The organism is Lacibacter luteus (assembly GCF_004118265.1).
GTDB lineage: Bacteria > Bacteroidota > Bacteroidia > Chitinophagales > Chitinophagaceae > Lacibacter > Lacibacter luteus.
Map to the genome: position 1 here is coordinate 1 of NZ_SDHW01000007.1, position 57,671 is coordinate 57,671.

General features: G+C 41.1%; 35 protein-coding genes (1 of these 35 running past the window's edge). All 35 read left to right on the top strand.

What is annotated here, in order from left to right:
* Positions 1–1,175, top strand: a 1,175-nt coding sequence (locus tag ESA94_RS21510) for a hypothetical protein (RefSeq protein WP_205756015.1), incomplete at its 5' end; no start/stop codon positions are given.
* 300 nt (positions 1,176–1,475) lie between these two features.
* Entirely contained in the window at positions 1,476–2,240 is a 765-nt protein-coding gene (locus ESA94_RS18325) for a DeoR/GlpR family DNA-binding transcription regulator (protein ID WP_129132403.1), read from the top strand.
* Positions 2,241–2,244: 4 nt separating this feature from the next.
* Positions 2,245–3,666: an L-fucose/L-arabinose isomerase family protein gene (locus ESA94_RS18330; protein ID WP_129132404.1), complete on the top strand. Its 1,422-nt coding sequence runs from the start codon at positions 2,245–2,247 to the stop codon at positions 3,664–3,666.
* Positions 3,667–3,693: 27 nt separating this feature from the next.
* Positions 3,694–4,569 carry a transketolase gene (locus tag ESA94_RS18335; RefSeq protein ID WP_240671093.1) on the top strand — a complete coding sequence of 292 codons (876 nt, stop codon included), beginning with the start codon at positions 3,694–3,696 and terminating at the stop codon, positions 4,567–4,569.
* Between the two features lie 66 nt (positions 4,570–4,635).
* The gene (locus ESA94_RS18340) at positions 4,636–5,601 is read left to right on the top strand and encodes a transketolase family protein (RefSeq protein WP_129132405.1); all 966 of its coding nucleotides are present in this window, start codon (positions 4,636–4,638) and stop codon (positions 5,599–5,601) included.
* 98 nt (positions 5,602–5,699) lie between these two features.
* Positions 5,700–7,199 carry an FGGY family carbohydrate kinase gene (locus tag ESA94_RS18345; RefSeq protein ID WP_129132406.1) on the top strand — a complete coding sequence of 500 codons (1,500 nt, stop codon included), beginning with the start codon at positions 5,700–5,702 and terminating at the stop codon, positions 7,197–7,199.
* Positions 7,200–7,402: 203 nt separating this feature from the next.
* Positions 7,403–7,846, top strand: coding sequence for a MaoC family dehydratase (locus tag ESA94_RS18350; protein WP_129132407.1), 444 nt, complete (start codon positions 7,403–7,405; stop codon positions 7,844–7,846).
* 2 nt (positions 7,847–7,848) lie between these two features.
* The gene (locus ESA94_RS18355) at positions 7,849–9,000 is read left to right on the top strand and encodes an extracellular solute-binding protein (RefSeq protein ID WP_129132408.1); all 1,152 of its coding nucleotides are present in this window, start codon (positions 7,849–7,851) and stop codon (positions 8,998–9,000) included.
* Positions 8,997–10,142: a CaiB/BaiF CoA transferase family protein gene (locus ESA94_RS18360; protein WP_129132409.1), complete on the top strand. Its 1,146-nt coding sequence runs from the start codon at positions 8,997–8,999 to the stop codon at positions 10,140–10,142. The genes ESA94_RS18355 and ESA94_RS18360 overlap by 4 nt, the downstream gene beginning before the upstream one ends.
* Before the next feature lie 211 nt (positions 10,143–10,353).
* A complete protein-coding gene (locus ESA94_RS18365; protein WP_129132410.1) occupies positions 10,354–11,523 on the top strand; it encodes a CaiB/BaiF CoA transferase family protein in 1,170 nt (389 codons plus the stop codon).
* Between the two features lie 10 nt (positions 11,524–11,533).
* Positions 11,534–12,388: an amidohydrolase family protein gene (locus tag ESA94_RS18370; protein ID WP_129132411.1), complete on the top strand. Its 855-nt coding sequence runs from the start codon at positions 11,534–11,536 to the stop codon at positions 12,386–12,388.
* A gap of 17 nt (positions 12,389–12,405) precedes the next feature.
* A complete protein-coding gene (locus ESA94_RS18375; RefSeq protein WP_129132412.1) occupies positions 12,406–13,443 on the top strand; it encodes an L-rhamnose/proton symporter RhaT in 1,038 nt (345 codons plus the stop codon).
* A 16-nt stretch (positions 13,444–13,459) separates the two neighbouring features.
* Positions 13,460–14,530 (top strand): Gfo/Idh/MocA family protein, encoded by a 1,071-nt coding sequence (locus tag ESA94_RS18380; RefSeq protein ID WP_129132413.1) that lies wholly within the window; start codon positions 13,460–13,462, stop codon positions 14,528–14,530.
* A gap of 121 nt (positions 14,531–14,651) precedes the next feature.
* On the top strand, positions 14,652–16,037 hold the full coding sequence (locus ESA94_RS18385) for a pectate lyase (protein ID WP_129132414.1): 1,386 nt from the start codon (positions 14,652–14,654) through the stop codon (positions 16,035–16,037).
* A gap of 1 nt (position 16,038) precedes the next feature.
* Positions 16,039–18,690, top strand: a complete 2,652-nt coding sequence (locus ESA94_RS18390) for an alpha-d-galacturonidase (protein ID WP_129132415.1) — start codon at positions 16,039–16,041, stop codon at positions 18,688–18,690.
* Positions 18,691–18,955: 265 nt separating this feature from the next.
* Complete coding sequence (locus ESA94_RS18395; protein ID WP_129132416.1) at positions 18,956–20,503, top strand: glycoside hydrolase family 28 protein; 1,548 nt, start codon at positions 18,956–18,958, stop codon at positions 20,501–20,503.
* 158 nt (positions 20,504–20,661) lie between these two features.
* Positions 20,662–23,430 (top strand): glycoside hydrolase family 95 protein, encoded by a 2,769-nt coding sequence (locus ESA94_RS18400; protein WP_240671094.1) that lies wholly within the window; start codon positions 20,662–20,664, stop codon positions 23,428–23,430.
* 118 nt (positions 23,431–23,548) lie between these two features.
* Positions 23,549–26,968 carry a malectin domain-containing carbohydrate-binding protein gene (locus ESA94_RS18405; RefSeq protein ID WP_240671095.1) on the top strand — a complete coding sequence of 1,140 codons (3,420 nt, stop codon included), beginning with the start codon at positions 23,549–23,551 and terminating at the stop codon, positions 26,966–26,968.
* Positions 26,969–27,108: 140 nt separating this feature from the next.
* Positions 27,109–29,844: a family 78 glycoside hydrolase catalytic domain gene (locus ESA94_RS18410; RefSeq protein WP_129132419.1), complete on the top strand. Its 2,736-nt coding sequence runs from the start codon at positions 27,109–27,111 to the stop codon at positions 29,842–29,844.
* Positions 29,845–29,855: 11 nt separating this feature from the next.
* Entirely contained in the window at positions 29,856–30,869 is a 1,014-nt protein-coding gene (locus ESA94_RS18415; RefSeq protein WP_129132420.1) for a zinc-binding alcohol dehydrogenase family protein, read from the top strand.
* A gap of 125 nt (positions 30,870–30,994) precedes the next feature.
* Positions 30,995–31,981 (top strand): aldo/keto reductase, encoded by a 987-nt coding sequence (locus ESA94_RS18420; protein ID WP_129132421.1) that lies wholly within the window; start codon positions 30,995–30,997, stop codon positions 31,979–31,981.
* A 103-nt stretch (positions 31,982–32,084) separates the two neighbouring features.
* On the top strand, positions 32,085–34,505 hold the full coding sequence (locus ESA94_RS18425) for a sugar-binding domain-containing protein (RefSeq protein ID WP_129132422.1): 2,421 nt from the start codon (positions 32,085–32,087) through the stop codon (positions 34,503–34,505).
* Positions 34,506–34,675: 170 nt separating this feature from the next.
* Complete coding sequence (locus ESA94_RS18430; RefSeq protein ID WP_129132423.1) at positions 34,676–35,419, top strand: DUF3826 domain-containing protein; 744 nt, start codon at positions 34,676–34,678, stop codon at positions 35,417–35,419.
* A gap of 50 nt (positions 35,420–35,469) precedes the next feature.
* The gene (locus tag ESA94_RS18435) at positions 35,470–38,676 is read left to right on the top strand and encodes a SusC/RagA family TonB-linked outer membrane protein (RefSeq protein WP_164972788.1); all 3,207 of its coding nucleotides are present in this window, start codon (positions 35,470–35,472) and stop codon (positions 38,674–38,676) included.
* Between the two features lie 31 nt (positions 38,677–38,707).
* Positions 38,708–40,558 (top strand): RagB/SusD family nutrient uptake outer membrane protein, encoded by a 1,851-nt coding sequence (locus ESA94_RS18440; RefSeq protein WP_164972789.1) that lies wholly within the window; start codon positions 38,708–38,710, stop codon positions 40,556–40,558.
* Positions 40,559–40,583: 25 nt separating this feature from the next.
* Positions 40,584–41,522: a hypothetical protein gene (locus tag ESA94_RS18445; RefSeq protein WP_129132426.1), complete on the top strand. Its 939-nt coding sequence runs from the start codon at positions 40,584–40,586 to the stop codon at positions 41,520–41,522.
* 223 nt (positions 41,523–41,745) lie between these two features.
* Positions 41,746–43,395: a polysaccharide lyase gene (locus ESA94_RS18450; RefSeq protein ID WP_129132427.1), complete on the top strand. Its 1,650-nt coding sequence runs from the start codon at positions 41,746–41,748 to the stop codon at positions 43,393–43,395.
* A 116-nt stretch (positions 43,396–43,511) separates the two neighbouring features.
* Positions 43,512–45,146 carry a pectate lyase family protein gene (locus ESA94_RS18455; protein WP_129132428.1) on the top strand — a complete coding sequence of 545 codons (1,635 nt, stop codon included), beginning with the start codon at positions 43,512–43,514 and terminating at the stop codon, positions 45,144–45,146.
* Between the two features lie 106 nt (positions 45,147–45,252).
* The gene (locus tag ESA94_RS18460) at positions 45,253–48,177 is read left to right on the top strand and encodes a DUF6298 domain-containing protein (RefSeq protein ID WP_164972790.1); all 2,925 of its coding nucleotides are present in this window, start codon (positions 45,253–45,255) and stop codon (positions 48,175–48,177) included.
* A gap of 205 nt (positions 48,178–48,382) precedes the next feature.
* Positions 48,383–49,792, top strand: a complete 1,410-nt coding sequence (locus ESA94_RS18465; RefSeq protein WP_240671096.1) for a glycoside hydrolase family 140 protein — start codon at positions 48,383–48,385, stop codon at positions 49,790–49,792.
* A 3-nt stretch (positions 49,793–49,795) separates the two neighbouring features.
* Positions 49,796–50,719: a glycoside hydrolase family 43 protein gene (locus ESA94_RS18470; protein WP_129132430.1), complete on the top strand. Its 924-nt coding sequence runs from the start codon at positions 49,796–49,798 to the stop codon at positions 50,717–50,719.
* A gap of 39 nt (positions 50,720–50,758) precedes the next feature.
* Positions 50,759–52,576 (top strand): exo-alpha-sialidase, encoded by a 1,818-nt coding sequence (locus ESA94_RS18475; protein ID WP_129132431.1) that lies wholly within the window; start codon positions 50,759–50,761, stop codon positions 52,574–52,576.
* Positions 52,577–52,761: 185 nt separating this feature from the next.
* A complete protein-coding gene (locus ESA94_RS18480) occupies positions 52,762–54,174 on the top strand; it encodes an MGH1-like glycoside hydrolase domain-containing protein (RefSeq protein ID WP_205756016.1) in 1,413 nt (470 codons plus the stop codon).
* Positions 54,175–54,230: 56 nt separating this feature from the next.
* Positions 54,231–56,999, top strand: a complete 2,769-nt coding sequence (locus ESA94_RS18485) for a glycoside hydrolase family 2 protein (protein ID WP_240671097.1) — start codon at positions 54,231–54,233, stop codon at positions 56,997–56,999.
* Between the two features lies 1 nt (position 57,000).
* A protein-coding gene (locus ESA94_RS18490) for a family 78 glycoside hydrolase catalytic domain (protein WP_129132434.1) crosses the window boundary here: on the top strand, positions 57,001–57,671 show its 5' end (the start). Its footprint extends 3,121 nt past the window's final position; only the first 671 of its 3,792 coding nucleotides appear in the window; it begins with the start codon at positions 57,001–57,003; its stop codon lies beyond the right edge, outside the window.

Sequence of the window (57,671 nt, forward strand, 5' to 3'; positions counted from 1 at the left end):
CTTATCTTGGTGAAACAAGAGTAGATGGTAACTGTGCAGGTAATTACAAACTGATCCGCAGCTGGAAGGCAGAAGATGCATGTGGTAACAGTGTGACAAAAACACAAACCATCACGGTAACAGATAACAAGCCCCCTGTAATTACTTGTCCGAAAGATGTGCCTTGTGGTTCAACAACAGATCCTTCAATAACCGGCAAAGCAACGGCTACAGATAATTGCGGCGCAGTTACTATTACCTATAGCGATGTTGTTGTTAATAACGTAACAACACGCACATGGGTTGCCAGAGATGAATGTGGTAATACATCTAGCTGTGTTCAGAAAATAGTTACAGGCCCTTGCAGTCATATTTACCATACTGGTACAACCTGTACCGATTACAAGAATCAGCTATTTGGTGCTGAATTGCCACAGATCTGTTATAAAACAAATGGCAATAAAGTAGGAACAGTAACGCCAGGTGTATTCTTTTACTACACATCGTTTACTGCGCCGTCTGCAAGCTTCTGTGTAGATATCGTACAGTCAAACTCATGTGGCATCGCAAACTTCACTGTGCAACAGAGCCAGGTGTCATTATGGGATAACAATTGTTTAAAAGTGGCCTCAGGTGTACAGACAAATGTCGTAGGTAATTCACGGATATGTATTACGAATGCTACACCCGGAGTTGTTTATACAATTTCAGTGAAGTATGATGCAAAATCAATTGAAGGAATTGTAATCAATGGACAAACCTGTACCTACAGCTTCAAGAGTGTCATCAACGGAATCACCGTAGAAGGAAGTACAGGAACAGTTGATCTGGCGCCAAATTGTACGGCAACACCGCCACCATCAACAACGTCTCCTGTAATTACACAGAATGTATCAACTCAAGGCTTATCATCCGGTAGTTTGGAAACAGCGTCAACAACTGTAACAACTTATCCGAATCCATTCTATAGTGATTTAACGATTCGGATTAAGCCAAGTGTTTCCGGTAAAGCCCTTTTGGAGCTATATGATTTAAAAGGAGCACGGCTTGCTGTTATTTTTGTTGGTGATGTGCAGCAGGATATTGAAAAAGTTGTTCGATATCATGTGCCTCCGAAAATGATGCAGACGCTGGTCTATGTACTTACAATCGGAAAAAGTAAAGTAACGGGTAAGCTGATTTCAGGAAATAAGTAATAAATGATAGCAGATATGACAGAACCATGCCCCGTCTTTAAAATCCAGAGTTTGAATCAATGCCACATTTAGTTTCTCTCAAGGCGTGTTAAAAACGGCGAAACCTTCAATGAACGGCTCTCTTTTATAAGAGAGCCGTATTTTTTACATCTATAACTAAATGAAAAAAAGGGAATAATGTTTATAGAGAAAATATCAACCTTTCTATTTTTTTCATTTAGCTTATATTGCTTTCGTTTGTTTTCGATTTTTTTTGATTTTTTGCCAATTTTCTGTAATCTTGCTGCGTAAAACAGGATTATGCTTGCAACTCATCGCCGGGATAAGATCATCGAATTACTGCAGGAAGACGGTTCCGCCAAAGTGCTGAACCTCGCCAAACTGTTTAAAGTAACCGAGGTTACCATTCGGCAGGATCTGGAAAAACTGGAAAAAGATGGGATGATCATCCGTGAACACGGCGGCGCTTATCTCAAAAATGTAAAAGACCAGGTGCAGGCATTTTCGCTGGCCCACCAGGAGCATCTCGATAAAAAAGAACTCATCGCCACAAAATGCCTCGATTTTATTGAAAGCGGCGATACTATCATCCTCGATTCCGGTTCCACCACCACAGAAGTAGCAAAGAAATTGAAGGGCATGAAAAACCTGACGGTCATTACCAATGCGCTCAACATTGCATTGATGCTTGGTGCAGAACCCGGCATTGAAGTAATTGTAACCGGTGGGGAGTTTAAACCGCCAACACTTTCGCTAACCGGGCAAAAAGCAGCCGACTTTTTTAAAGGACTGCATGTGCAGAAACTTTTTCTGGCAACAGCAGGCATTTCACTCAAAGCTGGTTTGACCTATCCCAGCATCAGCGATATCGTGGTTAAGAAAGCCATGATCGAAGCAGCAGAAACAACTTATCTCGTTGCCGATTCAACCAAGATGGGTAAGGCTGCCTTTGCAAGCCTCGGTGCATTGTCGCTCATCGATTATATCATCACCGATAATGGCATTGAAGACAAACACAAACAGGTATTTCAAGACAACGATATTGAATTAATCATAGCAAGTTAAAATTATGAGCACAACAAATTATAAAACAGCAACGCTGGGCGTCATCATCGGTAACCGTGATTTCTTCCCTGATAAATTGGTGGCAGAAGCAAGAACAGAAATTCTTGATCTGTTTAAACAACTCAACATCACGCCAATACTCTTGAGTGATGCCGATACTAAACTCGGCGGTGTGGAAACATTTGCAGAAGCACAGAAATGTGCAAATCTGTTTAAGCAACATGCAGACAGCATCGATGGTATTTTAGTTGTGCTGCCAAACTTTGGTGATGAAAAAGGTGTGGCAGAAACCATCAAATGGTCGGGACTGAATGTGCCTGTGTTGATACAGGCTTATCCCGATGATCTGGGTAAGATGGATGTGGTGAACAGGAGAGATGCGTGGTGCGGAAAAATTTCAGTGTGCAATAACCTCTATCAGTTTGGTATCAAATATTCGCTTACAACAAAACATGTGGTAAGTCCGAAAGACGAGTCGTTTATTACTGACTTGAAAAATTTTACAGCTACATGCCGTGTGGTAAATGGGTTGCGTAAAGTGCGTATTGGTGCAGTAGGTGCACGACCCACTGCTTTTAATACTGTTCGTTATAGCGAAAAACTTTTGCAGCGTAATGGTATTTCTATTACAACAGTTGATCTTTCTGAAATTTTAGGAAATGCCAATAAATTAACTGCGGATGATAAAGCAGTGAAAGAAAAATTGGAGAAAATTCATGCATACACCAACACAGGCTTAACACCTCCTGATAAGCTGGTTCAGATTGCAAAGCTCGATGTGGTGCTTGCAAATTTTATGGAAGAAAATAGTTTGGATGCTACCGCCATTCAGTGCTGGACATCTATTCAAAAAAACTATGGTTGCAATGTGTGTACGAGCATGAGTATGATGAGTGAAAACATGTTACCCTCTGCATGCGAAGTGGATGTAACAGGTACACTCAGCATGTATGCGATGCAGTTGGCAAGTGGTTCACCGTCTGCACTGGTTGATTGGAATAATAACTATGCCGATGATGATACCAAATGCGTGTTGTTCCATTGTGGTAACTGGGCAAAATCATTTTTACCGGATATTTCTATCAGCACTGCACCGATCCTTGGTACAAGTGTTGGCACAGAAAATACATACGGTGCATTGGATGGTCGCACACCAGCAATGCCGCTGACTTACGGACGTATCAGTACCGATGATTGCAAAGGCATCATCAAAGCATACATCGGTGAAGGTGAATTGACCAACGATGCGCTCAACACATTTGGTAACCGTGCAGTTGCACAGATCAATAACCTACAAGGGTTAATGAATTATGTATGCCGCAATGGTTTCGAACACCATGTGGTGATGAATGCCAGCAAAACAGCAGGCATCTTAAAAGAATCATTTGAAAATTACCTGGGCTGGGAAACTTATACTCACGGATGATAAAAAATTGCTCACAGATAACACGGATTGGCACAGATTTTTTTATCAGTGATCATCAGTGAGAAACAAATTATGACGACCAAAGAATTAAAAATAAAATCAATTGAGTATCGTAAGAAAATACTCAAGTACATTCTGCAGGCAAAGGCAGGGCATACCGGCGGCAGTTTATCGTGTACTGATATTATCAATGTATTGTATAACGATGTGTTGAATGTGTCACCACAAAGTTTTACATCGCCTGACCGTGACCGTTACGTACAAAGTAAAGGTCACTGTGTGGAAGCATTGTTTGTGGTGCTGGCCGATCAGGGATTTTTTCCGGAAGAAGAGCTGAATACACTTTGCCGTTATCAATCGCATTATATCGGTCACCCGACAAGAAAAGTGAAAGGTGTTGAACAGAATACAGGAGCATTGGGTCATGGTTTGCCTATTTGCGTGGGTACTGCCATTGCAGCAAAGCTTGATAACAAAGATTACCGTGTGTTCACCTTAATGGGTGATGGTGAATTACCTGAAGGCAGCAACTGGGAAGCAGCATTGAGTGCAGCGCATTACAAACTCGATAATCTCTGTGCCATTGTTGATAAGAACAGTCTGCAGATCACAGCGTCCACATCAGATGTAATGAATACTGATCCGTTGGATGAAAAATGGAAAGCATTTGGCTGGGCTGTAAAAGAAGTAAACGGAAATGATATTGATGAGTTAAGAGCAGCGTTCAACAGTCTGCCGTTTGAAAAAGGAAAACCATCTGTCATCATTGCGCATACAACAAAAGGCAAAGGCGTGAGCTTCATGGAGAATGAATTGAAGTGGCATCATGGTGTGCCAAGCAAAGAACAGTATGAGCAGGCGATGGAAGAATTGGATTCATTGCTCACAGATTTCTCAGATTAACACGGATATAAAAATCTGTGTCAATCCGTGTAATCAGTGAGAAAAAATAAAATCAGGGAGAAAAAAATGGCTGAACAAATAAACATACAACCAGGCGGAGACAAACCAAACCAGGATGTTTTTTCTGAAACATTGCAACGGTTAGCAGAAACAGACCGCAGCATCATTGCTGTTACAAGTGATTCACGTGGATCAGGTAAGCTCGTTCCGTTTGGAAAAAAGTTTCCACAGCAGATCGTGGAAGTAGGTATTGCTGAACAGAATCTTGTTGGTGTAGCTGCAGGTTTAGGTTCCTGCGATAAAAAAGTATTTGCAGTTTCACCTGCTTGCTTTTTAACTGCACGTTCACTGGAACAAATTAAAAACGATATCTGCTACAGCGATCATCCGGTAACTGTTGTTGGTATCAGTGCAGGTGTAAGCTATGGTGCATTGGGCAGCACGCATCACAGTCTGCACGATTTTGCAGTATTGCGTGCCATCAACAATATCAGCATTGTTGTGCCTGCAGATAATTATGAAACAGAAAAAGCAACGGAGCTTGCTGCAGCAAGTGACAAGCCTGTGTATTTACGTTTTGGAAAAAAAATAATGCCATCGTTGAAAACAGATAACAGAGATGGGTTTGTATTTGGTAAAGGAAGGATCATCACCGAAGGAAATGATGTGGCAATTATTGCCAATGGAGAAACGGTTTATCCGGCAGTGCAGGCAGCAGCGTTGCTGAAAGAGCAAGGTATTGAAGCAACAGTGGTGAGTATGCATACCATCAAACCATTGGATACGGAATTGCTTTCATCCTTATCAAATAAGTGCAAAGCCATCATCACTGTAGAAGAACATAGCGTGAACGGTGGATTAGGCGAAGCCTGTGCATCATGGTTATTGCAGCATGGTTATAACAAGCCGTTTAAGATCATGGGTATTCCCGATGAATACACGGTAACAGGTTCGCAGGTGGAAATATTAAATCATTACGGAATAAGTAAAGAAGGAATTGCAAAAGAAGTGTTGAACATCATCAATAAATAATTGCAGTAATAATTCTGCACGATTACAGCAAACGAAAGAAAATGATTGCCCAACGTATCAGGATTTATCTGGGAAATCTGTGAGAGAAAATAAAGTACATGTCTAATAAATATATTCTTGCAATTGACCAGGGCACCAGCTCTACCAAATCACTCATCTTCGATGAGAAAGGACAAGCCATTGCCAAAGGCACGGAGAATTTACATACACATTATCTCGACCATGGTTTTGTAGAACAGGAGCCGGAAGTCATTTATCAAAATGTATTGACATCAGTTGCAAAATGTTTGCAGGAGTTTGCAGCAAAAGGTTTTGATGCATCTGCAATTGCAGGCATCGGCATTTCCAATCAACGGGAAACATTTGTGGTATGGGATAAAACAGGAAAGCCATTGCACAATGCAGTGGTGTGGCAATGCAAACGTTCGGTGCAGATCTGTGAAGAGTTGAAGCAACAGGGTTTGTCTGAACAGGTAAATCAGAAAACAGGTTTAGTGATCGATCCTTATTTCTCTGCAACAAAACTCATCTGGCTCAATAGAAATAACGAAGCTGTAAAAAGTGCTATTCAACAAAGCGAAGCTTATTTCGGTACCATCGATACATGGTTACTCTACAAATTCAGCAACGGTAAAGCGTATGCAACTGATTATACCAATGTATCAAGAACATTACTCTTCAATCTGCATTCATTGCAGTGGGATCAAGAATTGATCGATGCATTTGGCTTAACAGGTATTCAGTTGCCCGAAGTAAAATCATCGTCAGCATCTTTTGGCGAAACAACATTGGATGGTTTGTTTGCACAGCCTGTTCCTGTTACTGCAATGATCGGCGATTCGCATGCCGCTGCTTTTGGCGAAGGTTGTTTTGAAGCTGGCACAGCCAAAGCAACTTTGGGTACTGGTTGCAGCATACTCATGAATATCGGTGATAAACCTGTGCAATCGAACAACGGTATGGTCACCACCATCTGCTGGAGTATCGATGGACGTATTGATTATGCATTTGAAGGTGTGATCGTTTCTTGTGGTGCTACTATTGAATGGTTAAAGAATGAACTGAATTTATTTACAGATAGCAAGCAAACAGAAGCTATGGCAACAGCAGTTGCCGATAACGGCGGAGTATATCTGATCCCGGCTTTCAGCGGATTGGGTTCACCGCATTGGCAAGCGGAACGCAGAGCGTCCATCAGCGGAATGAGTTTCGGCACAACAAAGAATCATATAGTACGGGCTGCGTTGGAATCAATTCCCTACCAAATAAAAGATGTGGTAAGCGCCATGCAGTCCGATGCAACTTTTGCATTAAAAAGTGTAAACATCAACGGGGGTATTTCAGGTAATCGTTTTGTGATGCAGATGATCGCCGATCTGTTACAGATCAACATCACCCGCTCTGCAGTAGCCGATGCTTCGGCATTGGGTGCTGCATTTTTAGCCCGGCTTGGAGCAAAATTGTATAAAAACCTGGAGGAGTTGAAAGCTTGTCTTGCGGTTGATACGGTCTATCAGCCCAACGCCGAAAGCAAATTTGAAAACTTTTACAGGCAATGGCAGCTACGGATACAGGATTATAGCAATCTCCCTTCTTAATTCTGAAAACAAACTGATGTGCGGCTGCCTTGCAAAACAGGGGCTGTATACTTATGCCCGCCTGTTGGAAAATAATCCATCAAATCAGTAAAACCTTCCATTGAACGCCCCGCCCGCCTGTTATACCTTGAACTTCGGATAAAACAGGTGATTTTGGCTTTAAAACAGGCCTGTTTTGGTTAAAAAACTGATTGCAGCCAGCTATGTTTATACAGAAGTATTTCGAAGAATTCAAGTTAAACGATGTTCGCCAAACAAAAGGCCGAACTATTACAGAGACTGATATTGTGATCCACGCCGGTCAGTCGGGCGATTTTTTTCCTCATCATATGGATGAAGAGTGGTGCAAAAGCCAGCCGTTTAAAAAACGCATTGCACATGGTACGCTCATTTTTACTGTTGCAGTTGGTTTAACCGCCGATTTTGTAAATGAAGTAAGCATGACCTATGGTTATGAGCGCCTTCGTTTTATTAAACCGGTATTTATTAACGATACCATTAAGGTAACAGTTACCATAAAAGAGTTGAAAGATCATAAAAAACCGGAATACGGTTTAGTTACTGAGTTAGTAGAATGTTTTAACCAGCACAACGAGTTGGTGATGCTGTGCGAACATATTCTCATGGTTAAAAAAGGAAACAGTTAAGCATGCAAAAGATTGTATTGAATGGTATAACGTGGGGGCATAGTCGTGGAATAACTCCTTTGCTTGCAGTATCGCAACGCTATTCTGAATTATATCCCAACGTTGAAATAAGATGGAAAAAGCGAACACTACAGGAGTTTGCTGATTTTCCAATTGAAGAACTCACGAAAGAATATGATCTGCTCATTATCGATCATCCATGGGTTGGCTGTGCAGATGCCACAAATTGTGTATTGCCACTCAATGAATATATAGCTGCAGATTATTTAAGAGATCAGCAGGAAAATTCTGTTGGGCTTTCGCATATCAGCTATAACTATAATAATAAACAATGGGCTTTGGCCATTGATGCTGCAACACCTGCGGCCAGTTACCGGAAAGATCTGTTGAGCGATGTGCCGCAAACCTGGCAAGATGTAATTGTATTGGCAAAGCAGGGTAAAGTAGCGGTGCCTGCAATTCCAATTGATCTGCTCATGAACTTTTATACATTCTGCATTGCAAACGGTAAAGAACCGTTTCAAAACGAAGAAGAAGTAATTGATGCAGCAACAGGCATACTTGCCATTGAAACCATGAAGGAACTGTACAGTGTGGTAGATAAGAAAATGTTCAGCTGCAATCCTATTGCAGTGGCTGAGTTAATGAGTACAACCAACGATTATTACTATTGTCCGTTTGCATACGGTTATTCCAACTATGCACGCAAAGGTTATGCACAACACTTGTTGCACTATACAGATGTGGTTGCCTTTAACGGAAAAAAATTAAGAACAACCATTGGCGGAACCGGACTTTCTGTTTCAGCTTTCAGCAAACACAAAGAAGTGGCGGTTGATTTTGCAAAGATGATTGTATCGGGCGAGTGCCAGCGTACCATGTATGTACAACATGGCGGTCAGCCCGGTCATCGTAGTGCATGGATCGATCCTTCGGCCAATCATTTAACCAATTACTTTTTTACGCAGGTGTTACCTGTAATGGATAATGGTTATATGCGTCCACGTTACAATGGTTACCTGCATTTTCAGGATCATGCAGGCGATCCGTTGCAGCAATGTTTACTGCACGATACCGATCCGCAAAAAGCACTCGATGCTATGAATACTATTTACGAACAGAGTTTAGCCAAACAAACAGCTTTAACCGCATGATGCATTTACCCTTACAAGGAATAGTGGTGCTGGAGTTTTGCCAATATTTATCCGGTCCTTCAGCTGCTTTGCGATTGGCCGATCTTGGAGCAAGAGTAATCAAAATCGAAAGACCGGGCACAGGCGATGCAGGAAGAAAACTGGCCATTAAAGATCTGTGGGTAGATGACAGTTCGTTGCTGTTTCATACCATCAACCGTAATAAAGAAAGTTTTACTGCTGATCTTAAAAATGAAGAAGACAAAGCAGTACTCTATCAACTTATTCAGAAAGCAGATGTACTCATTCATAATTTCCGTCCCGATGTAATGGGTAAGAACGGGCTCGATTATGCAACGGTGCAAAAGTTCAATCCAAAATTGATTTACGCCGAAATATCAGGTTATGGCAAAAAAGGTCCGTGGAAAAACAAACCGGGACAGGATCTGCTTTTGCAATCAATGGCCGGACTTGCATACACAACTGGCAATGGCAGTAACGGCCCTGTGCCGTTTGGTATTTCTATTACCGATATTATGGCCGGTTCGCAATTGGTGCAGGGTATTTTAGGTGCACTTATCCGTCGGCAAAAAACAGGTAAAGGTGCATTGATAGAAGTAAGTCTGCTGGAGTCGTTACTCGATTTTCAATTTGAATTACTCACTACTTATTTCGCTAGTGGCCAACAACCAAAACGAAGTGTTATTGCAAATGGTCAGCCGTTGTTGGGAGCGCCTTATGGTATTTACGAAACAGCAAATGGTCACCTGGCATTGGCCATGATGGATCTGCATCAGTTAGCCGATACCATTGGTTGTGCTGACTTGAAAACATTTGCTAAAGAAGATGCTTTTGCAAAGCGTGATGAGATTAAACAGCTGCTGGTCGATCATCTGTTAAAGAACGAAACCAATTACTGGTTAAGTTTATTGCAGGATGCAGGCTTGTGGGCCATGGAAGTAATGAACTGGGATGAGTTAACGGAACATGAAGCATACCGTGTATTAAAAATGGAACAGGAGATAACCGTCAACAACCATGCAATAAGTACAACAAGATGCCCTATTCGTATTGATGGCGAAAGATTGTTATCCGCAAAACCTGCGCCGCAACTGGGCGAACAAAACGAAACGATAAGAGGCGAGTTGATAGCCGGGAGTTGATTGTTTATAGTTTGAAGTTTATGGTTTATAGTTAAATGTTACGGGTTAAGAGTTATGAGTGAGGTGCGGAGTGTTTATCCCCTCCCGGGAGGGGTTGCAGGATTTTACAGAGCAGAGTGGCAAAGGGGGTGGGTTTTAAAAATGAGTAATGAATGATGAGTAATGAGCATGTTTCTCATTCACCATTCACTATTGACAATTCACAATAAAAATGAAACTATTAGAAGATATATTGATCATTGATTTCAGCCAGTTCCTTTCGGGACCATCCGCTGCATTGCGTTTGGCCGATATGGGAGCGCAGGTGATCAAAGTGGAGCGGCCGGGCACAGGCGATATTTGCCGTGAGCTCTATGTGAGCGATGTGATGATTGAAGGCGAGTCAACTATTTTTCATGCCATCAACCGCAACAAAGAAAGTTATGCGGCCGATCTGAAAAATCCCGATGATCTGTTTAAAGTAAAACAGCTCATTGCAAAGGCCGATGTGGTGATGCATAATTTCCGTCCGGGCGTAATGGAACGCATTGGTTTGGATTACGCAAGTGTAAAACAAATCAAGCCCGATATTATTTATGCTGAGATCAGTGGTTATGGTGCAGAAGGCCCGTGGAAAGATTTGCCCGGCCAGGATCTGTTACTGCAATCGGCATCGGGTTTAGCATGGCTTAGTAATAACAACGATGAAAGTCCAACACCTATGGGTGTAGCGGTGGTGGATATCATGGCAGGCACACATGTGGCGCAGGGAATTTTAGCTGCACTCTTTCGTAAAGGACAAACAGGCGAAGGCGCTTTGGTGCAGGTGAGTATGTTGGAGAGTATTCTTGATTTTCAGTTTGAGGTATTGACCTGTTATTACAACGATGGCCGGCAGTTGCCTGTGCGTGGCGCAGTAAACAGTGCACATGCATATATTGCGGCACCTTATGGTCTCTATAAAACAAATGATGATTACATTGCATTGGCAATGACCAATATTCCAACGTTGGCCGGGCTGCTGCAATGCGAACCGTTAAAAGAATTCATTAACAGCAACGATTGGTTTTCGAAGCGTGATGAAATAAAAGCCATACTGGCAATGCATCTTGCAACACAATCTGCACAGCATTGGTTGGCAGTATTGGAAAAAGCAGATGTTTGGTGTGCTCCCGTAATGGATTATGATGCATTGGTAAAACAGGAAGGGTACCGTGTATTGGAAATGGAAATAAACGTAAAGACAGGGAACGGACTAACGGTGAGTACCACCCGCTGTCCGATAAAAGTGGATGGCGAATTGTTAGTGTCGGAAAAAGGTGCGCCAACATTGGGAGAGCATAACGAACAGATAGAACAACAGTTTGGATTAACTTCTCACTTACAGGATGTAAGTAAATAAGGCTTTGCCAATGATACAGAAGATTGCTGATACACATGTTCATATATGGGACTTTCACCGTGCTGAATATGCATGGCTGAAAGATAATACCAGCATTCTTAATCGTACTTACTCAATTGAAGAAATAGAAACCGAACGGATAGATGCAGGAATTACAAAAGGTATTCTTGTACAGGCAGCCAATAATTTTGAAGATACCGATTGGATGCTGCATGTAGCAGTAAACACAAACTGGATCGCAGGTATTGTAGGTTGGTTGCCCTTAACCGATCCTGAGGCAACATTAAAAGCACTGCAACGGAAATACGGCAAAGAAAAATATTTTAAAGGTGTTCGTCATTTGATACATGATGAACCTGATGCTGAATGGTTGTTACAACCGGAAGTGATCAACAGCCTGCAGATATTGGCCGATCATAATATTCCTTACGATGTAGTAGGCGTTTTACCCGAACATATTGAAACCGCTTTGGAAGTGGCAAACAAAGTTCCTGAGTTGAAGATGGTGTTCGATCATCTCAATCAACCACCCATTGCAGCAAAAGAACAATTTGGCAGGTGGGGTGAGTTGATGAAAGAAGCAGCACAGCATAAAAATTTTTATGCAAAAATTTCAGGACTTGGTGTAACCGCACAAAAAGGCGAAAGTTGGACAGCTGATGACATTAAACCTTATGTGGGTTTTGCACTTGAGCAATTTGGAGCTGATCGTTGTTTTCTTGGTGGCGATTGGCCGGTTGCATTGCTGGCGGGTTCTTACAACCACGCCTGGAAAAATTATAAAGAAGTAATTCTTGAACTCGTAGATAAATCAGCAGCAGAAAAAATATTTTATTCCAATGCTGCAAACTTTTATTCTTTTTAAATCATCTGCAAAAGAGTATGGAAGTAATTAACGGTGTTTTGTTTCATGCAGTAGGTGCTTCCAGCGCTTCGCTTTGCTATACACCTCAAAAAAAAGTAAAAGGGTGGAGCTGGCAAACTTATTGGCTGGCGCAGGCAGCCGTGTGCTGGTTGTTATTACCCTTGCTTGTTGCTTATATCACCATCCCGCAAATAACAACTGTATTAAAAGAAGCGCCTGCTTCAGCTATGCAGAATAGTTTTTTATTGGGCTTGGCTTATGGAATTGGTGGTACTGCATTTGGTATCGCTATCCGTTATGTTGGTTTTTCGTTGACCTATGCTATCTCTGTTGGCATCAGTTGTGTGTTAGGTACATTGTTGCCGCCATTGGTAGCCGGAACACTGGGAACTATTCTTTCAGGAGCTGGTGCCGGTTATCTCATCAGCGGGGTAACCATGGGTGCTATTGGTATTGCTGTATGTGGGTTGGCTGGTCGCAGTAAAGAAAAAGATATTGAAAAGCAATCAAAGACTGAATCTGTTTTCTCTTTGGCAAAGGGATTGCCACTTTGTTTATTAGCAGGCGTGTTATCAGCTTTGTACGGCTTTTCGTTAAATCAAGGTCAACCCATTGCAGATGTAGCTGCAAAATATGGCGCAGGAAATTTCCAGGGAAATGTTATTTATATTTTTTCGAATTCAGGTGCATTCATCAGCACTATGATCTATTGTTTGTATTTACATCGTAAAGAAAAAACATTTGCGGAGTATAAAACAACAGGAGAGAGTGGATTGGGTATGAATTATCTCATGTCGATCTTAACTGGCATGCTGTGGTACGGACAGTTTTTCTTTTATGGATTGGGTCATGTACGCATGGGCAAGTATGAATTCAGTAGTTGGGCCATTCACATGATCTTGTTGGTGTTGTTAAGTGCCATAACAGGTTTGTTGATGAAGGAATGGAAAAACAGTAGTGGTAAAACCATTCGGCTACTTGCTGTTGCCATTATTATATTGATCACAGCAGTTTTATTATTAACACAAGGAAACAAGCTCGGAGCTGTTGGTTAAAAATTCAGAAGTTGAAATGGTGAATCATCAAAGAGATATTGCTTCTTTACAATTGCCAATTTATATTATTGGTGCTGGCGGTATTGTAAATGCTGCACACCTTCCTGCCTATATGCTGGCGGGTTTTCATGTTGCGGGCATTTGTGATATTGATCCATCAAAAGCGTATACGACAGCAGAACGTTTTGGTATTAAAGAGGTGTTTGCAAGCCCGGAGGAATTATTGAAACAGTTACCTGCAAATGCAGTGATCGATATTGCAGTGCCCGGCCCTGCATTGATTCCATTGTTGGAACAATTGCCTGATGGTGCGCCGGTGTTGTTGCAAAAACCAATGGGCGAAGATGTTGAATCAGCAAAGAAAATCCTTGAGATCTGCAAGCGGAAGAACCTGCATGCAGCAGTTAATTTTCAATTGCGTTATGCACCGTTCATTCTCGAAGTAAAACGAATGATGGCAGAAGGATTGCTCGGCGACATCAACGATATTGAAGTGAATGTAAATGTGTACACGCCCTGGCATTTGTGGGATTTCTTAATGAAGTCACCTCGTGTGGAAATTCTCTATCACAGCATTCACTACATCGATCTTGTTCGTCATATACTCGGCAATCCCGTATCGGTGTATGCAAAATCAACAAAGCATCCGAGTATGCCTGCTCTTGCATCCGTACGCAGCAACATCATCATGGATTATGGTGATATGATCAGAGCAAATATTTTGACCAATCATTGTCACAACTACGGTACACCCAAACAACAATCGTACATCAAGTTTGAAGGAACAAAAGGTGCAGTGCTCATCAACTTTGGTGCACTCATCAATTATCCTCGTGGCGAAGCCGATAGTTTTGAATATGTTTTTTTAGAAGATGGAAAAGAACCGGTGTGGCAGGAAAAGAAAATTGAAGGCAGTTGGTTTCCACATGCATTCATCGGCACAATGGAACAGGTAATGCTGGCTGCTGCAGGAAAAATTGAAAAGCCTGATAACGCTGTGGAAGATTGCATTTACACAATGGCATGTACTGAAGCGGCATACATGAGTTGCCAGCAAGGTGGTATTCAACTTAACGAACTGATTTAATAAACCCTGACGGCGGCTATCAGCCCCGTCAGCGGTTATAAATATTTTTTTAATTCTGTTACAACCGCCGTCAGGGTTTTCAACCGCTGACGGGGTTGCAATTTTTTAAGAGCAGCGTGCAATGAAAAAACAACTGGTATTTGCATTTTTATTTTTTACACAATATTTGTTTGCTCAACAACCAGCGTTCCCTGGTGCGGAAGGTTTTGGTAAATATGCAACAGGAGGAAGAGGAGGCAAAGTTGTTGCAGTAACCAATCTCAACGATAGTGGCGAAGGAAGTTTCCGTTGGGCATTGGAACAATTTCCTGGCGAAGCGTTAACGGTTATCTTTCGTGTATCAGGAATTATTGAATTGCAATCGAAGATCCAGATCAAACGTTCCAACTTAACAATAGCCGGACAAACAGCTCCCGGCGATGGCATCTGTTTAAAAAATCAATCACTCATTTTAAATGGTGCTTCATCAAAAGGTAATCATGGCAATATCATTGTCCGTTTCATTCGTTCACGTCCCGGTGGTACATTAAAAACAGGATTGTATGGTTTTGATATGGAGAACTGTCATGATGTAATTGTTGATCATTGCAGTTTCAGTTGGGCCAATGAAGAATGTGCAGCGATGTACGATACAAAGAATGTAACTGTGCAATGGTGTATTGTGAGTGAAGGTTTGTACGAAGCTGGTCATCAGAAAGGACATCGTTCATACGGTGGTGTATGGGGCGGACAGTATGCGTCGTATCATCACAACTTATTGGCGCATCTCAACAGTCGTGCTGTTCGTTTCAATGGAGCAAGGGCACATGATACTATTGCGTTGATCGATTACCGTAACAATATTATTTACAACTGGGGCAATGCCAATGCTGCTTATGGCGGCGAAGTAAATATTGCAGGCGGCGTATCGCAGGTGAATATCGTTAACAATTATTACAAACCCGGTCCGGCAACTTCATCAGAATTAAAATTTGTCAACGCTTCTTTTCAAAAAGAAAACAGCAAAGGAACAGGACAATGGTTTGTGGAAGGTAATATCATGGAGGGCGATAAAGCATTAACGAAGAAGAATGTGAATGGCGTTGATCTGAAAGCACAGGGTTATCCTTCAGAAGCAATTTCAGACAAAGCATTTCCTGTAAACATTGCATTGCCCGTTGAAACTGCAAAAGAATCATACGAGAAAGTATTACGTTATGCAGGTGCCATCTTTCCGAAACGTGATGCAACAGACGAACGTGTAGTGAACGAAACAAAAACAGGGACAGCAATTGGCAGAGGTGTGTTTGGTAAGCCCGGCATTATTGATAGTCCGGTTGCTGTTGGTGGTTGGGCTGAATATATAACTGCAGCTGCACCTGTTGATACAGATAATGATGGTATGCCCGATGCATGGGAAACAAAAAAAGGTTTGAATCCAAATGATGCAAATGATCGCAACAAAGTGGATGCAAGCGGTTATACCATGCTGGAAATTTATTTAAACGAATTAGTGGAAGTGAAATAATATGAAGCAGATTTTCTTTGTTATATCATTAGTAGTTTGTTCAGTGCTTTCGGCGCAAGTGAAGATCGAGAACAAACAAGTTTCATCAAGAACAAAGTTTGGCGAACAGCGATTGAATGCAACCATTACACAGTTAAAACTAAATACTGTCAAACACAGTATTGTCCTAAGCAAACAACCAACCGGTAAGAAAGAAGGTTTCACAATTGAAACAAAAAATAACCGTACTACTATTATAGGTAATGATGAGTCAGGAATTTTGTATGGCTGTTTAGCTTTTGCTGATGAATTAAAGAAGACAAAAAAGTTTCCTGGTACCTATTCATTCAGCGATGCTCCCGAAATGGTCTTACGTGGTGCATGTATTGGTGTACAAAAACCGTATTATCTCCCCGGCCGAACTGTGTACGAATATCCTTACACACCTGAAACTTTCCCCTGGTTCTACGATAAAAAATTATGGATACAATATTTGGATTCAATGGTAGCCAACCGTATGAATTCATTGTATCTCTGGAACGGTCATCCGTTTGCATCCTTGGTAAAGCTGAAAGATTATCCTTATGCAGTGGAAGTGGATGATGCAACGTTCAAAAAGAATGAAGAGATCTATCGCTTCTTAACAACGGAAGCTGATAAGCGTGGCATTTGGGTGATACAGATGTTTTACAATATCATCGTCTCAAAACCATTTGCTGAACACCACAAGATCAAAACGCAGGAACGTGAACGACCCATCATTCCGTTGATCTCAGATTATACACGTAAATCCATTGCAGCATTCGTAGAAAAATATCCAAACGTTGGGTTGATGGTTTGTCTGGGCGAAGCAATGGAAGGTGTAGGAAAAGATGATATTGAATGGTTCACACAAACCATTATCCCCGGTGTAAAAGATGGATTGAAAGCATTGAACAAAACAGAAGAACCACCCATTGTTTTGCGTGCACATGATACTGATGCGCCTGCAGTGATGCGTGCTTCCTTGCCACTCTATAAAAATTTATATACGGAAGCAAAGTTCAATGGTGAAGCATTGACCTATGCAAGGCCAAGAGGAAGCTGGGCTGAGTTACATCAAACATTAAGCAGGCTCGGCAGTGTACAAATTGAGAACGTACACATCCTTGCGAATCTTGAACCTTTCCGTTATGGGTCACCTGATTTTATTCAGCAGAGTGTAATTGGTATGCACGAAGTAATGGGCGGTAACGGTTTGCATTTGTATCCGCAGGCATCCTATTGGGATTGGCCTTACAGTGCGGATAGTGTAAAGGGCAAACGTTTATTGCAAATTGAGCGTGACTGGATCTGGTACAGTGCATGGAGCCGTTATGCATGGAAAGCAAAACGAAACCGTGAAGAAGAGATTGTTTATTGGAGCAAGCAATTGGCATCGAAGTTTGGATGCAGTGAAGCTGATGGCAGAAGAATATTAACAGCGTATGAAGAAAGCGGCGAGATTGCTCCGAAATTGTTGCGTCGTTTTGGTATTACTGATGGTAACCGACAAACATTGACATTGGGTATGCTGATGACACAACTCATCAATCCGTTCCGCTATGGTTTGTTTACGTTGTTGTATGATGCGGAAGCACCCGAAGGTGAAATGATCCTTGATTATGCAGATAAACAACAGAAAGGCATCAAACATATTGGTGAAACACCACCGCAGGTAGCCAAGGAAGTTGTTGTACACGGTAACAATGCAGTTACTTCTATTATGGAAGTTTCAAGAAGAATTACGAAGAACAAAGAAGAATTCAACCGTATTGTAAACGATATGTATTGCTACAAAGCAATGGCCGATCATTTCAGCAGTAAGGTGCAGGCAGCAGTACAATTACTTAAATACAAATACAGTGGCAATATTGCTGATCTTGAACTGGCAGTGCCCATGCTTGAAAAAAGTGTAAACGATTATAAAGAACTGGCGGCATTAACTGCAGATACTTATCTCTACGCTAACAGTATGCAGACACAGCAACGCAAAATCCCCATGCGTGGTTCAAATGCAACTTTTAAACATTGGACAGAAATGGTGCCTGTGTTTGAAACAGAACTCAAGACATTTAAATACAAAATTGATTCACTCAAGAACAGGTCTAACGTAAAAGCACAGGAACGCAAATCACTTCAGCAGGTAGATGTTAAACTGAATCATGTTCCTGTTGTGTTGAATGAAGGTGCTGTACTTTTTAGTGACACCAGTTTTCGCATTAAGCAACTGGCACCTGAGTTAAAAGGTTTGAAAGCAGTAGAGCTTTCTTTTAGCAGACAATTACGTCAACCAACCGAGATTAATTTTTATACGGATAAACCGGTGAAGATATTGGTGGGCTATTTCAAAACGCAACGTGCTGCATTTACTACTGATACTGTATTTGCAAAAGCGCCTGAGCTTGAAACAAATGCAAGTGCGGATGATTATGGCCAGGCCGAAATAAAAATTTCCAATGCCATTGCTATTGAAGGTATGCCTCCGGTGAACATTCACAGCTATTCATTCAAAGCAGGATCACATACATTGAAATTGCCGAAAGGAGTTTGCCTGGTGCTGGGTTTTGTGGATGGCACACAAATCATCCCTGTATATGATGCCATGCTGATGGGTGATGCAAAGAATAGAAATATTGATTGGTTATTTGAATAGTCTCTCACAGATTACTCAGATTAGCACAGAAAAATCCGTGAACATCCGTGAAATCTGCGAGCATGGAATAGAAATGTTGATTGGTTATTTGAATAGCTCTTACAGATTACGCAGATTAGCACAGAATTTTCTGTGAACATCCGTGAAATCTGCGAGCAAGGAATAGAAATGTTGATTGGTTATTTGAATAGCTCTCACAGTTTACACAGATTCGGACAGAAAATTCTGTGATCATTAGTGTTATCGGTGAGCAAAAAATAAATAAATGAAAAAACTGATTCTTTTTGTTTTTGTTACAGCCGTTTGCTTTACCGCAACGGCTCAGCGTTTTTATGATGTTATTAAATACGGTGCAAAGAACGACAGCAGCAAGATCGCAACAAAGCCCATTGCCGATGCTATTGCAGCTGCATCAAAAGCGGGAGGCGGTACAGTGTATTTTCCTGCGGGAAAATATTTAACCGGTCCAATTCATTTAAAAAGTAACATCACCATTTTGATTGATGCAGGTGCCGAGCTGCACTTCTCAGATAATTTTGATGATTACCTGCCGATGGTGGAGAGTCGTTATGAAGGTGTGGATGTAAAAAGTTTTTCGCCATTGTTTTATGCATACAAAGCGGAGAACATTGCCATCACCGGAAGAGGCACGATCAATGGTCATGGGCAAAAGTGGTGGAACTATGCATTAACGTTTTACAAAAACCAAACAGAACGAAACAAATATCAACTCCTGTTTGATAGTTTGAATAAAGATATTCTGCTGCCGGATGATCCAACACAAATGAAACGTGGATTTCTGCGTCCGCCGTTTATACAACCATTGTATTGCAAGAATGTATTGATCGAAGGCATCACTATTACCAATTCACCTTTCTGGACAGTAACACCTGAGTTCTGCGAAAACGTAACGATTAAAGCAGTCACAATTAATAATCCACCTTCACCAAATACAGATGGTATCAATCCATCGAGTTGCAGGTATGTGCATATTTCCGATTGCCATATCAGTGTGGGTGATGATTGCATTACGATCAAATCAGGGAAAGATCTTCCGGGAAGAACAAAAGCAACACCAGCTGAAAATTATACTATCACCAATTGTACCATGCTTAGTGGACATGGTGGCGTGGTGATCGGCAGTGAAATGAGTGGTGATGTAAAGAAGATCACCATCAGCAATTGTGTGTTCGATGGAACGGATCGTGGCATTCGCATTAAAACAGCAAGAGGAAGAGGTGGTGTAGTGGAAGATATCCGTGTAGATAATATTGTGATGAAGAACATCAAAGCACAGGCGATCGTGCTCGATATGGAATATGCAAAAACACAACCTGCACCCGTGAGCGAACGTACGCCGCAGTTCCGCAATATCCGGTTGAGTAATATCACTGCTTACACCAAACAGGCGATGTTCATTAACGGTCTGGATGAAATGCCTGTGAGTGAGATCAGTTTGAATGATTGTGTGTTTGAAGCAGAAACAGGTATTACGATCCGCAATGGTAAAGATATTGAACTGCATAACGTAAGAGTGAATACAAAAACAGGTGCATCATTGTCAGTTGAAAAAACTGAACGTTTAACGGTAAATGGTTTTGTTTCAGCGAAGCCGTTGACAACTGCACCGCTTATCCGTTTAACAAATGTTGAGAATGTGTTGCTGATGAACAACTGGCCCTTCAACGGAACAAAAACATTTGCAGAGATAAAAGGTGCAAACACAAAAAATATTTTGTTTAAGAATAATACACTTGGAGAAGCAGCGGTGATAGTTGCGGATGATGTGAAGAAGGAAGAGGTGAAGCAGTAGTGGGTTGCTCACAGATGACACAGATGATCACAGATTTTTTTCTGTGTTAATCCGTGTAATCAGTGAGAAAAAAAGATGAATAGAATTGTTGCAGTACAAGAGTGCGACGCAACAGAAGCTTAATAGAAATTCAAATGATGACTTACAAAAAAATAATTTTGGCTTTCGCATTACTCTTAACGTGTAATGCATTTTCTTTTGCGCAGGATTTAAAACTCTGGTACAACAAACCGGCTGTTAAGTGGACGGAAGCATTGCCCATTGGTAATGGTCGTTTGGGTGCAATGGTGTTTGGTGCAATTGACAATGATCATTTACAGTTTAATGAAGAAACATTGTGGACGGGTGAGCCGAGGGCTTACAGCAGACCGGGTGCGTACAAGTATTTAGACAGCATTCGCCAGTTGTTGTTTGCAGGAAAGCAAAAAGAAGCAGAGGCGTTGGCTGAGAAAGAATTTATGGGGTTGAAAAGTTTTGAAGGTGAACGCAGCGGATGGATAACCAAAGCAACGGTCGATAAAAAATATGCTGCAGCAAATTTTGATGACAGCAAATGGCCAACGATGACGGTGCCGAGTTGGGAAGGATGGGAGCAGGTTGGTCATGGTGGATTGGATGGCGCTGTGTGGTTGCGTACAAGTTTTGTGTTGCCTGATGATTGGAAGGAAGAAGATATGATCGCTGATTTCAACCGCATTCGTGATTGGGATTACTCGTATGTGAATGGTGTGTTGGTTGGCAGTCAGCAAAATACTGAAGGAAGAAAATATACTGTTGCAAAAAATCTCTTACACAAAGGCAAGAATACAATCGCCATACTAGTGCTGAATTTTTCGGATAAAGGTGGCGTGTATGGTTATAAAGACACGAGCATTCATATTGGTATTGCACCTGTAAGTAATCCCAATGCAAAAATTTCATTGAATGGTGATTGGAAATATTTTGTGGTAGATGATAATCCGCCACCCGTTGGTGCTTACCAGGCAGCGTATCAACCATTCGGTGATCTGCATTTAAAGTTTGCCAACACTACTGCTGCAACGAATTACAAAAGAGAACTGGATATAACCAATGCAGTTGCTGCAACAACTTATTCATTGAATGGCGTGAATTACAGAAGAGAATATTTAGTGAGTCAACCGAACCAGGTAATTGCTGTTCATTTAACTGCATCGCAAAAACAAAGCGTCAGTTTTGAAGCGGAGCTGAGCAGTGCACATAAAAATTATACCGTTACAAAAGTGGGAAATGATCTTGTGTTATCGGTGAAAGTAAGAACAGGTGCATTGCGTGGCGAAAGTTATTTGCGTGTAGTTGCAAAAAGCGGAACGGTAAAAATTGATAATGGAAAATTGATCATCAGTAATGCAGACGAAGCAACACTTTACTTAACTGCAGGTACAAACTATAAAAACTACAAAGACATTACTGCTGATCCAAAACAACCCTGCATTACAGCACTGGCATCAATTGCCGGAAAAACTTATCTGCAGATCAAAGCGGCACATATAAAAGAATATCAGCAATATTTCAATACATTTTCATTGAACCTTGGTAAATCGGCCAATGAAAGTTTACCAACCGATGAACGTATTGAACAGTTTGCAACAGCAAATGATCCATCGTTTGTTGCGTTGTATCTGCAATACGGTCGTTATTTATTGATCGCTTCATCAAGACCGGGAACAAGACCGGCAAACCTGCAAGGTATCTGGAACGATCTTGTAAATCCGCCATGGGGCAGTAAGTACACCACCAACATCAATGCAGAAATGAATTACTGGCCAGCAGAGTTGTTGAATCTTTTGCCGTTGCATCAACCATTGTTTGATATGATCAGTGAATTGGCGATTACAGGAAAGCAAACGGCAAAAGATCATTACAACGCACCGGGTTGGGTATTGCATCACAACACCGATGTGTGGAGAGGTACTGCACCGATCAATGCAGCCAATCATGGTATCTGGGTTACAGGTGGCGCATGGTTGTGTCAGCATTTGTGGGAGCGTTATCAATTCACACAGGATAAAAACTTTTTAAAGAACAAAGCTTATCCCATTATGAAAGATGCCGCTTTGTTTTTTAATGCATTTCTTATTAAAGATCCGAAGACAGGTTATCTCATCAGCACACCATCCAACTCACCTGAGCAAGGTGGATTGGTGGCTGGCCCAACAATGGATCACCAGATCATTCGTGATTTGTTTAAGAATGTAATTGCTGCAAGTGAAGTGCTGAATGTGGATGCGGAGTTACGTACAATACTGAAAGAAAAATACAAACAGATCGCACCAAACACAATTGGTAAACACGGACAATTGCAGGAGTGGATGGAGGATGTTGATAATCCGAATAACAAACATCGTCATGTGTCGCATCTGTGGGGATTGTATCCCGGCAATGAAATTAATTGGGATGAAACACCGGAGATCACCAAAGCTGCCAAGCAATCACTCATTTTCCGTGGCGATGAAGCAACAGGTTGGAGTCTTGGTTGGAAAATTAATTTCTGGGCGAGATTTAAAGATGGTGATCATGCATTTCACATGATCAAGATGTTGATGAGCCCGGCAAAGAATGGTGCAGGCAGTTATCCGAATTTATTTGATGCACATCCGCCATTCCAGATCGATGGAAATTTTGGCGGTGCTGCAGGTATCGGTGAAATGCTGATACAAAGTCATACAAAATATATTGACATCCTGCCTGCCTTGCCGTCGGCTTTAGCCAGCGGAGAAGTGAAAGGCATTTGTGCAAGAGGTGGTTTTGTTGTGGATATGCAATGGAGCGAAGGGAAGTTGATGAAGTTGAAAGTAAGATCAATTGCAGGTACTGAATTGCGTTTGCGTTATAATGGAAAGATCGTAACAATTAAAACAATTAAGAACGGAGAGTATCAGTTTGATGGACAGCTCAGATCATTATAGTATCAATATTTTTCTTTCACGCAAAGACGCAAAGGCGCAAAGTTTAAAACATAAGTTTCTTTGCGTCTCTGCTTCTCTGCACCTCTGCGTGAAACCCTTTGTGATTCTCTTTGTCTTCGTGTCTCTGTGGTTTAATTCTTCCGCACAACGCCAGGATATTTCATTAAACGAAAACTGGCTGACCATTGCAACAAGTAACGATCAGCAATTACCAGCGAATACGTATCAGGCAACCATCAACAGCAACTGGAAGAAAGTAAACGTTCCGCATAACTGGGATCAGTACGAGGGTTACAGAAGGTTGTTACACGGAAATCGTCATGGCGATTCATGGTATCGAAAAACATTTACAAGCACACAAACAAAAACCGGCAAACGTTTCTTTTTGTTTTTTGAAGGAGTAGGATCGTACGCCGCTGTTTATCTCAACAATAAAAAAGTTGGTGAACATATTGGCGGACGAACAACGTTTACATTGGATGTAACCGATGTGATCAAAACAGATGGCACAACAAATCGATTGGCAGTAAGAGCTTATCACCCATCCAATATTCAAAACCTTCCCTGGGTTTGTGGAGGTTGCAGTGATGAACGTGGTTTTAGTGAAGGCTCACAGCCGATGGGTATTTTTCGTCCCGTGCATTTAATTGTTACGAATGATGTACGCATTGAACCGTTTGGCGTGCATGCATGGGCTGATATAACAGAGAAAGAAGTGCAGCTGAATATTGCAACCACACTTAAAAACTATTCACAGAAGAAAAGAGATATTGTTGTTGAACACAGATTGATTGATGCCAATGGCAAAGAAGTAAAAAAGATAGTTGAAAAAGGTGTAAGTGTAGAAAAAGGAACTTCTGTTGAACAAAAATCCGACATCATACATCCGACATCAGCCATCAATCTCTGGTCTGTTGAAAACCCTTATCTCTACAAAATCATTTCAGTTGTAAAAGAAAACAATGTTGTTCTTGATAAAATTGCAACAGAATTTGGTTTCAGAACCATCAACTGGAAAAATCCAACCAACCAGTTTTTCTTAAACGGAAAACCCGTTTTCATTAACGGTATTGCGGAGTATGAACATTTGCTGGGACAAAGTCATGCGTTCAGTAAGGAACAAATTGTATCCCGTTTCAAATGGATGCAAGCTGCTGGCTTCAACGCCTTCCGTGATGGGCATCAACCGCATCATTTATTATACGGACAGTTGTGCGATGCAAAAGGAATTCTTTGGTGGACACAGTTGAGTGCACATGTGTGGTATGATTCGCCTGAGTTCAGAAATAATTTTAAACAACTGTTGAGAGAATGGGTGATCGAACGACGCAACAGTCCGTCGATTATTTTATGGGGTTTGCAGAATGAAAGCAAACTGCCTGAAGATTTTGCAAAAGAATGTACAGAATTAATTCGTTCACTTGATCCAACTGTATCTACACAACGTTTGGTTACAACCTGCAACGGTGGAGAAGGAACCGATTGGGATGTACCGCAAAACTGGACGGGCACTTATGGTGGTAATCCTGCAACGTATGGTGATGATGTAAAGAAGCAAGTGTTGATCGGTGAGTATGGTGCATGGCGCACAATTGATCTGCATACTGAAGGTGGCTTTGTACAAAATGGAATTTTGAGTGAAGATCGTATGGTGCAGTTGATGGAGCAGAAAGTGCGTTTAGCCGAATCAGTGAAAGACAGCAGTGCCGGGCATTTCTTTTGGTTGCTCACATCGCATGATAATCCCGGTCGTGTACAAGGTGGTGAAGGTTTGCGTGAACTCGATCGCATTGGTCCGGTGAATTATAAAGGATTGCTTACACCATGGGAAGAACCAACGGATGCGTATTACATGTTCCGCAGCAATTATGCTGATAAGAACAAAGAACCGATGGTTTACATTGTTTCGCATACATGGCCCAACCGATGGATGAAGCCCGGTATTAAAGACAGTATTTATGTGTACAGCAATTGCGATGAAGTGGAATTGTTTAATGATGTAAATGGTTCATCGTTTGGCAAGCAAAAGAAGAATGGCATCGGCACACATTTTCAATGGGACAATGTGAACATACAATACAATGTGTTGTATGCAGTGGGTTATGTGAAAGGGAAAGCAGTTGCAAGAGATACCATTGTGTTGCATCATTTACCACAATCACCCAACTTTAAGCAACTGTATGCAAATGCAAAACCGTTAACCAAACCAACAGCAGGTTGTAATTATATCTATCGCATCAATTGTGGCGGGGCAGCGTATAAAGATGAAAATGGAAATACATGGGCTGCAGATAAAGGCTTTGCAACATCATGGACAAAAGATTTTCAGGAAGTGCCGGTGAACTTTGCAAGTCAACGCAGAACATTTTCTCCAATCAAAAATACAAATGACTGGAAGCTGTTTCAAAGCTTCCGCTATGGAAAGGATAAACTCAGTTACGAATTTCCATTGCCCGATGGTGAATACTTAGTAGAACTTTATTTTGTTGAACCGTGGTTGGGAATTGGTGGAGGTACTAATGCAAAAGGCATGCGTTTGTTTGATGTAGCCATTAACGGAAAGACTGTTATTGATGACTTGGATATCTGGAATGAAGTTGGAGTTAATACAGCTTTGAAGAAAACAGTAAAAGCAAAGATCAGCGGCGGTAAGATGATCATTTCATTTCCTGAAAGCAAATCGGGACAGGCTGTTATTTCTGCGATTGCCATTGCTTCAACAAAGAATGGTATTAAACCGGCAGCAGCATCATCGCTTATCAGCAAACTTTCATGTAACAATTGTACAGAACAAAGTTGGTTGGATATTGGGGATAAAAATTATACTTATTCAAATACCACTATAAATAGCTTGCCTTCAAATTTATTTGGGGCTGACTGGATACGGTTGGATCAGAACAAAGAAAGCAGTCCGGTGTCATTTACAACAAATGTGGAGCTGGATCTTTTTTTTGCGGTGAAAGAGAATCGATCTTTCTCTGATGCCGAGGTTTTGAATACGCAACTAATTACTGATGGAATTGGAGGAACTGAATATAAGATATACCGCAGAAGATATGCTGCAAACAAAGAAGTTAAGCTGATGATCGATCCATACACATTGGTTTTTTATCTTCCTGTCAACAAAATGCAACCTGCATACGATTTAAAACCAATTACGCCTTATCGCACAAACGTTGCAATCATTAGCGATGGTGTAACAAAGGATTCTGTTAACGGAAGATTATGTGCTCTTGTAAAAACAAATGAAGCAGCAAACATGCAATGGCCTGTGCAAACAGGAGTGGCTGATATTTATTCTATCACTGTGAAATATTATTACCCGAAAGAACAAATAGTAAAAGGTAAACTGTCTTTATACGATGCAGGTGGCAACAGGATGATGCAGGAAGATGTGCAGTTTACTTTTACACGTGTAGGTAAGTGGAATCAGTTTACGGTCAATACCGGTTCGCAGATCAACGCCGGTAATTATGTGGTGAAGCTTGAATTGGAGAATGGAGAGCAACTGGCGGTGTCGGGGATAGAGATACAATAGTATTTGAACCACAAAGACACAGAGAACACAAAGCAACACTAAGAGATCAAGTTGATTGAACTAAATGAGATTGCTTGACATGTCAGGGCTGTGAGTAGCTTCCCCTCCCGGGAGGGGTTGGGGTGGGTAAAAAAATAGAAATGAAGAAAATTATATTTATACAGATTTGTCTATTACTGAACATTGTTGCTTCAGCTCAACTTTCTGTTGTCAATCTTCGTTGCGAAAGCACAACGAATCCATTGGGTATTGAAGCTGCACAACCAAAACTGAGTTGGCAGTTACAATCTTCGCAGCAAAATGTATTGCAGACAGCGTATCGCATTCTTGTTGCTGATGATGAAGCCTTGTTGAAAAAGAACATCGGCAATGTGTGGGACTCAAAACAAATTAAATCATCTGCTTCCATACAAGTTGCTTATGCAGGCAAGGCCTTGCAATCAACAAAAAAATATTTCTGGAAAGTACAGGTGTGGGATAACAAAGCAAATGCATCAGCATGGAGCAGTACTGCTCATTGGCAAATGGGTTTGCAGCAAATAAAAGACTGGAGCAATGCAAAATGGATCGGTTATGATGAGCCGCTTGATTCATTGCGGATCTTTCCGCTTATACACCAGGGTGGTAAAAGAAGCTGGGGTGCAAGAAGAAATGTATTGCCCATCATGCGCAAAGAATTTTCTGTACAGAAGCAAATTAAATCAGCTACAGCGTTTATTTGTGGTCTTGGTCATTTTGAATTATTCATCAACGGAACAAAGACCGGTGATCATTTTTTAGATCCCGGTTGGACGAACTATGCTAAACAGGCGCAATACGTGAGCTTTGATGTAACAAAACAGTTACAACAAGGAAAGAATGCAATTGCTGTGATGTTGGGCAATGGGTTTTATTATATACCCGGGCAACGCTATCGTAAAATGACAGGCGCTTATGGTCACCCTAAAATGATCATGCGTACATTGGTTGAATACGCAGATGGTACAACAGAAAATATCATTAGTGATGAAAGTTGGAGTACAGCATCATCGCCCATTATTTTCAGCAGCATATTTGGAGGAGAAGATTATGATGCAACATTGGAGCAAACGGGTTGGAGCAAGCCAGGTTTTAATGCTGCACAATGGAAAAAAGTCATCACCACCACCGGTCCTCAGCAATTAATTGCTCAATCGCAACCACCGGTGAAGATCATGCAACGGTTCAACGTGAAGAATAAAAAAGAATTATCGAAAGATGTAACTGTGTATGATCTCGGGCAGAATTTTTCAGGCATTCCTTCTGTTACAGTTAGCGGAGGTAAATATGATACAATAAAAATTTATTGCGGCGAATTAATAAATGCGGATGGAACAGTGAATCAAAAAGCAACGGGCTCGCCTTCTTACTTCACTTACATTCTCAATGGCAATGCCGATGAAAGCTGGCATCCGCAATTCAGCTATACAGGCTTTCGCTATATGCAGGTGCATTGTATTGCAAAAGATAGTTTACAACCATTACCCATTGTAAAAAATATTGAAGGACTGCATATAAGAAGCGCCATGCAATCAATTGGCTCGTTTAATTGTTCCAATGAATTGTTTAATCAAACAAATACATTGATTGATTGGGCAATTAAAAGTAATGCAGTGAGTTTGTTTACGGATTGTCCGCACCGTGAAAAGTTGGGTTGGTTGGAACAAACACATTTAATGGGTTCGTCAGTACAATATAATTATGATATTGCAACGTTGAACAGGAAAATGGTGAACGACATGGTTCAAACGCAATATGCAAATGGAAAAATTCCGGAAATAGCACCGGAATTTACTGTGTTTACGCCACCCTTTGATGAAAGCCCGGAGTGGGGCAGTGCTGCAATCATTTTACCCTGGTATAATTACAAATGGTATGGTGATAAGCAAACGTTACTGGATGCATATCCTGCAATGAAAAAGTATGTGGCGTATTTGCTTACAAAAGATTCATCGTTTATTTTGAAACATGGTCTTGGTGATTGGTTTGATATTGGTCCTAAGAAATCGGGATTTGCCCAAATGACGAAAATGGGTGTTACAGCTACTGCAACTTTGTATTACGATTTAAACATACTGACAGACATTGCAATCCTATTAAATAAATCAACTGATGCAAAAGAATACAAAGTATTGGCAACTGAAGTAAAAAAAGCATTTAATAAAGCTTTCTTTAATTCAACAACGTTGCAATACGATTCGGCCAGTCAAACAGCCAACGCTATGGCTTTGTATATGGGATTGGTGGAGCCGCAATATAAAAATGCAGTAGTGAATGCATTAATAAAAGATATCAAAAGCCGTAACAATGGATTAACAGCAGGCGATATTGGTTACCGTTATGTATTGCGTGCATTGGAAGAAGCCGGAAGAAGTGATATAATATTTGATATGAACAGCCGTGATGATGTGCCGGGTTATGGGTTTCAGTTAAAACATGGAGCAACGGCATTAACAGAAAGCTGGCAGGCTTATGAAAGTGTAAGCAATAATCATTTCATGCTGGGGCATTTAATGGAATGGTTCTTTGCCGGGCTTGCAGGTATTCAGCAAAGCAATACATCTGTTGCATATAAAGAAGTGGTGATCAAGCCCGAAGTGGTGGGCGATATTACAAATGCAAAAGCATCATTTGAATCACCGTACGGAGTGATTAAAAGTGAGTGGACAAAAACAGAATCTGTATTTAACTTTCAGGTGCAGATTCCGGCAAACAGTACAGCGGTTATCTACATTCCAGCAAAGAAAGGCCAAACCGTTTTGCAGAATGGAAAGAAAGCAACAGTTGTTTATGCAAGCGGAAAAGCGGTAGTAAAAGTTGGTTCAGGTGATTATCAATTTAGTGTAGCAAATAATTAATAAAGGATTTTATGAAAGCATTAGTGTGTCAGCAACCGGGTTCGTTCGAATATGTAGAAAAAGAAAGACCAGCAATTCAACCCGGTCGAGCTATTTTGAAAGTAAAACGCATTGGCATTTGCGGAACTGATCTGCACGCCTTCGAAGGAACACAACCATACTTTGTTTATCCACGTGTGCTTGGTCATGAGTTGGGTTGTGAAATTGTACAGGTTGATGCAGATGCCGGTTTTGAAGTGGGCGAACGTGTAACGCTCATTCCTTATTTCAATTGCGGCGAATGTATTGCATGCAGAAATGGTTTGCCCAACTGTTGTGCAGCCATCAATGTGTTTGGTGTGCATGTGGATGGTGGTATGATGGAATATATTTCAGTGCCCACTTCTGCATTGTTACATGGCGGCGATATGAGTTTTGATGAACTGGCACTTGTTGAGCCATTGGCCATTGGTGCACATGGCATCCGCAGAGCAGGTGTTCGCTCAGGTGAGTTTGTATTGGTGATTGGTGCAGGTCCGATCGGTTTGGGCATTATCGAATTTGGTCGCATTGCAGGCGGACAAGTAATTGCAATGGACGTAAACGATACACGTTTGAATTTCTGTAAGGATAAATTAAAGGTACAGCATACCATCAACCCGTTGAATGAAGATGTGATGCAGCGTTTAAAAGAAATCACCAATGGCGATATGCCGACAGTGGTGATCGATGCAACAGGAAATCAAAAAGCCATCAACAGTGCATTTTTGTACATGGCACATGGCGCAAGATATGTGCTGGTCGGTTTACAAAAAGGCGAATTGATTGTTGCGCATCCCGAATTTCACAAACGTGAAGCAACACTTATGAGCAGCCGCAATGCCACGCAGGAAGATTTTGATCATGTGATGATGTGTATGCGTAATAAACTCGTTGATCCGTCAACGTACATTACGCATCGTGTACAGTTTGATGCAGTGAAAGATAATTTCAAAAGCTGGCTCGATCCAAAGAACGGAGTAATTAAAGCAATGGTGGAAGTTTGATTCGCCACAAAGACGCTAAGTCTCGAAGTAGCACAAAGAATTGAAGAGTAATTGCCACAGAAGCATGGATGAATTAAAACCTATCGTCTTCCAGTCTTCCCGGCTAACTAAAAAACATAGGCAAAATGCAATACAGAACATTAGGTAAAACAGGGTTTAATATTTCAGCTATCAGTCTTGGTACATGGCAGGTGGGAGGTAAGTGGGGCAGTGCATTCGATGAAAAAAATGCAGATGCTATTTTAAATACTGCAGTTGATAACGGCGTCAACTTTATTGATACTGCAGATGTGTACAGCGATGGTGAAAGTGAAAAAGCCATTGGCCGTTTTCTGAAAACAAGAAAAGAAAAGCTATTTGTCGCTACAAAGTGTGGTCGACAAATTCAGCCGCATGTCAACGAAGGTTATACTCCGGCAGTTTTAAGAAAGTATGTAGAAGATAGTTTAACTCGCTTGCAGGTGGAAACAATTGATCTCATTCAATTGCATTGCCCGCCAACAGCAGTTTTCTATCGTCCTGAAATATTTGGTTTGTTTGATGATTTGAAGAAAGAAGGAAAGATTCAACACTTAGGTGTAAGCGTTGAGAAAGTGGAAGAAGCATTAAAGGCAATTGAGTTTGAGAATGTAACAACGGTGCAGATCATCTTCAATATGTTTCGCCAGCGCCCGGCAGAATTATTTTTTGAACAGGCGAAAAAGAAAAACATTGGTGTGATTGTTCGTGTGCCATTGGCGAGTGGATTGTTGACAGGTCATTACTCAGCACAAACAGTTTTTGAAACTGGAGATCATCGTCAGTTTAATCGCAATGGCGAATCATTTGATAAAGGCGAAACTTTTTCAGGCATTGATTACGCCACAGGTTTACAGGCAGTGGAAGAATTGAAACAAATTGTTCCTGCGGGAAAATCATTAGCTGCAATGGCGTTGAAATGGATTCTGGATTTCGATGCAGTGAGTACGGTTATTCCCGGAGCTTCAAAACCCGAACAGGTAACCCGCAACTTGGAAGCATTGAAGGAGCAATCGCTCAGCAGTGAGCAGTTGCAACAGGTGCAGGCTGTGTATGAAAAATATATCAAGCAGGCTGTGCATCATTTGTGGTAAAGGAGGGAACCACAAAGACGCAATGGCAGAAAGATGCACAAAGAAAAACGTCTTCTAATCGTTAAAAGAAACTGCCACGGAGGCACGGAAAACACGGAACAAAATGAAGTCGACTAAAAATAAATTACCCATTGTTGCTTTACTGTTGTTGAGTTTAATTTCAACAGCGCAGGTTCGTTCTATTGCAGATTTCAACAACGGATGGAAATTCTTTTTAGGCAATGATAGTCTTGCAAGCAATGCAAACTATAACGATACGAAATGGAGAAGTTTAAACCTGCCGCACGACTGGAGTATTGAAAGCAATTTTTCTTCTTCATTTCCTGCAACCAATCAGGGCGGTGCATTGCCCGGTGGTATTGGCTGGTATCGTAAAACATTTACCGTTCCTGCAACATCAAAGAACAAAGTCACACGTATTGAGTTTGATGGTGTGTATAAAAACAGCGAAGTATGGATCAACGGACATTATCTTGGTAAGCGCCCCTATGGCTATATTAATTTCTCTTATGATCTCACTCCACATTTAAATTATGGTAAGCCGAATGTGATTGCGGTAAAAGTGGATAACAGTCTGCAGCCCGATTCAAGATGGTACAGCGGCAGTGGTATTTACAGGGATGTGAAGTTGGTGACTACAAACAATGTGGCTATTGCTGAGGCAGGCGTATTCATTGCAACTCCAATCGTCAGCAAAAACAAAGCAACAGTTTCCATTCAATACAACGTAGCAAACACAGGTACGCAGAAAGAAATTGTAAATCTTTACACAGATTTGTATGATGCAGCAGGAAAAAAAATCGCTACATCAAAACAAGTTGTATTACGCACAATACCTGTCGGAGGCTATGCGTATGCAGATCAAATACAAATTGCAGCACCCATACTTTGGTCAACAGCAAAACCTTACTTGTACAAAGCTGTTACAAAAATTGAACGCAATGGTCAACTCATCGATGAAGTAAAAACAAACTTCGGTATCCGTTCCTTCCGTTTCGATGCCGCAAATGGTTTCTTTCTCAACAATGAGCCATTAAAAATACAAGGCGTTTGTATGCATCACGATCTGGGGGCATTGGGAGCAGCATATAATCATGCCGCAGCAAAACGCCAGTTGAACATATTAAAAGAGATGGGCGTGAATGCTATCCGTTTTTCACACAATCCGCCTGCCGCAGCTATTCTTGATCTATGTGATGAAATGGGATTCCTGGTGCAAGTAGAAGCATTCGACATGTGGAAGAAAAAGAAAAACAAGTTTGATTACAATCTCTTCTTCGACGAATGGCATGCAAGGGATATACAGGCAATGGTATTGCGTGACCGAAATCATCCTTCTGTTTTTATGTGGAGCATCGGTAATGAAATAAGAGAACAATTCGACAGCACAGGCACTACAATCGCCAAACGTTTGGTTGAACTGGTAAAAGCATTGGATACAACACGACCTGTAACCTGCGCCTTAACCGAAAATTTCCCGGAGAAAAACTTTATCTGGAAATCAGGCGCATTGGATATACTCGGCTTCAACTATAAGTTGTACGATTATGCTGATTTGCCCAACCGTTTTCCCGGTCAGTCATTTGTTGCAACAGAAACAGCATCGGCCTTAGCAACTCGTGGTTCGTACGATATGCCGAGCGACAGCAACCGCCTTTGGCCACCCGATGGTAAAACGCCAACAGTAAAAGGCAATGCAGATATGAGTGTATCTGCCTACGATCATGTTTATGCATACTGGGGTTCATCGCATGAAGCGGCAATGGTAGCAGTGAATAAATACAAATACATGTCGGGTATGTTTGTGTGGAGTGGTTTCGATTTTATTGGTGAACCTGTGCCTTATGCATGGCCGGCCCGCAGTTCGTATTATGGTATTGTTGATCTTGCCGGGTTTCCTAAAGATGTTTTTTATCTTTATCAAAGCGAATGGACAACGAAACCGATGCTTCATTTATTTCCGCATTGGAACTGGAACAAAGGCGATACGGTGGATGTATGGGCTTATTATAACAATGCCGATGAAGTAGAATTATTCCTCAATGGAAAATCATTAGGCAGCAAATCGAAAACAACGGATGTCTTACATGTCAAGTGGCGTGTGCCTTACGAAGCGGGAATTATAAAAGCTGTTTCAAAAAAGAACGGCAGGGTAGTACTCTCAAAAGAAATTAAAACTGCAGCATCCCTTTCGAAAATACTTGTAACTGCTGATCGTACTAAACTCAAAGCCAATGGAAAAGACCTTTCGTTTCTTACAATAAAACTGGTTGACAAAGATGGAAATCTTGTTCCCGATGCAGACCGTTTTGTTGATGTTATTGTAAAAGGGGCGGGAGCTTTAGCCGGAACTGACAATGGTTTCCCGGCCGATACGGTTTCATTGAAAAGTTCGCAACGTAAAACCTGGAAAGGGATGGCTTTAGCAATTGTGCAGACCAATGTAAAAAAGGGAAATATTACCGTTGTTGTAAAGTCTGCCGGTTTAAAAGACGTAATCATTACCCTTGAAACCGAAGAGTAGAAGGCGTAATAAGCTTTCGGGAACGTTTCCGTAACTATTTATTGAATAGTAAAATAATCCATCAACTTAGCAAAACCTTACATTTTTAAGGCTGGACGTCAATGTAATTTTAGACCATGATTTAAACATCGTTTTTGTTTGAATCGGTTAACGATTAAAAGGCTTCAGGTATGAGTTTAAGTTTGCCATTTCAGGATCATTTGCATAGTGCTGCCGGTATATTAAAAAGCAGTACATCTTCTTTTAAAAAAATAGTGGTTACAGCAATTGTTACTGTTTTTGCATTTTGTACAGCAGTTGCACAAAACACACCAACTCCCGAAGAAAAAGCAGCTTACATTAAAGTAATTACAGAACGTGCTGCAAAAATCGTTAACACACTTTCTATTAAAGATTCAGCAACGTATAAAAACGTTCTGGCATTGTTGGTCGATCAGTACAGCAATATCAACCGCATTAACGAAGAAACTAAAATAGCTTTAGCAGCAATCAAACAGCAATCAATCACCGCTCAGGAATCTGCTCTTCAGGTACAAAAGCAGGAGGAGAAAAAAACAGCGCAGCTTCAGCAACTGCACACATCTTTTCTTGCCGGGTTACAAAAGAATTTAACTGAAGGGCAGATTGAGCAGGTGAAAGACGGGATGACCTACGGTGTATTAAAGGTTACATACACCGCCTACCAGGATATGATTCCAACACTTACAGAAGAACAAAAAAAGAAAATTTACACATGGTTGGTAGAAGCAAGAGAACTGGCAATGGATGGCGAATCATCAGATAAAAAGCACGCCATTTTTGGTAAGTACAAAGGCCGCATCAACAATTATCTTTCTGCAGCAGGTTACGATCTTACGAAGGAACGGGAAGAGTGGCAGAAACGCATCAACGCAAAAAAAGAATCTTCGAAATAATTTAACTACTGATTTTTCTTAAAAACCCAAAAAGCAAAATGCCATATAACATGAAGTATTTGCGATTACCAAAACTGCTGTTACTTTCCGTGTTTTCATTTTTTGCGGTAGCCCTTTATGCACAGGAATTAACTGTGAGTGGTACCGTAACAAGTAAAGACAATGGAGAACCTCTGGAAGGAGTTAGTGTTAAAGTAAAAAACTCTTCCATTGGTACAACAACCAAAAAAGACGGAACCTTTACACTTAAAGTTCCATCATCATCATCCATACTGGTGTTCTCGTATGTAGGATTTGCCGGCTTTGAAAGCAGGGCATCTGCATCGGGCGCATTATCAGTACAGCTGGAGCGTAATAACAACGACCGCCTTGAAGAGGTGGTTGTTATTGGTTACGGCACCAAAAAACGTGTAAACGTGCAAGGTTCGGTTGGAACCATTAAGGCGGCCGAGATCGAAGATTTGCCTGTTGCCAATCTTCCATCGGCTTTAGTAAACCGTATACCGGGTGTGGGTGTAAACTTCAGCTCGGGTAAACCGGGTTCTACCACAACCATCAACATCCGTAACGCAACAACTTTCCCTGGTGCGCCAACAGGTGTTACCAATCAGCCGTTGATTGTTATTGATGGTATTATTTCCAACCCAACACAATGGTCGCAGGCAACGAATGCCGATTGGTTCGAAAACCTCGACGCAAGCCAGATTGAAGACATTACTTTTCTTAAAGATGCCTCTGCGGCTATTTATGGTGCTGCGGGTGCAAAGGGTGTAATATTAATTACTACCAAAAAAGGTAAAGCCGGTAAACCAAAAATTTCTTATTCAGGTTATTTCGGTGTATCAACTGAAGCAATAAAAAATAAATCACTTACTGCTTACGAGCATGCTAAGTTTCTGAACGATGGTTATGAGATGACGGGAGCACCGCTCAACCAGCGTTTTTCACAAGCCGATCTGGATTCGTTAAAGTCTATGCCCGATAAATCGTGGTACGACTATTTCTGGAAAAACGGTAAAGTTCAACGTCATACCATTAACGTTTCCGGTGGTACCGATAAGGTTACTTTGTTTGCTGGTGGTAGTTATTATAACGAAACAGGTAACTACGGTATTACTCAAAATAACAAATACAGTTTCCGTACGGGTATGAATGCGGTAATTGTTGAAGGACTTTCTGCACAGGTAAACTTTGCATCAGACTTCAACAGAGAACGTAGCAATAACTGGAAGAATGCAAACACAGAAACAGACGATGCTACGATTCGTGCATTATATCTTACTCCTAAATGGATTCCTGTTGAAATTAACGGGCTGCCGGTTGCCTTTGGCGGTAACGCTGCACCTAATAACAGTACAGGTAATCCATGGAGCATGTTAGGCGTACACCGTTCGGGTGCTTACAGAGATGCAAAATCACAAGGTCTTTCTGTAAACGCATCGCTTGAATGGAAACCGAAATTTGTTAAAGGTTTTGCTGCAAGAGTGCAGTTTGGTAACAACACACGTACCAATAACTCTTTAGGATATTATCCAACGTATTTGATCTACAACTTTCAAAGCAGAGGTCAAAATGGTTTGCTGTTGTCCGATCAGTTAAACACAACAACTCCTTCAAGAAGAGTAACAAGCCAGTCCGATCAGATCGAAGAAGGTATTACAACTTCTAAAAACTACCAGTTTATTACTACGCTTTCGTACGGTCGCAAATTTGGCGATCATGATATGGATGTAATGGTGGGTTTTGATCAGGGCGAAGCAGATAGTAAAAACTACCTGTTGTCTAAAACAGGACAGATCGTTGCAGGTGTAGATGAGTTCTGGGCGTTCAGCAACGATCCTTCTACATTAGGCAGCATTCAGGATGCATTGCGTAATCCGCAATTCTTCCGTAGTGCAAAACGTTCGTATATCAGCCGTGCAAACTATTCGTTTAAGGGCAGATACTTCTTCGAATTTATAGGTCGTGCCGATGCGTCAGTAAACTTTTTACCTTCTAAACGCTGGGGCTTTTTCCCAACCGTTGGTTTAGGTTGGAAAATAAGTGATGAAAGTTTCTTTAGAAATGTTACGTTCGTAAACTCACTTAAGCTTCGTGCAAACTATGGTATTGTGGGTGAAGACAGGGTAGGTAACCGTTTGTGGGAATCACGTTTTACACAAACAACAGGCGTTGTTATTGGCAATGCTGTTACCGGTGGTTTAGATCCGAACATCTATCCTAATCCAGATCTTACCTGGGAAAAAGCAAGAACGCTTAACGCCGGTTTCGACGCATCGTTCCTCAGCAACAAACTCACTCTTACTGTAGATTTCTATAATCGTTATAGCTACGATGGTTTCGATACTTATTCAGCAAGTGTGTTTCCTCCAACAGCAGGTATTCCTCCTCCGGTAGTAAACTATGGTCGTCAGCTTAGCTGGGGTTCTGAGTTCTCTGTAGGTTACCGTACACGATTTGGTAAGAACTGGGGTATTAATGCAGATGTAAACTTTGGCTGGAGTAACAGTATGATGTTGCAGGTGTTTTATAACGAAGCATGGCTTGGAACTTATGGTCCTGATCAGTTAGGTATTATGATCGGCAGAGATCCACGCAAATATAACAGTACCAATTTAGGTTACATCGCAAAAGGAATTTTGCGCACACAAGCCGAAGTTGATGCGGTTCTTGCAAAAAATCCCAACTACTTAATTGGCGGAGCCAAACCACAGGTAGGTTTTATGGATTTTGAAGATATTAATGGCGATGGTCAGATCAACGATCTGGATATTACAACGATGTACGATCGTACATCACCATTTGCTTCTTTTGGTATTACATTAGGGGCAACCTACAAAGAGTTTAAACTGCAAATGAATATGAACCTGCGTATTGGTGGTAAAGTTGCTTACGATGGTGAAGCAAGAAAAGTACCTACCACTACACAAAATGCACCTGCATTCTGGGCCGATCATTGGACTCCTTCAACTCCTAATGGTAAGTACCCAAGAGCCGATGCGCCGCTTGCAAGAGAAAACTCAACGTTCTGGATTGTTGATGGTACACAAAGCCGCATTAACAATGCTGTATTATCGTACCAGATGCCAAAACACATTGCAGCTAAATTTAAAGTTCCGGATCTGCGTATAATGGTAACAGGTACAAACCTCTTTAGCATTATTAATCCGTTAAAATATAAAGATCCATACACTTCAAACTTTGCAAACTATCCAACACTCCGTACAATTTCATTGGGTATTAATGCAAGCTTATAATTTGAATTGTAACAACACAAAACGAACAAAAATGAAGCAGATAAAATATACAGGTTCTTTTATACTGGCAGCAATATTACTGTTGTCTACAACATTGTCTTCCTGTAAAAAAGATTCCGAATTCTTTAATATCGAAGATCCGCAGGGTATCGACTCAAAAATATGGGAGGATGAAGGTGCGGTTGGCCTGTTCCTTAACAGAACGTATGGTTTAATTATACCACAATGGCCGGTACCGGGTACAGCACCAGGTAATATTCACATCACTTCCGATGAAATGAATGGTGGTAACACCGCTTTCTTATACGGTACACTGGTTGAGAACTCTGTTACCGATTTAGGTACCGGCAATACGATTACCACTAACCGTTATTTCGATATCAGAAGATGTAACCTTGCATTGGAAGGTATTGATTCAAGCAAAGCAATTCCATTAGCAACTAAGAAAATCCTTCGTGGTCAGTTTTATTTTCTGCGTGCATATACTTATTTCCGTATGGTTAGCTTATACGGAGGTATTCCATTAGTATTAAAAGTGCAGGAATTAAGTAATGAAGGTATACCTGCAGTTCCACGTGCCAAAACAAGTGAATGTATTGCAGCCATTGTAAGAGATTTTGATTCTGCAGCAGCAAATTTACCTGCAACATGGGCAACAACAGAAGCTGGCCGTGTAACAAGAGGTACAGCAATGGCAATGAAGGGTAAAACATTACTGTTCTGGGCAAGCCCGCAGTTTAACCCTACCAATATTGCCAGTCGTTGGGAAGATGCTTACCAGGCAAATAAAGCAGCATACGACCAATGTGTGGCAGATGGATATGCGTTGGTTACGAGATACTCCGATATCTTTCTTACAGAAGATCATAAAGAAGCGATGATTGTAAGAAAGTATACAACAACCAGAGACTGGGGTACTAACATTGAAGCTATTACAAGACCAAGTTCTGAGTCGCCAAGTGGTAGTGGTTCGTTTCAGCCAACATGGAACCTGGTACAGGCATATGGTATGAGCGATGGATTACCAACTTCACATGCTTCTTCAGGTTATAGTGCCAACCAATTCTGGATAAACCGTGATCCACGTTTTGATGCAACCATTGCATACAACGGTGCTTTGTGGGCGTTGAGTGGTAAAGCAACTCGTCGTCAATGGCAATACAACGGTGTAATTGATGAAACATCATCCACTATTGTTACAGGGTTTTATAACCGTCGTTTCTGCAACACAACACTTACTCCTACCCAAGCTGTTTATGCATCGAGTACCGGTGGCGGTAGTGGTATGGATTGGATTGAAATGCGTTTTGCAGAGGTGATTATGAACCTTGCAGAATGTGCAAATGAAACAGGTCGTTTAGCAGATGCTAAAAACTACGTACGTGCAATCAGACAAAGAGCAGGTATTGTTGCCGGTTCTTACGATTATGGTTTAGGTGTTGCAACAGATGCAGCTTCTATGCGTACTCTTCTTTTAAACGAACGCCAGGTAGAATTTGCAATGGAAGGAAAGCGATATAACGATTTAAGAAGAACAAGAAATCTGGGTTTATTAGCTGCAAGACAATCGTATAAACTGGCTCCTAAATCTCCATACTTTGCAGGGGCTTTGCCTTCGGGCGGACCTGTTGCAGGACGTATTTACCTGGATGTGCCAAATACACAGGGGCAACGCCCAAGAGATACGGTTAACATTAATAACCTTGCTTCATTCTCAATGGTGTTTACTCTTCCCGGAACAGTTGCAAGTCTTGAAGGTTCTAATGTGGTAAGTATTCCAAACAAGTATTATTTCTATGCTTTGCCCAACTGGTTCAGTCAAAACTTCTTTATTGAACAAACACAGGGCTGGGTTAATGGTACATTCGATCCTTTACAATAAGTCTTAAACTAAAATAACTACAACAATGAAAAAATATTTGACAGGGATTTTTGCAGCGGGCTTATTGTTAACCGCCTGCGAAAAAAAGGTGGCCCCGGTTGATGAATATTATGTAACCGTAGAATACAACAAGGTATCGGCAAAGGATTTAACCGGCGATATTGAATTGAATCCGAAGGATAGTATCTATCTCAATTTCACAATCAGTTCGCCAAACGATATGGCTTATATCGAGATACAGAAAAATGGAACAAGAATAGATACGTTTCAACTGAACACTCCTGAAAAGCGCAGAAGTTTTTCGGCAATTAAAGGTTATAGAGTAGATAGTGCTGCGGGCAATTATACATACCGTGTAATGGCAAGAAGTGCAAGAGGTATCTATATGGGTGATGGCGGTAAAGAATTGAATGTAACCGTAAAACCAGATTTCTATTTCTGGTCGTATCGTATACTGCAGGTGCCCGATTCTGTAACACAAACCAATAAATGTTACTACTCAACAAAGGATGGTAAGATTTATAGTTATGCTGATGGTCCGGGTAACTCATCGTCAATCGATTTTGGTTTTTATTGGGATACAACAGGCCGTGGTACAGCATCAACAACCGATGATTTGAAACATACGCTCTATGCCCTTAATGCTCCACAATCACAGATTGCGTTTAATGATGTTTCGCAAAGTAGTTGGACAAAGAATGCAACCTTGTTAAAGAAAATGCCTTCTTCCATCAACTTTGTAACCAACTTAACATCAGCCGGTGCAATTCAAACATTAATTGGTGGAAATATGACATCGGGCACTGCTTCGAAAATAAGTACCGTAAGTACTGCTTCCGGCAGCAACGTTATCGGGTTTAAAACAGTAAGTGGAAAGTTTGGTGCAATTTTGATCCGTTATGTAAACGGCGATTCTCCAAACAAAACAACACAGATAGAGGTAGATGTAAAAGTGCAGAAATAGGGTTTGTATAACACTAAAAATAAAAAGAGAAAGTGTTATCACTTTCTCTTTTTATTAGAGCAGGTTTCATCGAAATAAATCGTCTTAATCAGTATACATTCAATACATAAAATAACCATTCAAAAAAAGCTTGCAGTAATCGTTGATGATTGTTTCAGATAACAGAAGTTGCAAATTGTTTTGGTTATTAGGTGTGCAAATAAAAACAATAAGAATTCAACACATGAAATTCGTTCGTTACAAACTTTACAGTTTAGCAGTTTGTTTGGCAGTAACAGGCAGTGCATTTGCTCAGTATCCTGATATTCCAAAAGATGTTCAGCAAAAATCAGATTCATTAATGCGTGCCGCAAATAGACACTCCGACTCGGCATGGCAGGCAGCATGGCCAATTATTCAGCAGCAAGCGAAAGAAGGGAAACCATACATTCCATGGGCTTCACGTTACGATGAGTTGCCGCAATCTGATGTACTGGCATTTCCCGGAGCAGAAGGTGGTGGTCGTTACAGCTTTGGTGGTCGTGGTGGTAAAGTATTTGTTGTAACAAACTTAAATGATGATGGTCCCGGTAGTTTACGTTGGGCTTGTGAACAAGGTGGTGCAAGAATTATTGTGTTCAATGTGGCAGGTATCATTCGTTTACAAACACCGCTAATCATTCGTGCACCTTACATCACCATTGCAGGACAAACAGCACCGGGTGATGGTGTGTGTATTGCAGGTGAAAGCGTATGGATCAACACACATGATGTGATCATCCGTTACATGCGTTTCCGCCGTGGTGAAACATGGGTTGGTCGCCGTGATGATGCGATTGGGGGAAACCCAATTGGTAATATTATTATCGATCACGTAAGTGCAACATGGGGATTGGATGAAAACATGAGCATGTATCGCCACATGTATAACGATAGTACAGGTAAAATTGAAGATAAATTCGGTACCGTAAACATCACCATTCAGAACTCCATTTTTGGTGAGGCGTTGGATACATGGAATCATGCATTCGGCAGTACACTTGGTGGTGAGAACTGTACATTTATGCGTAACCTTTGGGCAAACAATGCTGGTCGTAACCCATCAGTTGGCTGGAATGGTATTTTCAACTTTGCCAACAACGTTGTGTACAACTGGGTACACCGTAGCATCGATGGTGGCGATTACCGTGCACAATACAATATCATCAACAACTATTTTAAACCGGGCCCGGCAACACCCAAAACGCCGATCGCTTATCGTATTCTTAAACCGGAAAGCGGAAGAAGTAAACTCAAAGAAAAATATTATGGCCGGGCATTTGTAAACGGAAATATTGTTGAAGGTTATCCTGAAGTAACAAAAGATAACTGGAATGGTGGTGTACAGATTGAAGAAGAAAAAAATGCAGGCGACTACAAAGATTATATAAAAGTAAATAAGCCGTTGCCGATGTCGCCGATCACGATTCTTCCTGCAGAGGACGCAAGAAAATATGTATTGGCCAACGCAGGAGCAACATTACCTAAGCGTGATCCGGTTGATACCCGCATTGTAAAAGAAGCAACAACGGGAAAGGTTGATTACAATCCAAATGTGAAATTACCCGAAACGCAATTCAAGCATCGTCGTATGCCAATTGATTCATACAAAATAGGCATCATTACAGATCCTGCACAGGTAGGTGGTTATCCTGAATACAAAGGAACGCCTTATGTTGACAGTGATAATGATGGTATGCCTGATGCGTATGAAGTGAAAGTTGGTTTGAATCCAAAAGATGCATCTGATTCTGGCAAAATAGCAAAGAACGGTTACAGTAATATTGAGAATTATCTCAACAGCGTAGTGGATGTGAAAAAAGTAACTCCATCAACAACTACTTCTGTGAAGTAATATAAAAATGAAAAGCCAATGTATATTGGCTTTTCATTTTTTGAATGGCTATATGTACATCTGTTCATTTTTAACAAGTGAGGAAAACCTGATTGTTTAAAACGAAAGTGTTTCAAATGAAAAAACATATTCTATCACTGATGATTGCCGGGATATCTATTGCAACAACGGCATTAGCACAGTACCCTGTTATTCCACAACGTGTAGAAGATTCAGCAAATGCTGTTTACAGTCAGTATCAGCAACGTTCGAAAGAACAATGGAAAAAAGCAATGCTCGTTGTAGAGGCAGAAGCAAAGAATGGTAAACCATATATTCCCTGGGCAGCAAAGCCGGAAGATCTTCCACAAGCTTCTATACCTGCATTTCCGGGTGCAGAAGGTGGTGGTGCATTCAGCTTTGGTGGTCGTGGCGGTAAAGTGTATGTGGTTACTAATTTGAATGATGATGGCGAAGGAAGTTTTCGTTGGGCATGTGAGCAGGGTGGTGCACGTGTTGTTGTGTTTAACGTAGCAGGTATCATTCGTTTAAAAAGCCCGGTTAACATCAATGCTCCTTATATTACTATTGCCGGACAAACAGCTCCCGGTGATGGTGTGTGTATTGCTGGTGAAAGTGTGTTGATCAATACGCATGATGTTGTGATTCGTTATATGCGTTTCCGCAGAGGTGAAACAGAAGTCACTCGCCGTGATGATGCAATAGGTGGCAACGGTGTTGGAAATATTATTATCGATCATGTTTCTGCAAGCTGGGGATTAGATGAGAACATGAGCATGTATCGCCATGTGTACGACAGAGGTGGTGAAAAACAAGAGAAACTTCCTACAGTGAACATCACAATTCAGAATTCAATTTTCTCGGAAGCACTGGATACGTATAATCATTCATTCGGTAGCACTATTGGCGGATTAAACAGTACGTTCATGCGTAACCTTTGGGCCAATAACATCAGCCGCAATCCTTCTATTGGTATGTATGGCGACTTTGGTTTTGTGAACAATGTTATTTTCAACTGGTGGAACCGCAGTGCAGATGGTGGCGATAACAATTCCCGTTTTCAATTCATCAATAATTATTACAAGCCTGGTCCAATGACTCCGGCTGGTAAACCAATCAGCTATCGCATTTTGAAACCAGAGGCTGGTCGTGATAAAGCAAATGCCAATGTATATGGCAAGGCTTATGTTACAGGAAATATTGTGGAAGGCAACGAACGTGTAACAAAAGACAACTGGGATGGTGGCGTACAGGTTGAAGATAATGATGAAGGGGTTAAATATCTGAAGGATATTCGTGTAAACGAACCTTTCCCAATGGCGAAGGTTGTGATCATTCCAACCAAAGATGCGTACAATTATGTATTGGCAAATGTTGGCGCCACATTGCCTAAAAGAGATCCGGTTGATACACGTATCATTGAAACAGTAACAACAGGAAAGATCACTTACAAAGAAGGCGGGTTAACAGACATTGGCAAACAGTACATCAAAAGAAGATTGCCTTCTGATTCTTATAAGCAAGGTATTATTACACATCCATCGCAGGTGGGTGGTTATCCTGAATACAAAGGCACACCATACAAAGACAGTGATAACGATGGTATGCCTGATGCATACGAAACGAAGAATGGATTGAATGCAAAAGATGCATCTGATGCGGGTAAGATCACAAAGAACGGCTACAGTAATATTGAAAACTATCTTAACAGCGTAGTGGACGAAAAAACGGTGAAGCCGGCACAGAAATAACTAAGGATTCAACACATACTGTTTGTATCTTATAACCAGTTTGAAAGGAATGAACGTGAAAAAAAAGACAGTATACCAGATTATCGTTTTAGTCAGCAGCTTATTCATGCAACAGGCTTTACTTGCGCAAAAGCAGGCAAAGCCTGTTCCTCCTTTATACAGTGAGAAAGGGAAATTAGTTTATACCCCGGATCAATCAGGTAACCGTATTCCTGATTTTTCTTATTGTGGTTATAAAGCATCAGAACAACCTATACCAACTGTTGATGTGAAAGTAACAGTGCCTGCTAAACCAGGCGATGCTACTGCACGCATTCAGGCAGCGATTGATCATGTAAGTAAACTGCCGTTGGATGCAAATGGTTTTCGTGGTGCGGTGTTGTTATTACCGGGCAGGCACGAAGTGTTGGGACAGTTACGTATTGCAGCATCAGGTGTAGTGTTGCGTGGAAGTGGAGTGAAGAATACGACTTTGGTTGGTGCAGGAACAGGAAGATTAGCGTTGATCAAAATTGTTGGGAAGAACACAATTTCAAAAGAACTCTCCGGTTTGAAAATAACAGACGCATATGTACCTGTGAATGCAATGAGTTTTCATGTAGATCAGATCAATATAAAGGATCACTCAAACAAGATCATTATTCGTCGTCCATCAACATCTAACTGGATCAACTTATTAGGTACTGATCATTTTGGTGGGGGTATTACAGCTCTTGGCTGGAAACCCGGTGAGAAAGACTTGTTCTTCGATCGCAGCATTACAAAAGTAGAAGGCAATACTGTTTATATTGATGCACCGATCACCACTGCGCTCGATACAACTTACGGTGGTGCTTCCGTTTATTTTTACAACAACGATGGTCGCATTAATAATTGCGGCGTAGAAAATATTCAACTTGTTTCTACCTACAATCAATCAAATCCAAAAGATGAAGATCATCGTTGGAATGCGATCAATATTGAAAATGCAGAAGATTGCTGGGTACGTCAAATAACCTTCCAGCATTTTGCAGGCAGTGCAGTAAGCGTATTGGAAACAAGCAAACGCATTACGGTTGAAGATTGTATTTCATTAGCACCTGTTTCAGAAATTGGCGGTCAACGTCGCTATACATTTTTAACTACAGGTCAGCAAACTTTGTTTCAACGTTGTTATGCCGAATATGGTTATCATGATTTTGCTGTAGGTTTTTGTGCAGCAGGCCCCAATGCATTTGTTCAATGCGAATCAATTCTTCCTTACAGTTTTAGTGGTGCGATTGATAGTTGGGCTAGCGGAGTCTTGTTTGATGTAGTGAATGTAGACGGCAATGCATTACGTTTTGGTAATCGTTACCAGGATGCAAACGGCGCAGGTTGGGCAGCGGCCAACAGTGTATTCTGGAATTGTAGTGCAGCACGCATTGATTGTTACAAACCACCAACAGCACAAAACTGGGCCTTTGGTAGCTGGAGCCAGTTTGCAGGCGATGGTTATTGGAACGAAAGTAATAACAGCATTACACCAAGAAGTTTGTATTATGCACAGTTGCGTGAACGCATCAATAAAAATATAGAAGCGCAGGCCCAGATCATGGATGTGCCAACAGAAGCAAGCAGTAGTCCATCTGTTGATGTTGCACAGGCACTTACAAAAGAGGCATCGAAACCAAGGCTTCAATTGAAACAATGGATTGAGCAAGCTGCTACACGTACAAAGATTTCTGTCGCCTATAATAATGTAAAAACGATTGATGAAGTTGGAGTGCAACAGAAACCAAAACCAACATTGGCACCTGCATTGCAAATCAAAAATGGTGTGTTGGTAAGAGGTGATGAATTGGTAACAGGCAAACGCATTAGTGTACAATGGTGGAGTGGTGGGTTGCAACCAAAAGATATTAAAGATGCAAGACCGCATATTACACGTTTTGTTCCCGGTCGTACAGGCAAAGGTTTAACGGATGATCTGAACGAAGTGGTAACAGAAATGAAAGCAACAAATAATGTTGCCATTGAACACAACTATGGTTTGTGGTACGATAGAAGACGAGATGATCATGAACGCATCCGCCGTATGGATGGTGAAGTATGGCCGCCGTTTTATGAGTTACCATTTGCAAGAAGCGGAAAAGAAACAGCATGGGATGGGTTGAGTAAATACGATCTTACCAAATACAATTTGTTTTATTGGAGCAGACTGAAACAGTTTGCAGATCTGGCCGATCAGAATGGTTTGATCCTGATGCACCAGAATTATTTTCAACACAACATCATTGAAGCAGGCGCACACTATGCCGATTTTCCCTGGCGTACTGCCAACAATATCAACAACACCGGTTTTGTTGAACCTGTAAATTATGCAGGTGATAAACGGATATTTTATGCTGAACAATTTTATGATCTGTCGAATCCCATTCGAAAAGAACTCCATAAAAAATACATTCGGCAATGTTTGTCAAATTTCAAAGACAACAGCGGTGTTATTCAACTCATCAGTGAAGAATATACAGGGCCTCTTCATTTCGTAAAATTCTGGCTCGATGTAATTCGTGAATGGGAAAAGGAAACAGGAAAGCATCCGCTCATCGCTTTAAGTGTTACCAAAGATGTGCAGGATTCTATTTTGAGTATGCCTGCTTATGCGGCCGTAGTTGATATCATCGATATCCGTTACTGGCATTACCAGGCCGATGGCACAGCGTATGCACCAAAAGGTGGAGAGAATCTTGCTCCCCGTCAGCATGCCCGTTTGCTCAAACCAAAGAAAACAAGTTTCGAACAGGTGTATCGTGCAGTAAAGGAATACCGCACAAAATATCCAACCAAAGCAGTTATTTACAGTGGTGATAGTTATCCTGAATTTTCAATGGCTTCGTTTATGGCCGGAGGAAGTATGCCGGTGTTGCCTGGAAATATGGATGCCACATTACTGAAAGCAGCAGTGGGTATGAAGCCGGTAACATCAACCACTGCCAATGAATATATTTTGAGTGATGGTAAGAACAGCATTGTTTATAATTCAGAAACAAGGAAACTGGAAAAGCGATAACGCAGTGATGGAATAAATTACTGACTTGATGGAAATATTTATCCTAATCTGAGTTTTTGCCTATGTAAAGTTACCTTTAAGAGTTGCCGGTTGCGGAGCCGTAGAGGTTGTTGAAAAGAGTTAACGAAAGCCAATGACTTTGTTCCGGTTTTAAAGGATTCCATATTTTTTATTGCGGATTTCAATATCAGAAAGATTTTTAACGATGAAGATTCTCTTACAACGATTTGCTTCGGCTTCTCTGCAAATGGTCATTCTCAACATTGTCACTCTCTTATTTTGTTTACAAAGCCAGGCACAGGTTAAACAACTAAAAGTATCTGCCAATAAACGTTTCTTTCAAACCATTGATGGTAAACCATTCTTCTGGATCGGTGATACCGGCTGGTTATTATTTGTAAAATGCAGTCGTGAAGATGCGATCAAATATCTTGAAACAAGAAAGCAACAAGGTTTTAACGTGGTGCAGGTAATGGTGCTGCACGACATGAACAATACAAAGAATGTGTATGGCGATTATGCATTGATCAACGAGGATGCTTCAAAGCCAAATGTTACAAGGGGAAATAATTTTGCTGATACAACTGCTTACGATTATTGGGATCATGTTGATTTTATTGTGGACGAAGCAGCGAAGCGTGGTATTTACATGGCAATGGTTCCTGTTTGGGGCAGCAATGTAAAAGGCGGTAAAGTAAATGCAAAGCAGGGTGAAGTGTATGCAACGTTTTTAGCCAACCGTTATAAAAACAGAACAAACATCATTTGGCTCAATGGTGGTGATGTAAGAGGAACAGAAGGATTGGATGTGTGGAAAGTGATTGGACCTACGATAAAAAAGCTCGACCCTAAACATTTGATGACTTATCATCCACGTGGCCGCACATCTTCCAGCGATTGGTTTCATAATGAAGCATGGCTTGATTTCAATATGTTTCAAAGTGGGCATAAAAATTATACGCAGGATACCAGCAGCAACGAAACCAATCACTACGGCGAAGACAACTGGAAATTTATTGATGTTGATTACAACTTAAAACCGGTGAAGCCAACATTGGATGGCGAACCTTCTTATGAAAATATTCCACATGGCCTGCACGATAGTTTGCAGCCACGTTGGAAAGATGCAGACCTGCGTCGTTATGCTTACTGGAGTGTGTTTGCAGGTGGTGCAGGATTTACCTATGGCGAAAATGCAACGATGCAATTTAATAAAATGGGCGATTGGACAGCCAACTATGGTGTAACCATGAACTGGAAACAGGCGGTAATATCACCCGGTGCAACGCAAATGGTTCATCTGAAAAAACTCATGCTGAGTAAATCGTATTTTGATCGAGTACCTGCACAGGAATTGGTGGTTGACAGCGGCGAACGTTACAATCGGGTTGCTGCAACAAGAGGAACAAACTATGCAATGTTCTATGTGTACAATGGACGAAGCTTTACCATTGATGCAACGAAGCTGAGGTTTACTGCATCAAAAGCAAACTGGTTCAATCCGGCTAACGGTAAACAACAACCGGTTGTAGGATATAAAAAGGATACAACAACTTTTGATCCTCCAGGTGAACAGAAAGACGGTAACGATTGGGTATTGATTTTAGAGAAATAAGCCATGCATAGGAAATTATTAATTATTAATTGTTCATTATTAATTCTGCTGGCTTCTTGCAGTCGCAGGGCTTACCTGTTCACATCCTTTCACGAACCGGCCGATGCAGGTTTGCGGATGTTGTATAGTTATGATGGTAGAAACTGGACAGATCTTGATACAGTTCTTCTACAACCGAAAGTGGGTAACCAGAAAGTAATGCGTGATCCAAGCATGGTACAAGGGCCAGATGGTACATTTCATTTGGTGTGGACGAGTAGCTGGCGTGGCGATCTTGGTTTTGGTTATGCTTCGTCAAAAGATTTATTCAACTGGAGTGAACAGCAGTTTATTCCGGTGATGAAGAATGAGCCAACAACAGTCAATACATGGGCGCCTGAATTATTTTATGATGATGAACAAAAGCAATACATCATTATCTGGGCAAGTTGTATTCCCGGCAGGTTTGAAAGAGGGATTGAAGAAGACAGCAACAATCATCGCATGTATGTGACCACGACACCTGATTTTAAAAGCTTCAGTGAAACAAAATTTTTTCTTGATCCGAAGTTCAGTGTAATTGATGCGGTAATTGTAAAACGGAAGAAAGATGATTATGTGTTGGTGTTGAAAGATAACACAAGACCGGAGCGAAATATTAAAGTAGCATTTGGTACATCGCCACTTGGACCATGGACAAATATTTCAAAACCATTCTCGGATAATTTTACAGAAGGACCATCAGTAGTGAAGTTGAAAGATGAATGGCTGATCTATTTTGATTCGTACCGAAAGAAAATTTATGAAGCAGTTGCAACAAAAGACTTTGTGAAGTTTGAAAATGTAACGACAAAAGTAAAAGTACCGGAAGGGCATAAACACGGGACAATTGTAACAGTTAAAAAAAGAATTGCTCACAGATTGATCAGATTAACACAGAAAAAATAAATCAGTGTACATCCGTGTGATCTGTGAGAGAAAATAAAGATGAAAAGAATTACTGTCATATTATTATTGATCTGTGCGAACATTTCGGCCCAGGACACAGTTCGCTACACAGGCACAACTTTATCCAACGTTGATTACCATCACGGACAATTATCGCCGGCAGTTGGTGTACACAATATTCAAACCATGCGAGCCAACCGTGCAGATACAGGCGCCACTTCATGGACGTACAATCATGCACCCATGCTGGCTTACTGGAACAACACATTTTATCTTGAATACTTAAGCGATCCTGTTGGTGAGCATATTCCTCCGGGTCAAACATTATTACAATCATCAAAAGATGGTTACAACTGGAATTCACCCATTGTGATCTTTCCTCCATACAAAGTGCCCGATGGTTTTGTAAAACCGGGCAAGACAGACACAGCAAAGAATGTATACGCAGTGATGCATCAGCGGATGGGTTTTTACACATCAAAGTCGAAGCGTTTGTTTGCACTGGCGTTTTATGGAATCGTCATTGGGCAGAAAGATGATCCCAACGATGGTAACGGTATTGGTCGGGCGATACGTGAAATAAAAGCAGATGGTAGTTTTGGCCCAATCCATTTTCTGCGGTATAATCATTCGTTCAATGAAAAGAATACTGCTTATCCGTTTTACAAATCATCAAAAGACAAAGGCTTTGTTGCTGCATGTGATGAAATACTCAGCACTCCTTTGTTAATGATGCAGACGGTAGAAGAAGGAGATCGCAATGATCCGTTGATTCCTTTGCAGAAAGATTTCAAAGCATTCAACTATTATCATTTGCCTAATGGAAATGTAGTGGCACTCTGGAAATATGCATTGACAACAATCAGCAAAGACGAAGGCAAGACCTGGCAATACAATCCCACAAGAGCACCGGGCTTTGTCAACGCCAATGCCAAGATCTGGGGACAACGCACAACTGATGGCAAATATGCAACAGTATACAATCCTTCTGAATTTCGCTGGCCTCTGGCTGTTAGTGTAAGTGATGATGGATTAAATTATAAAAACATGTTGCTGGTGAATGGCGAGATCACTTCCATGCGTTATGGTGGTGCGTATAAAAGTTATGGTCCACAGTATGTACGTGGCATCCAGGAAATGGATGGCAAACCAACCGATAATAATATGTGGGTGACCTACAGTGTGAACAAAGAAGATATGTGGGTGAGCCGTGTGCCTGTGCCGATCAAAGGAAAAGTAACAACGCCTGTAAACGATGTGTTCAATAATTTACCTGCAGGAAAAGAATTGAATGAATGGAATATTTACAGTCCGCTTTGGTGCAGGGTGAATATAGAAACACTCAACAATCAGAAAGTAGTGGCCTTGCACGATAGCGATCCGTTTGATTATGCGAAACTGGAACGCATTTTTCCTGAATCAAAAAATGTAACGGTTGAGTTTACCGTAAGTGCACAACAAACAAATGCCGGTAGTCTTGAAATTGAATTGCTTGATAAAAAGGGAACAGCCACACTTCGTTTGATGCTCGATTCAACCGGAAGCATTTTAACCAAACAAGGCTATCGCAACAAGAGCCTGGGTAAATACAAAGCAGGTGAACAACTCAATATCAAAATTGAATTAAATACCGCTACACGTTTTTATACCGTAACGATCAATAATGATAAACCGAATCTGAATGTATTTTTCCAGCCGGTGGAATCAGTCGAACGATTATCATTCCGTACGGGAGCAGTGCGTCGCTTTCCTGATGCAGACACACCAACAGACCAGGATTATGATCTGCCCGGCGCTGATGCCAAAGCAAAAGAAGCGGTTTATTATATTCATTCGGTAAAAACAAGAGGACTGTAATGAATAAGATAGTAAGGACATTAAAGTTTTATTTGAACCACAAAAACGCAAAGGCTCAAAGTTTCACAAAGCCTTTGTGTTTCTTCGTGCTCTCTGTGACTTTGTGGTTCAATTCGTTTTCTCAACAAAAGCCACTTGTATTAAAACAGGATCAGTTCAAACATTATGTAGATTATTTCAACAAAATGGAAGAACCGAATATTGAGCAGGCCATCCCCAATGCAAAAAGCTGGGAGTGGATGAAGAAAAATATTCCGTTGTTTGAATGTCCGCAACAGAATTTTGAAGAGATCTTTTATTATCGTTGGTGGACATTGCGTAAACACATCAAGAAAACAGAGAAAGGATTTGTATTTACCGAGTTTTTGATCCAACGTAATTATGCCGATAAATACAATCTTATCTCCAGCGGTCTTGGTCATCATATTTACGAAAGCCGTTGGCTCCATGATAAAACTTACATGGATAACAACCTGCATGTATGGTATCGTGGCAATGATGGACAGCCAATGAAAAAACTCAGAGCTTACAGTGGATGGAATGAAGATGCTGTCTACAATCGTTTTCTTGTGAATGGAGATAAGAATTTTGTGATTGACTTATTGCCGGATATGAAAGCCAATTATGCAGGATGGGAACAGGAAAAGAAAGCTGCAAACGGGTTATTCTGGCAATACGATGTGCGTGATGCAATGGAAGAAACAATCAGTGGTGGAAGAACAGAAAAGAATCCACGTCCTTCAATCAATGGTTATATGTTTGGGAATGCGAAAGCATTGGCTGCCATTGCACAACTGAACAAAGAAAATACGGAAGCAGCGTTATACAACCGCAAAGCAGATTCTATTAAACAACTCTCTCAACAATTGATGTGGCATCCGCAGCACCAGTTTTTTGAAGTAAAGAAAGAGAAAGGCGATACATTGTCGAATGTAAAAGAAGAGATCGGTTTTATTCCCTGGTATTTCAATATGCCCGATGCAACGTATAGCGTGGCATGGAGAAGCTTGATGGATACAAAAACTTTCTGTGCACCTTTTGGTATTACAACTGCTGATCGTAGTCATCCTGAATTTCGTACACATGGTTGTTGCAAATGTGAGTGGGATGGTGCAGTGTGGCCGTTTGCAACAGCACAAACATTAACCGGTATGGCGAACCTGTTGAACAATTATCAACAGGATTATGTGGCCGATAGTAATTATTTCAGCTTGCTCAATACGTATGTTGAATCGCAATATTATCGTGGCCGTCCGTATATTGGCGAATACCTTGATGAAAAAACTGGATTTTGGTTAAAGGGTGATGAAGAGCGTAGCCGCTATTACAATCATTCAACATTTAATGATCTCATCATTAGTGGACTTGTTGGTCTGCGTCCGAGAGCGGATAATACAATTGAAGTAAATCCTTTACTGCCTGATAATAAATGGAATTGGTTTTGTCTGGATAATGTGTTGTATCATGGCAAGATCGTTACCATCATCTGGGATAAAGACGGAACAAAATATAAAAAAGGAACTGGCTTGAGTGTGTGGGTGAATGGAAAGAAAGTGGCTTCGTCGGTTAAGCTGGAAAAAATCACTGGAAAATTATGATTGTTTTTTTTGCCACAAAGACGCAAAGACATAAAGCAGCACAAAGAAACTCCTTTGTGAATCTCTGTGTCCTTTGTGTCTCCGTGGTTCTCTTCTTTCCCTTGTTTTCTTTTTCGCAACAAACACAAAAAATCTATCTCTCCGGTACTGGCAGCGACCAAACTGTACAATGGGATTTCTTTTGCACCGGCGGCATGAATGCCAACAAGTGGACAAAGATCGCTGTGCCAAGTTGCTGGGAATTACAAGGCTTTGGTAAATACGATTATGGTTTTGCAAAAGACAGTGTGCGTGGAAAAGAAAAGGGTTTATACAAACATCGTTTCAATGCGCCTGCCAACTGGAAAGGTAAAGTCATCAATATCGTGTTTGAAGGCGTGATGACGGATGCAGAAGTAAAAGTAAATGGTAAGTCGGCGGGAGCAATTCATCAGGGAGCGTTCTATGCTTTTAAATACGACATCAGTAAACTACTCAACTACGGAAAAGAAAATACGCTTGAAGTAACTGTTGCCAAACATTCAGCCAATCAATCGGTGAATGAAGCAGAACGTAAAGCTGACTTCTGGATATTTGGCGGCATCTTCCGTCCGGTTTGGTTGGAAGTATTACCAACAGTGCATATTGAACAGGTGGCAATTGATGCAAAAGTAAATGGAAACTTTACTGCAAAAATTCAAACCAATGCAGCGCCTGAATCAGTAACACTTCAACTATATTCTTCACTTACTGAAAAGTTTGGCAACCCGATTGCCATGCAGTGGGATAAAGCAAGCAATGGAATTACTGTAAAGAATCAATTCGCATCGCCAAAGCAATGGAATGCAGAAGCCCCAATTTTATACAAAGCTGTTATTACCATTTATAAGAATGGAAAGGAGCTGCACACCGTTACAAAACAATTCGGTTTCCGCACAGTGGAAGTAAAACAGCGTGATGGTATTTATGTAAACGGTGTGAAGGTGAAAATGAAAGGTGTGAATCGTCATGCCTTTCGTCCGGAGACAGGGAGAACAACTAGTAAACAGATCAGTATTGAAGATGTATTGCTGATAAAAGAAATGAACATGAATGCTGTGCGGATGAGTCATTATCCGCCCGATGATCATTTTTTGGATGTGTGTGATTCGCTTGGTTTGTTTGTAATGGATGAACTCGCTGGCTGGCATGGCAACTACGATGAGACGACAGGAAAGAAGTTGTTGAAAGAAATGATCGATCATGATGTGAATCATCCTTCTATTATTATCTGGGCAAACGGCAACGAAGGCGGTCACAATTTCGCACTCGATAAATACTTCACCGAATTTGATATTCAGCAACGACCGGTTGTGCATCCCTGGCAATTGTTTGGCGGTTTTGATACCCAGCATTACCGTGAATACAATTATGGCATCGGTAATTATGAGAATGGAAAAGACATTGTAATGCCAACTGAATTTTTACACGGACAGTTTGATGGTGGTCATGGTGCAGGTATTGAAGACTATTGGGAAAAGATGTGGCACAACCCTTTAAGTGCAGGAGGTTTTCTCTGGGACTTTGCAGACAATGCTGTTGTAAGAAAAGATAAGAACGATTCGTTGGATACCGATAAGCATCGGGCAGCAGATGGTATTGTTGGTCCGCATCACGAAAAGGAAGCAAGCTTTTATACCATTAAAGAAGTTTGGAGCCCGGTATTTTTTGAACGCAGAGAAATTGCTGAAGGTTTTGATGGGAAACTCAACATTGAGAACCGTTATCATTACACAAATACAAAAGAATGTTCTTTCAGTTGGAAGTTGAAACGTTTTGATGTAACCACTTCCAAAGAAACAGAAGGCAAAGCAACTGCTCCCGATATTCAACCCGGCGCAAAAGGAACTGTACAAATTCCGTTACCTGCTGACTGGAAAAATTATGATGTGCTGTATGTAACGGTGAAAGACCGTTATCAAAAAGAATTGTTTACCTGGAGTTTCCCCATCAGTAGTCCTGCAACAACAGGCGCAAGAATGATTGTAAAAGAAGGAAACAATCCAATCAATACTTCAGAAAAAGATTCATTGCTCACAGTTGCAGTAAAAGATGTAGCGGTTGTATTGAATAAAAATAACGGCTTACTTGTTTCGGTGAAGAATAGTAAAGGTGAATTACCGTTTAACAACGGTCCCGTTTTACAAGATGGTGTAAATAATTTCAAATCTTTTAAACAGTATAAAGAAGGAAACAATCTTGTATTGGAATCTTCTTTCAACCAGAAAGAAAGTTACAATACACTCAAGTGGACGATCTATCCTTCAGGTTGGGTGCAGTTGCAGGTGAATTATTTTCCTGCTGCTTACTTCACCAATTTTGCAGGCATCAATTTTTCTTTCCCTGAAAAAGAAATTCAATCAGTAACCTACATGGGCGATGGTCCTTATCGTGTATGGAAAAACCGTTTGAAAGGAAACCAGTTTGGCGTGTGGAGTAAAACGTACAACAATACCGAAACAGGTGAGGCGCCGTGGATCTATCCTGAGTTCAAAGGGTATCATTCAAATTTCTATGGTGGACACTTCTTCACCAAAACAAACCGTTTCACTGTTGTAACAGAAAACGAAGGATTGTTCCTGCGACTGTTTACACCTGCCTGGAAAACTGATCAGTGGCATAATTATGAACCGCTGTTTCCAACAGGTGATATTTCTTTTATGCAGGGCATCAGCAGCATCGGCAGTAAAACGCAACGCAACGAAACAACAGGCCCCATGGGCAGTAAGAATATTTTTTACGATTACGAAAAAGATCCGTCAAGGGCTTTACACATCAACTTATACTTTAACTTCTCTGCACAGTAAAATGAAAAAGTTAATAACGATACTTGTTCTTCTTGTTTCCATTCAGCAATTATCAGCACAGGTAACTGTTACCAATCTCCGTTGCGAAATGCTGCTGAATCCATTGGGCATTGAAACAAAACAACCACGCCTCAGCTGGCAGTTGCAAAGTAATCAACGTAACGTAGTACAAACGAGCTACCAGGTATTGGTGAGCAGCACTGCACAAAATCTGCAGCAAAACAAAGGCGATGTTTGGAACTCCGGCAACATCAACAGCAATCAATCATTGCATGTACAATACAAGGGTGCTGAGCTGAAACCTGGAAAAACATATTTCTGGAAAGTATTGATACAAACAAATAAAGGCAAAGCAACAGTCACACAAACAGCTTTCTTTTCAACCGGACTTACAAACGATTTATGGAAAGCAAAATGGATCGGTTACGATAGAGCATCGGAGTGGGACAGCGTTACACAATGGAGCCGCTTAAGTGCAAGATACCTGCGCAAAGAATTTCAAAGTGCAGCAACGGTAAAACGTGCAACGATTTATTTATCGGGGCTTGGTATGTATGAACTGTACATCAACGGTAAAAAGATCGGTGACCAGGTGCTGGCACCAAACCCGACTGATTATCGCAAAACTTATTTCTACAACACGCATGATGTAACGCAGCAGATCAAAGCAGG

Bases quoted from the DNA above. Each gene is read 5' to 3' on its own strand.
- ESA94_RS18435 (WP_164972788.1), top strand. From the start codon at position 35,470: ATGAAGTATTTGCGATTACCAAAACTGCTGTTACTTTCCGTGTTTTCA.
- ESA94_RS18340 (WP_129132405.1), top strand. From the start codon at position 4,636: ATGGCTGAACAAATAAACATACAACCAGGCGGAGACAAACCAAACCAG.
- ESA94_RS18430 (WP_129132423.1), top strand. From the start codon at position 34,676: ATGAGTTTAAGTTTGCCATTTCAGGATCATTTGCATAGTGCTGCCGGT.
- ESA94_RS18360 (WP_129132409.1), top strand. From the start codon at position 8,997: ATGATGCATTTACCCTTACAAGGAATAGTGGTGCTGGAGTTTTGCCAA.
- ESA94_RS18420 (WP_129132421.1), top strand. From the start codon at position 30,995: ATGCAATACAGAACATTAGGTAAAACAGGGTTTAATATTTCAGCTATC.
- ESA94_RS18440 (WP_164972789.1), top strand. From the start codon at position 38,708: ATGAAGCAGATAAAATATACAGGTTCTTTTATACTGGCAGCAATATTA.
- ESA94_RS18350 (WP_129132407.1), top strand. From the start codon at position 7,403: ATGTTTATACAGAAGTATTTCGAAGAATTCAAGTTAAACGATGTTCGC.
- ESA94_RS18455 (WP_129132428.1), top strand. From the start codon at position 43,512: ATGAAAAAACATATTCTATCACTGATGATTGCCGGGATATCTATTGCA.
- ESA94_RS18415 (WP_129132420.1), top strand. From the start codon at position 29,856: ATGAAAGCATTAGTGTGTCAGCAACCGGGTTCGTTCGAATATGTAGAA.
- ESA94_RS18395 (WP_129132416.1), top strand. From the start codon at position 18,956: ATGAAAAAACTGATTCTTTTTGTTTTTGTTACAGCCGTTTGCTTTACC.
- ESA94_RS18460 (WP_164972790.1), top strand. From the start codon at position 45,253: ATGCAACAGGCTTTACTTGCGCAAAAGCAGGCAAAGCCTGTTCCTCCT.
- ESA94_RS18370 (WP_129132411.1), top strand. From the start codon at position 11,534: ATGATACAGAAGATTGCTGATACACATGTTCATATATGGGACTTTCAC.
- ESA94_RS18355 (WP_129132408.1), top strand. From the start codon at position 7,849: ATGCAAAAGATTGTATTGAATGGTATAACGTGGGGGCATAGTCGTGGA.
- ESA94_RS18465 (WP_240671096.1), top strand. From the start codon at position 48,383: ATGAAGATTCTCTTACAACGATTTGCTTCGGCTTCTCTGCAAATGGTC.
- ESA94_RS18365 (WP_129132410.1), top strand. From the start codon at position 10,354: ATGAAACTATTAGAAGATATATTGATCATTGATTTCAGCCAGTTCCTT.
- ESA94_RS18330 (WP_129132404.1), top strand. From the start codon at position 2,245: ATGAGCACAACAAATTATAAAACAGCAACGCTGGGCGTCATCATCGGT.
- ESA94_RS18475 (WP_129132431.1), top strand. From the start codon at position 50,759: ATGAAAAGAATTACTGTCATATTATTATTGATCTGTGCGAACATTTCG.
- ESA94_RS18325 (WP_129132403.1), top strand. From the start codon at position 1,476: ATGCTTGCAACTCATCGCCGGGATAAGATCATCGAATTACTGCAGGAA.
- ESA94_RS18345 (WP_129132406.1), top strand. From the start codon at position 5,700: ATGTCTAATAAATATATTCTTGCAATTGACCAGGGCACCAGCTCTACC.
- ESA94_RS18450 (WP_129132427.1), top strand. From the start codon at position 41,746: ATGAAATTCGTTCGTTACAAACTTTACAGTTTAGCAGTTTGTTTGGCA.
- ESA94_RS18425 (WP_129132422.1), top strand. From the start codon at position 32,085: ATGAAGTCGACTAAAAATAAATTACCCATTGTTGCTTTACTGTTGTTG.
- ESA94_RS18470 (WP_129132430.1), top strand. From the start codon at position 49,796: ATGCATAGGAAATTATTAATTATTAATTGTTCATTATTAATTCTGCTG.
- ESA94_RS18375 (WP_129132412.1), top strand. From the start codon at position 12,406: ATGGAAGTAATTAACGGTGTTTTGTTTCATGCAGTAGGTGCTTCCAGC.
- ESA94_RS18410 (WP_129132419.1), top strand. From the start codon at position 27,109: ATGAAGAAAATTATATTTATACAGATTTGTCTATTACTGAACATTGTT.
- ESA94_RS18385 (WP_129132414.1), top strand. From the start codon at position 14,652: ATGAAAAAACAACTGGTATTTGCATTTTTATTTTTTACACAATATTTG.
- ESA94_RS18445 (WP_129132426.1), top strand. From the start codon at position 40,584: ATGAAAAAATATTTGACAGGGATTTTTGCAGCGGGCTTATTGTTAACC.
- ESA94_RS18480 (WP_205756016.1), top strand. From the start codon at position 52,762: ATGGAAGAACCGAATATTGAGCAGGCCATCCCCAATGCAAAAAGCTGG.
- ESA94_RS18380 (WP_129132413.1), top strand. From the start codon at position 13,460: ATGGTGAATCATCAAAGAGATATTGCTTCTTTACAATTGCCAATTTAT.
- ESA94_RS18390 (WP_129132415.1), top strand. From the start codon at position 16,039: ATGAAGCAGATTTTCTTTGTTATATCATTAGTAGTTTGTTCAGTGCTT.